General features: G+C 66.8%; 51 protein-coding genes (1 of these 51 running past the window's edge). 23 read left to right on the plus strand and 28 right to left on the minus strand.

From position 1 onward, the window contains the following. The 3 genes from JOF46_RS18610 to JOF46_RS18620 form a co-directional block, all read left to right on the plus strand. Positions 1-212 carry the end of a HutD/Ves family protein gene (locus JOF46_RS18610; RefSeq protein WP_209909966.1) on the plus strand. 439 nt of this gene lie to the left of the window's left edge, so the window shows 212 of its 651 coding nt (coding positions 440-651); its start codon lies beyond the left edge, outside the window; it ends in the stop codon at positions 210-212. 138 nt (positions 213-350) lie between these two features. Further along, positions 351-1,007, plus strand: coding sequence for a LysE family translocator (locus tag JOF46_RS18615; protein WP_209909969.1), 657 nt, complete (start codon positions 351-353; stop codon positions 1,005-1,007). Between the two features lie 19 nt (positions 1,008-1,026). Next, positions 1,027-1,632: a HutD/Ves family protein gene (locus JOF46_RS18620; RefSeq protein ID WP_209909971.1), complete on the plus strand. Its 606-nt coding sequence runs from the start codon at positions 1,027-1,029 to the stop codon at positions 1,630-1,632. A gap of 63 nt (positions 1,633-1,695) precedes the next feature. Here JOF46_RS18620 and JOF46_RS18625 read toward each other — a convergent pair whose 3' ends face one another. The 3 genes from JOF46_RS18625 to JOF46_RS18635 all read right to left on the minus strand — a co-directional run bounded on the left by JOF46_RS18625 (position 1,696) and on the right by JOF46_RS18635 (position 2,803). Next, on the minus strand, positions 1,696-1,959 hold the full coding sequence (locus tag JOF46_RS18625) for a hypothetical protein (protein ID WP_209909973.1): 264 nt from the start codon (positions 1,957-1,959) through the stop codon (positions 1,696-1,698). Between the two features lie 103 nt (positions 1,960-2,062). Further along, the gene (locus JOF46_RS18630; protein ID WP_209909974.1) at positions 2,063-2,326 is read right to left on the minus strand and encodes a ribbon-helix-helix domain-containing protein; all 264 of its coding nucleotides are present in this window, start codon (positions 2,324-2,326) and stop codon (positions 2,063-2,065) included. Between the two features lie 84 nt (positions 2,327-2,410). Beyond that, a complete protein-coding gene (locus JOF46_RS18635) occupies positions 2,411-2,803 on the minus strand; it encodes a HesB/IscA family protein (RefSeq protein ID WP_209909977.1) in 393 nt (130 codons plus the stop codon). Positions 2,804-2,929: 126 nt separating this feature from the next. On the opposite strand from JOF46_RS18635, the gene JOF46_RS18640 reads away from it, so the two are divergent. From JOF46_RS18640 to JOF46_RS18660, 5 genes are all read left to right on the plus strand, one after another. Further along, positions 2,930-3,445, plus strand: a complete 516-nt coding sequence (locus JOF46_RS18640; protein WP_209909979.1) for a toxin-antitoxin system HicB family antitoxin — start codon at positions 2,930-2,932, stop codon at positions 3,443-3,445. 9 nt (positions 3,446-3,454) lie between these two features. After that, positions 3,455-4,312 carry a DUF4097 family beta strand repeat-containing protein gene (locus JOF46_RS18645; protein WP_209909981.1) on the plus strand — a complete coding sequence of 286 codons (858 nt, stop codon included), beginning with the start codon at positions 3,455-3,457 and terminating at the stop codon, positions 4,310-4,312. 172 nt (positions 4,313-4,484) lie between these two features. Then, positions 4,485-7,022 carry a PEP/pyruvate-binding domain-containing protein gene (locus JOF46_RS18650; RefSeq protein ID WP_209909983.1) on the plus strand — a complete coding sequence of 846 codons (2,538 nt, stop codon included), beginning with the start codon at positions 4,485-4,487 and terminating at the stop codon, positions 7,020-7,022. Beyond that, positions 7,019-7,633 (plus strand): TetR/AcrR family transcriptional regulator, encoded by a 615-nt coding sequence (locus JOF46_RS18655; protein WP_209909985.1) that lies wholly within the window; start codon positions 7,019-7,021, stop codon positions 7,631-7,633. Before JOF46_RS18650 ends, JOF46_RS18655 begins: the two co-directional genes overlap by 4 nt. A 71-nt stretch (positions 7,634-7,704) precedes the next feature. Next, complete coding sequence (locus tag JOF46_RS18660; RefSeq protein ID WP_209909988.1) at positions 7,705-8,103, plus strand: hypothetical protein; 399 nt, start codon at positions 7,705-7,707, stop codon at positions 8,101-8,103. Between the two features lie 13 nt (positions 8,104-8,116). Here the strand turns inward: JOF46_RS18660 and JOF46_RS18665 are convergent, their stop codons facing one another. Genes JOF46_RS18665 through JOF46_RS18675 form a run of 3 tightly spaced genes read right to left on the minus strand, consistent with a single transcriptional unit; the run spans position 8,117 to position 12,131 of the window. Next, positions 8,117-9,529: an alanine racemase gene (locus JOF46_RS18665; RefSeq protein ID WP_209909991.1), complete on the minus strand. Its 1,413-nt coding sequence runs from the start codon at positions 9,527-9,529 to the stop codon at positions 8,117-8,119. Continuing rightward, positions 9,526-11,142: an FAD/NAD(P)-binding protein gene (locus JOF46_RS18670; protein ID WP_209909993.1), complete on the minus strand. Its 1,617-nt coding sequence runs from the start codon at positions 11,140-11,142 to the stop codon at positions 9,526-9,528. Before JOF46_RS18670 ends, JOF46_RS18665 begins: the two co-directional genes overlap by 4 nt. After that, the gene (locus tag JOF46_RS18675) at positions 11,139-12,131 is read right to left on the minus strand and encodes a pyridoxal-phosphate dependent enzyme (RefSeq protein ID WP_209909996.1); all 993 of its coding nucleotides are present in this window, start codon (positions 12,129-12,131) and stop codon (positions 11,139-11,141) included. Before JOF46_RS18675 ends, JOF46_RS18670 begins: the two co-directional genes overlap by 4 nt. A gap of 282 nt (positions 12,132-12,413) precedes the next feature. Between JOF46_RS18675 and JOF46_RS18680 the strand changes: the two genes are divergently transcribed. Continuing rightward, a complete protein-coding gene (locus JOF46_RS18680) occupies positions 12,414-12,959 on the plus strand; it encodes a peroxiredoxin (RefSeq protein WP_209909998.1) in 546 nt (181 codons plus the stop codon). A gap of 736 nt (positions 12,960-13,695) precedes the next feature. Here the strand turns inward: JOF46_RS18680 and JOF46_RS18685 are convergent. Beyond that, positions 13,696-14,265, minus strand: coding sequence for a hypothetical protein (locus tag JOF46_RS18685; RefSeq protein ID WP_209910000.1), 570 nt, complete (start codon positions 14,263-14,265; stop codon positions 13,696-13,698). On the opposite strand from JOF46_RS18685, the gene JOF46_RS18690 reads away from it, so the two are divergent. The 3 genes from JOF46_RS18690 (at position 14,264) to JOF46_RS18700 (ending at position 20,586) form a co-directional block, all read left to right on the plus strand. Further along, on the plus strand, positions 14,264-16,390 hold the full coding sequence (locus JOF46_RS18690; protein WP_209910002.1) for a biotin carboxylase: 2,127 nt from the start codon (positions 14,264-14,266) through the stop codon (positions 16,388-16,390). The two genes, JOF46_RS18685 and JOF46_RS18690, sit on opposite strands and share 2 nt — an antisense overlap. Before the next feature lie 121 nt (positions 16,391-16,511). Then, a complete protein-coding gene (locus JOF46_RS18695; RefSeq protein ID WP_342592503.1) occupies positions 16,512-17,798 on the plus strand; it encodes a serine hydrolase domain-containing protein in 1,287 nt (428 codons plus the stop codon). 43 nt (positions 17,799-17,841) lie between these two features. Continuing rightward, positions 17,842-20,586, plus strand: coding sequence for an aminotransferase class I/II-fold pyridoxal phosphate-dependent enzyme (locus JOF46_RS18700; RefSeq protein ID WP_209912137.1), 2,745 nt, complete (start codon positions 17,842-17,844; stop codon positions 20,584-20,586). Between the two features lie 66 nt (positions 20,587-20,652). On the opposite strand, the gene JOF46_RS18705 is transcribed toward JOF46_RS18700, so the two are convergent. The 3 genes from JOF46_RS18705 to JOF46_RS18715 form a co-directional block, all read right to left on the minus strand. Next, the gene (locus JOF46_RS18705) at positions 20,653-21,138 is read right to left on the minus strand and encodes a universal stress protein (protein WP_209910004.1); all 486 of its coding nucleotides are present in this window, start codon (positions 21,136-21,138) and stop codon (positions 20,653-20,655) included. A 44-nt stretch (positions 21,139-21,182) separates the two neighbouring features. After that, a complete protein-coding gene (locus JOF46_RS18710) occupies positions 21,183-22,370 on the minus strand; it encodes a TerC family protein (protein ID WP_209910006.1) in 1,188 nt (395 codons plus the stop codon). Positions 22,371-22,670: 300 nt separating this feature from the next. After that, complete coding sequence (locus JOF46_RS18715) at positions 22,671-23,207, minus strand: ferritin (protein WP_209910008.1); 537 nt, start codon at positions 23,205-23,207, stop codon at positions 22,671-22,673. Between the two features lie 785 nt (positions 23,208-23,992). Here JOF46_RS18715 and JOF46_RS18720 point away from each other — a divergent pair. Genes JOF46_RS18720 through JOF46_RS18745 form a run of 6 tightly spaced genes read left to right on the plus strand, consistent with a single transcriptional unit; the run spans position 23,993 to position 29,117 of the window. Further along, the gene (locus JOF46_RS18720) at positions 23,993-24,907 is read left to right on the plus strand and encodes an isoaspartyl peptidase/L-asparaginase family protein (protein WP_209910010.1); all 915 of its coding nucleotides are present in this window, start codon (positions 23,993-23,995) and stop codon (positions 24,905-24,907) included. A gap of 9 nt (positions 24,908-24,916) precedes the next feature. Continuing rightward, positions 24,917-25,792 carry a MurR/RpiR family transcriptional regulator gene (locus JOF46_RS18725; protein ID WP_209910013.1) on the plus strand — a complete coding sequence of 292 codons (876 nt, stop codon included), beginning with the start codon at positions 24,917-24,919 and terminating at the stop codon, positions 25,790-25,792. Further along, a complete protein-coding gene (locus JOF46_RS18730; RefSeq protein ID WP_281070110.1) occupies positions 25,789-26,577 on the plus strand; it encodes an amino acid ABC transporter ATP-binding protein in 789 nt (262 codons plus the stop codon). The genes JOF46_RS18725 and JOF46_RS18730 overlap by 4 nt, the downstream gene beginning before the upstream one ends. A gap of 55 nt (positions 26,578-26,632) precedes the next feature. Beyond that, complete coding sequence (locus JOF46_RS18735) at positions 26,633-27,574, plus strand: glutamate ABC transporter substrate-binding protein (RefSeq protein ID WP_209910015.1); 942 nt, start codon at positions 26,633-26,635, stop codon at positions 27,572-27,574. Between the two features lie 47 nt (positions 27,575-27,621). Beyond that, complete coding sequence (locus JOF46_RS18740) at positions 27,622-28,266, plus strand: amino acid ABC transporter permease (RefSeq protein ID WP_209910018.1); 645 nt, start codon at positions 27,622-27,624, stop codon at positions 28,264-28,266. Then, positions 28,263-29,117, plus strand: coding sequence for an amino acid ABC transporter permease (locus JOF46_RS18745; protein ID WP_209910020.1), 855 nt, complete (start codon positions 28,263-28,265; stop codon positions 29,115-29,117). Before JOF46_RS18740 ends, JOF46_RS18745 begins: the two co-directional genes overlap by 4 nt. Before the next feature lie 99 nt (positions 29,118-29,216). Here the strand turns inward: JOF46_RS18745 and JOF46_RS18750 are convergent, their stop codons facing one another. The 8 genes from JOF46_RS18750 to JOF46_RS18785 all read right to left on the minus strand — a co-directional run bounded on the left by JOF46_RS18750 (position 29,217) and on the right by JOF46_RS18785 (position 36,286). Further along, positions 29,217-29,426 carry a universal stress protein gene (locus JOF46_RS18750; protein ID WP_209910022.1) on the minus strand — a complete coding sequence of 70 codons (210 nt, stop codon included), beginning with the start codon at positions 29,424-29,426 and terminating at the stop codon, positions 29,217-29,219. A 557-nt stretch (positions 29,427-29,983) separates the two neighbouring features. Further along, positions 29,984-30,955 (minus strand): PDR/VanB family oxidoreductase, encoded by a 972-nt coding sequence (locus JOF46_RS18755; RefSeq protein ID WP_209910024.1) that lies wholly within the window; start codon positions 30,953-30,955, stop codon positions 29,984-29,986. A gap of 37 nt (positions 30,956-30,992) precedes the next feature. Continuing rightward, positions 30,993-31,796, minus strand: a complete 804-nt coding sequence (locus JOF46_RS18760; protein WP_281070111.1) for an amino acid ABC transporter ATP-binding protein — start codon at positions 31,794-31,796, stop codon at positions 30,993-30,995. Beyond that, a complete protein-coding gene (locus JOF46_RS18765; protein WP_245348191.1) occupies positions 31,793-32,719 on the minus strand; it encodes an amino acid ABC transporter permease in 927 nt (308 codons plus the stop codon). The genes JOF46_RS18760 and JOF46_RS18765 overlap by 4 nt, the downstream gene beginning before the upstream one ends. A gap of 25 nt (positions 32,720-32,744) precedes the next feature. Beyond that, complete coding sequence (locus JOF46_RS18770; RefSeq protein WP_209910029.1) at positions 32,745-33,677, minus strand: ABC transporter substrate-binding protein; 933 nt, start codon at positions 33,675-33,677, stop codon at positions 32,745-32,747. 67 nt (positions 33,678-33,744) lie between these two features. Further along, positions 33,745-34,794, minus strand: a complete 1,050-nt coding sequence (locus tag JOF46_RS18775; RefSeq protein ID WP_209910031.1) for a succinylglutamate desuccinylase/aspartoacylase family protein — start codon at positions 34,792-34,794, stop codon at positions 33,745-33,747. Continuing rightward, positions 34,791-35,240, minus strand: a complete 450-nt coding sequence (locus tag JOF46_RS18780; RefSeq protein WP_209910034.1) for a hypothetical protein — start codon at positions 35,238-35,240, stop codon at positions 34,791-34,793. Before JOF46_RS18780 ends, JOF46_RS18775 begins: the two co-directional genes overlap by 4 nt. A 5-nt stretch (positions 35,241-35,245) precedes the next feature. Further along, on the minus strand, positions 35,246-36,286 hold the full coding sequence (locus JOF46_RS18785; protein WP_209910037.1) for an aromatic ring-hydroxylating dioxygenase subunit alpha: 1,041 nt from the start codon (positions 36,284-36,286) through the stop codon (positions 35,246-35,248). 168 nt (positions 36,287-36,454) lie between these two features. Between JOF46_RS18785 and JOF46_RS18790 the strand changes: the two genes are divergently transcribed. Next, entirely contained in the window at positions 36,455-37,117 is a 663-nt protein-coding gene (locus JOF46_RS18790; protein ID WP_209910040.1) for a GntR family transcriptional regulator, read from the plus strand. A gap of 18 nt (positions 37,118-37,135) precedes the next feature. Here the strand turns inward: JOF46_RS18790 and JOF46_RS18795 are convergent, their stop codons facing one another. Beyond that, positions 37,136-38,698, minus strand: coding sequence for a PucR family transcriptional regulator (locus JOF46_RS18795; RefSeq protein ID WP_209910043.1), 1,563 nt, complete (start codon positions 38,696-38,698; stop codon positions 37,136-37,138). Positions 38,699-38,886: 188 nt separating this feature from the next. Between JOF46_RS18795 and JOF46_RS18800 the strand changes: the two genes are divergently transcribed. The 3 genes from JOF46_RS18800 (at position 38,887) to JOF46_RS18810 (ending at position 44,634) form a co-directional block, all read left to right on the plus strand. After that, complete coding sequence (locus JOF46_RS18800; protein ID WP_209910046.1) at positions 38,887-40,941, plus strand: hydantoinase/oxoprolinase family protein; 2,055 nt, start codon at positions 38,887-38,889, stop codon at positions 40,939-40,941. A 2-nt stretch (positions 40,942-40,943) separates the two neighbouring features. Next, the gene (locus JOF46_RS18805) at positions 40,944-42,941 is read left to right on the plus strand and encodes a hydantoinase B/oxoprolinase family protein (RefSeq protein WP_209910050.1); all 1,998 of its coding nucleotides are present in this window, start codon (positions 40,944-40,946) and stop codon (positions 42,939-42,941) included. 343 nt (positions 42,942-43,284) lie between these two features. After that, positions 43,285-44,634: a purine-cytosine permease family protein gene (locus JOF46_RS18810; RefSeq protein ID WP_342592504.1), complete on the plus strand. Its 1,350-nt coding sequence runs from the start codon at positions 43,285-43,287 to the stop codon at positions 44,632-44,634. A gap of 125 nt (positions 44,635-44,759) precedes the next feature. Here JOF46_RS18810 and JOF46_RS18815 read toward each other — a convergent pair whose 3' ends face one another. Both JOF46_RS18815 and tdh read right to left on the minus strand, forming a co-directional pair. Then, positions 44,760-45,959 carry a glycine C-acetyltransferase gene (locus JOF46_RS18815; protein WP_209910053.1) on the minus strand — a complete coding sequence of 400 codons (1,200 nt, stop codon included), beginning with the start codon at positions 45,957-45,959 and terminating at the stop codon, positions 44,760-44,762. Positions 45,960-46,008: 49 nt separating this feature from the next. After that, positions 46,009-47,055 carry an L-threonine 3-dehydrogenase gene (gene tdh / locus JOF46_RS18820; protein ID WP_209910056.1) on the minus strand — a complete coding sequence of 349 codons (1,047 nt, stop codon included), beginning with the start codon at positions 47,053-47,055 and terminating at the stop codon, positions 46,009-46,011. 130 nt (positions 47,056-47,185) lie between these two features. On the opposite strand from tdh, the gene JOF46_RS18825 reads away from it, so the two are divergent. Next, positions 47,186-48,094: a LysR family transcriptional regulator gene (locus JOF46_RS18825; RefSeq protein ID WP_209910059.1), complete on the plus strand. Its 909-nt coding sequence runs from the start codon at positions 47,186-47,188 to the stop codon at positions 48,092-48,094. Between the two features lie 130 nt (positions 48,095-48,224). On the opposite strand, the gene JOF46_RS18830 is transcribed toward JOF46_RS18825, so the two are convergent. The 7 genes from JOF46_RS18830 to JOF46_RS18860 form a co-directional block, all read right to left on the minus strand. Next, positions 48,225-49,403 carry a Gfo/Idh/MocA family protein gene (locus tag JOF46_RS18830; RefSeq protein WP_209910061.1) on the minus strand — a complete coding sequence of 393 codons (1,179 nt, stop codon included), beginning with the start codon at positions 49,401-49,403 and terminating at the stop codon, positions 48,225-48,227. 124 nt (positions 49,404-49,527) lie between these two features. Beyond that, positions 49,528-50,595 carry an ABC transporter ATP-binding protein gene (locus tag JOF46_RS18835; RefSeq protein ID WP_209910064.1) on the minus strand — a complete coding sequence of 356 codons (1,068 nt, stop codon included), beginning with the start codon at positions 50,593-50,595 and terminating at the stop codon, positions 49,528-49,530. After that, positions 50,582-51,625: an ABC transporter ATP-binding protein gene (locus JOF46_RS18840; RefSeq protein ID WP_342592505.1), complete on the minus strand. Its 1,044-nt coding sequence runs from the start codon at positions 51,623-51,625 to the stop codon at positions 50,582-50,584. The genes JOF46_RS18835 and JOF46_RS18840 overlap by 14 nt, the downstream gene beginning before the upstream one ends. 1 nt (position 51,626) lies before the next feature. After that, positions 51,627-52,610: an ABC transporter permease gene (locus JOF46_RS18845; RefSeq protein ID WP_209910067.1), complete on the minus strand. Its 984-nt coding sequence runs from the start codon at positions 52,608-52,610 to the stop codon at positions 51,627-51,629. Beyond that, positions 52,607-53,530: an ABC transporter permease gene (locus tag JOF46_RS18850; RefSeq protein WP_209910070.1), complete on the minus strand. Its 924-nt coding sequence runs from the start codon at positions 53,528-53,530 to the stop codon at positions 52,607-52,609. Before JOF46_RS18850 ends, JOF46_RS18845 begins: the two co-directional genes overlap by 4 nt. A gap of 113 nt (positions 53,531-53,643) precedes the next feature. Then, complete coding sequence (locus tag JOF46_RS18855) at positions 53,644-55,245, minus strand: peptide ABC transporter substrate-binding protein (RefSeq protein WP_209910073.1); 1,602 nt, start codon at positions 55,243-55,245, stop codon at positions 53,644-53,646. Positions 55,246-55,496: 251 nt separating this feature from the next. Then, positions 55,497-56,723, minus strand: coding sequence for an ROK family transcriptional regulator (locus tag JOF46_RS18860; RefSeq protein ID WP_209910076.1), 1,227 nt, complete (start codon positions 56,721-56,723; stop codon positions 55,497-55,499). Positions 56,724-56,907 lie beyond the last annotated feature (184 nt).

Below are 56,907 nucleotides of genomic sequence, written 5' to 3' on the forward strand. Positions count from 1 at the left end.
GCGTTGGGCTTGTGGAGCTGGTGCCGGGGCATCCGCTGCCGCTCACCGGAGGCAGCCTCGGCGTGCTTCTGGCGGGCACGGCCACACTGCTGGCGGACGGCCACCGCCGCCATGAGCTGGAACGCTACGACACCGTCGTGGGCGGAGGGGAATCCGCACCCGTCCTGGAAGGCCGCGGCTCCATGGCCGTGGTCTGCCTGACCCCGGCATAGCCCACGGCGGGGCCGGTGCCCCTGCGAGGTACCGGCCGGCCGTGCCGGGCGCCGTCGGGATGTGGGCGCGGCCCCAGGCCGCGAGATCGCCCGCGTCAAATTGGCGCGGGCAGGTGTCTGGCCCGGATAATTTCTTCCATGCCGTCTTCTTCCGTCCTGGGTTTCGCCGGGGTTGCCCTGGTCGTGGTGCTGGCCCCCGGTCCCGACACCTTCCTTGCCCTTCGCTATGCCCTGAACCGTCCACGCAACGGGATCGCCGCCGCGCTGGGGATGATGGTCTCCATCATGGGTTGGGCGGCATTGGCGGGGCTGGGCGTGGCGGCACTGTTGCAGACCTACCCGGCCATCCACCAAGCCATCGCCATCGTCGGCGGCGCGTACCTGCTCTACCTGGGCCTCGGGTCGCTGATCAAGGCCAAGTTCCTGGCCGGAGCCACGGCGGCGACCGCACGCACGACCACGCGATCGGCAACGGTTCCCGGGACCGAATACACGATCATCCAATCCATCCGTGCCGGCGTGATTTCTTCGGCATTGAACCCGAAGCTGGGCCTGCTGTTCCTGGCGTTGATGCCACCATTCATACCCGCCGGCTCGAACATGCTCGGCTCCGCCATGATCCTCGGTGCCATCTTTGCGGCCATGGGATTTGCCTACCTGGCCGTCCTGACGGCCATCGCCGCCCGGGCCATGGCATGGTTCAAGAGCCCGACCGTGGGCATCTGGCTCGAGCGGGTGTCCTCCGCAGCCCTGGCCATCATGGGCGTCGTGGTGCTCATCGGGGCCTTCCTCTAGCCCCATTAGACTTCTTCCCATGACAACCACGAACCGCGCGCTGGCCACCGGCACCGTCTTGCATCTTGCAGATTCCCCCAAACGGAAATGGGCCCACGGCGACGTGCGGGAAATTGCCGCCGGAAGGTTGGGCCCGGATGCCGGCTTGCTGCCTGCCGAAGGCAGCCATTGGAATTGGCGCCTGAGCGTCGCCTCGATCGAGCGCGCCGGGGAGTTCACTCCCTATGATGGATTCGACCGCACGCTGACAGTGATTTCCGGGGAGCTGCTCGAACTGACCGTCGACGGCGCCGCCCAGGCGGTGGAGGCCCTGCGTCCCTTGAGGTTCTCCGGCGGCAGCGCGGTCAAAGCCGCGCTGCCCACCGGTGAGGTGCTGGCGCTGAACCTGATCACCCGTACCGGATCGGTGCGAGGCAGCGTGCGCATCGTGGAGCTGTCCAAGAAGCGCGAGCAGCATCTGTTCGGCGCCCAGTTCGGCGTGCTGCTGCAGGGCAGGGCCGTCGTGCGGCACGCCGACACCGAAGAGCCGCTGGAACTGCGCGACACCGTCATTGGCGGCGAGGAGGACTCCCCGCGAATTTCCGGCCGCGGCTTCATGGCCGTGGTGTCACTGGATCTTCCATAGTTCCTGGCCCGGGCAACGGCGGCGTTGCCCGGGGCCGTCGGCGAACGCCGACCGGGTCTTGGACTACTTGGTGAGGCCCGGCGAGACCGGCACGAATTCGATGGCGTTCTTGCGGTGGATCTTCACCGGCGAGCGCGAGAAGCCCTTGGCGTCCATGTTGTTCCCCAGGCGGAAATCTGCCAGGGCAGCGTCATAGAGCTCGTTCATCCGGCGACCGCTGACCTCTTCCTGGGTCCCGTCGGCGAAGGTGACCGTCAGGGTCATCTTTTCGGGAAAGTGCCGGTTCATCCGAACAAATCCGTCGGAGTCCTGCTTGAGGTTGATCATGTGCATCCTTCAGTCGATAGCGTGTGTCCCCCAAGTCTTCACCATGCCCCGCCGATTTCTGCGGCGCCTTGCATTGCAACGGCAAGTTTTTCGCGCCGGCCCTTCAGGCCAGGTGCGCAGCCAACGCCTCACGCATGATCTCGGAACGGGTCTTGTGTTCCTTCCTTGCCCGGGCGTCGATGGTTCCCAGCTCCTCCACGGTCAGCCGCACCGGGACCACCTGTGACGGCAGGGCCCCACGACCGGGTCGACCGCGCCCACGTTTCTTGAGGGTCTGCACGTTGTATCCGCGCTCAGCTTCTGCTGCCCAGGCCTCTATTTGATCCTCGGAGACCGGAACCCCATTGATCGTCTCGCGCTCGCTCATACGAATATCGTCATACGGAAAGATCGTTGCTGGAAGGTTTGCACCAGCCAGGCCCAGCTTCGCCCCAAGCGACCCGTGCAGGTGTCAGGGTTCGGGCGCATCCCAGGGCATGACACACCGGGATCGGCAGTCTTCCTGTCTCTTGCCCGGCCACTGGGTGCCAAAGGAACGGTTGCAGGGACAGCGGTTCGGGGTGTTCGGGTTACCGATGACTCGGAAGCGCGGCGGCTTGATGCGCGCGCTGTAGTCGAGGGTGGCGGAGGGCAGCAGCGCCGCGGCACTGTCGCTGACGACCAGCTCGGCCCCCGGGCAGCCATAGACGACGTCCCGCGGCCCGCCGGTTTCGAGGGTGAACACGTAGGTGTCCCCGCAGCAACCTCCGGGTTCGACATCGATCCGCACGGTCCCGCCGAGGGCCTCCAACTGCAGGATGGCCGCCGGGGTGACGCGGAAGGGAGGGAACACGGTTTCGCTCATGCCCGCCAGCCTTGACACCGCTGCCACGGGACCCCCCTGCCTCGCCACCCCGAGGCCAACATGCATGACACCAATTTGTTGGCGCAAGTCATTGACGTGACGTCATTGTGGTGTCACTCTGACATTGTGAATGTTTCCCGTTACGTCAAGAACCTGCAGAACCAGCTCTCTGCGGCCGCCCAGGCATCGGGCGACGAGGCCCAGGCCGTCGCCGAACGGCTGGCCCCGACGCTTGATGCCTCCCTCAGGCTGCTGCTGCTTGAGGTCCTCTCGGACGCCGCCGCAGAAATCACCACCGACCTGGCACCGGGCTCGGTCGATGTGCGCCTGCGCGGCGCCGACCCCGAATTCGTCGTCACCGCTCCCCCTGCGGCTTCCCCCGGTTCCGCCGACCACGAATCCTCCCCGGCCGAACCCTCGTTGCCGGAACCGGGCCAGGACGCCGATTCGGCGACCTCGCGCCTGACCCTGCGGCTGCCAGAAGGCCTCAAGGCCCAGGTCGAGGCCGCCGCCGCGCGCGAGGGCCTCTCGGTCAACACGTGGCTGGTGCGTGCCGTCTCGGCCACGCTCACCACCCCTCCCGGGGCCGCAGCACAGCGCCCGAGGAACTCCGGCCACCGTTTCACCGGCTGGGTCAGTTAGGACAACGCCATGCACACCTTCCAGCCATCGGGCCCGGTCACCGCCTCCATCGACCTGTCCATGGGCAACATCCGCATTCTCGCCGGCGACGGCGAGGTCCTCACCGTGCGGGTTGAGCCGTCCAACCCCGCCAAGGCCGCCGATGTCCGCTCGGCCGAGTCCACCGTCGTCGACTTTTCCGGCAACCGGCTGGAAGTCACCCAGCCCAAGTCGCTGCGCACCTACACGTGGTTCAGCTCCGGCAGCTCCATCGAACTCACCGTCCACCTTCCTTCCGGCTCCCGCGTCGGGGCAAGCACCGCCTACGGGGACATCCGCACAGAGGGGGCCCTCGGGCCCTCGAGCCTCAAGACCTCCTACGGGGACATCGCGGTGGAGCAAGGCGAGGACCTGCGGCTGCGCACCGCCTACGGGAAGGTGGAACTGGACCGCGGCACCGGACACACCGACATCCGCGGCGGGAAGGTCCGCGTGGGGCAGCTCGACGGTACCGCCGCGATCAGGAGCGCCGAGCACGGCACCCACGTGGGCCTGGCCACCGGCGACCTGCGGATAGCCTCCTCCTACGGCGACATCGAGGTCGACAGCGCCCTGGCAACCGTCGTGGCCAAGACCGCCTACGGGAAGGTGCGCATCCACGATGCGCTGCGCGGGGCCATCGACATGCGCAGTTCCTACGGCGAGCTGGAACTCGGCATCCGCGAGGGCAGCGCGGCCTGGCTGGATCTGGAGACCGGCCACGGCACCGTGCGCAACAACCTCACCGCCACCGGTTCGGTTCCCGGGGATTCGGCAGACACCCTGCGGGTCACCGGCCGTACGTCCCACGGCGACATCACCATCGTCCGTGCCCGCCCGGTGTGCTGAGCGGCATGGGAACACACACCCCGCGTCGGGCCCTGCCGAGAACGGGCGGGAACCCCGGGGCAGGCTCTTGCCTCCATCCGGTCACGGGGCCTACATTTAGAGAACGCATAGTTCTCTAACGCGTTCGGGTTCCCGGCCGTGCAACGCAGGTCCACATCCCCCAGGAGGAAACATGGGCACCAGGACGACTTCCCGCCCCGTGGCAGTTGCACCGCTGGCCGGGTTCGGCTCGGCAGACCTCCCCGTGGTCGGCGGCAAGGCGGCCCACCTCGGCGAGCTCATGCGTGCGGGACTGCCCGTGCCCCAGGGATTCGTTGTCACCACCGACGCCTACGCGCAGGCTGCGCAGCTCGCCGGGCTGCAGGCGCTCTTCACCGACCCGGCCGCCACGCCGGCGGCCCTGCGAGAGGCGATCCTGTCCACCGGGATGCCGAAGGACATCGGCCAGGCGGTCACCGCAGCCTACCGCCGGCTCGGGGAAAACGTCCCGGTCGCGGTGCGCTCCAGCGCCACGGCCGAGGATCTTCCCGGCGCCGCCTTCGCCGGGCAGCAGGACACCTACCTCAACGTCGTCGGGGCCGATGCGGTCATCGATGCGGTGGGCCGCTGCTGGGCCTCGTTGTTCACCGACCGCGCCGTCGACTACCGGCGCCAGCGCCTGATCACCCCGGCCGAGGTCCGCATCGCCGTGGTGGTGCAGGTGATGGTCGAATCCGACACCGCCGGGGTGATGTTCACCGCGGACCCGCTCAGCGGGGCGCGGGACCGCATCCTCATCGACGCCGGCGCCGGACTGGGCGAGGCCGTGGTTTCCGGCCTTGTCACCCCCGACCACTACGTCCTGGAGACCGGCGGGAAGCTGCTGGAATGGAAGCCCGGACGCGGCGAGGTCGTCATCCGCCCGGCTGCAGGCGGCGGGGTGGCCCACGAGGCGGCGACGCGAGAGACGGCGCCGGCCGGCGGAACAGATCTTCACGGCGCGCTGCTCACCGCCGCGAACCTGGCGTCCCTGGCAGGCCATGCGCGCACCATTGCCGGGCACTTCGGCCGCCCGCAGGACATCGAATGGGCGATCGCCGCCGGCAAGACCTGGATCGTGCAGGCCCGGCCCATGACGGCACTGCCCGAGCCCACCGCACCTCTCGGGCGCTTCCGCCGGCTGCAGGGCGCCATCCTGGCCGAGTACCTGCCCGTGCGGCCCTACCCGCTGGATGTGACCACGCAGGTCGCCCACGGACCGGCCGAAATGATGCACGGGATCACCGAATACTTCGGGCTGGAGGGCGCCTTCACCAACTACCTGCGCGAACAGGACGGGGTGGTCGTTGCCCTGGTCCTGCCATCCCCCCGCCCCACCCCGCGCATGCTCCTCACCCCGGCGAAGCTGGCCCGCAAGGCCCGCCGCTTCAAGCCCGCAAGCTGGTCCGCCGATCCCCGGCAGGCCGCCTTCCTCGCCGAGGTCCACGCGCTGGAGTCGCTCGAGCTTGCGGCGCTGCCCTGGGCCGCGCTGCTGGATGTGCCGGCCCGCGCCATGGCCACGCAGGATTATTGCCGGGACCTGCGGATCGACTACCTGCCCGGCAGCGGGCTTGCCCTGGCGCGAATGATCGTGTTCACCGCCGTGCTGGGCCGCCGCAAGCTCGTCGCGGACCTGCTCGGAGGCGCGCAGACCCGCACCGAGGATTCCAACCAGGCCCTGGCCAGGCTTGCCGACGAGCTGCGGGCCGACCCGCGGCTGCGCGAGGCACTCACCGGACTCGACGCGGAACAGGTTTCCCTCGCACTTTCGCAGGATCCGCGGCTTGCCGGATTCGCCGCCCGGCTTGAAGCGTTCCTTGCCGAGTTCGGCCGCCGCGAAACCACCTCCCCGCTGCTGGTCAGCGCCCCGACCCTGGCCGAGTCCCCGCAGATCGTGCTGGGCATGGTGCTCTCCCTGGCCGGCGCCCCGGCCGCGAAAGGCGCAGCGAACTCGCGCTCCGCCGCCGCCCTGGAGAACCTGCTGGAACACCGGCTGCTGCGCGGCCCGCGCCTGGCCAAACTCGCCCGCGCCCGGGTCCAGGCCGCCCGGGAAGCGGTGGCCTTCCGCGAGGACACCCACTTCCACTTCACCGCCGCGCTGCCGGTGCTGCGCCGCTCGCTGCTGCAGATCGGGGCCCGGCTGCAGAAAGCGGGGGTGCTGCACGAACCGGAGGAGGTCTTCCACCTGCGCTGGGAGGAACTCACCGGGATCTTCGACGCCGCGGCCATCCCCGCCGGGCAGGCCGAGCGGCTGCGCTTGGCCATCCGGGCGCGCACGGCCAAGCGCGCCGAGCTCGCCGGCGTGCCGATGTTCAACGCCTCGGTGTTCTTCCCCGCGGCGGCCGCCTCGGATGCCCTGGCCACCGGCACCCCGGCGGGCTCAGGCACCGCCACCGGCATCGCCCGGATCATCCGCGACGCCGCCGACTTCGAGCGGCTGGGGCACGGCGAGATCCTGGTGTGCCCCTACACCAACCCGGCCTGGACGCCGCTGTTCCGCCGGGCCGCCGCCGTGGTGGTGGACACCGGGTCCGTGGCCTCGCACGCGGCGATCGTGGCGCGCGAGTACGGGATCCCGGCCGTCATGGGGACCGGAAACGGAACCGCGGTGATCTCCGACGGGGAGAAGGTCACCGTGGACGGGACGCGCGGGCGCATCACCCGCGCAGCGCAGGCAGCGGCCACGGCATGAAAACGGAGCCCCTGGACCACCGCACGCTGCCGCGCCGGCGCGGGCAGGAACTGGACGAGGCCATCCTCGCCGCGGCCCTGGCCGAGCTTTCCGAGCACGGCTACCCGGCCTTGACGATGGAGGCGGTCGCCAAGCGGGCCGGTGCCGGCAAGGCCTCGCTGTACCGGAGGTGGGAGACCCGTGCGGCACTGGTCATGGACGCCGTCTACACGCTGGCCCCTTCCCCGCAGGACCTGCCCGACACCGGCGCGCTGCGTGGGGACCTGTTCGCGGCCCTCCGCCTGGGCGCGGCCGCGCTGCGGGGCCCGGCCGGGGAGGCCATGCGCGGGATGCTCGCCGAGGCGCTTCCGGATGCCGAACGAAGCAAGGCGCTGCGGGCCCGCTCCCAGGGCAGGAACCGCCAGCTGATGGCCGAGGTGCTGCGCCGCGCGAGCGCACGGGGCCAGGTCCCGGACGGAGCGGTGACCCCCGCGCGGCTGGAGGTCGGGGCCGCCTTGCTGCGCAACCACTTCCTCTTTCGCGGGGAACCGCTGGACGATGGCACGCTCGTGGGCTTCGTGGACGAGGTGCTGCTGCCGCTCTTTGGCACGCTCCCGAACCAGCCAGGCTGAGCCGCGGGTCCTCTCGGCGGCCCGGTTAGAATGGCTGCTTCACCGCCAACCGGGATTGGGCGCCGGCAGCCATGGACTACAACGACTTCGAGCTCGTCGCCTTCTGGGTGCTCTGCTTCGCCGCGGCACTGCCGCTGGTGGCCATCGGGATCCACGTGCATCTGAGCCGCGGTGCCAGGGCACTGGACTGGTACATGTTCCTGGGATGCCTCGGCTCGATCGTCTACGGGCTCTTCGCCGGACTGGCCGTCGGGGCGGCGTTCCCCCCGCCCCATGTCCCGGGCCTCTCCGAAGGCAAGGGCCTGGACCTGCGCGGAATCTCCTTGGTCTTCGGCTCCTGGTTCGGTGGAATCCTCGGTTTCCTCGCCACCCTGGCCAGCTTCGCGACATCCAAGGCCGTCCGCTGGCGCCGGCAGCGCCGGGCCGCCCGATCCCACCTTATGCAGGCACCAGGCACCGGGCAGCAATAGCGCCCCTCCCGGCTCAGGCGCGCAACACCCGGTCCTCGATCCGATCGGGCACCCAACCGCCCCCGTCCCGGACCAGGTTCACCGCCAGCGGCAATTGGTGCGAGGCGCTTTCCACGATGTGCATCAGGTAGCCCGCGGTGTTGGGAAACGCGATGAGGTCGTTCGGGGCGGCACCGCGCGGGAAGACGAATCGCCGGCGCAGGATCAGCTCCTCCTCGATGCAGTAGGCACCCACCAAAAACCCGCTGAACGGCTCGCGTGCCCGCCGCGGTTCTGCCGCGTGCAGCAGGATCGGGTCCAGCAGGAAGTCGGCCGAGGTCGAGCGGCACTGGGTCCGGTTCATGTGCAGGCCCAGCAGCGGCACCCCGTCGCTGCGTTCCTTCACGAAGGCCACCGCGGCCAGGGTCATGCCGCACCCGTCCAGCAGTGAACGCCCCGGTTCGCAGCGCAGCTGCAGGTTCCGTGCAACCAGCAACTCCGCGATGGTTTCCGGGGTTCCCGCGGGCCGGGAGCCCAGGACGGCATCGAGCCACGGTCCGCGGACCGGCTCCTGGTGGTAGGGGTACACGCCGGTGCCCGGGTTCGTCCCCACGGACCCCAGCGAATCGGCCTTCCAGGTGACGTCCTCGCTCCCGGCGGGCTGGCCCGCGAGCGCCTCCCAAAACGCCGTCCACTGCCCGGAGTCATCCAGGTAGGACATCGGGATGCCGCCTCCCATGTCGATGAAACCTGGTGCATGCCCCAACCCGGCCAGCGCGTCGACAAGTCGGAGGGATTCGGCAAGCACCAGGGCGCGATGTTCGGCGCTGTACCCGTTGAGGTGGAAGTGGATCCCGGCGACCTCAAGCCGATCGGGGACGTGAACCCCGCGCAGGAACCCGAGCCAGCGATCTGCCCGCAGGCCGAAGCGGGTGGGCGGCAGCAGGGGGTTGGCCGAGGCCAGGCGCAGCGCGACCCTGGCCCGCACCCCGCGGACGGCGGCAACCTCCAGGAGGTCTTCGGCTTCGTCCCGGTTGTCCAGGCTCACCACCACGCCGTTGTCCAGGGCCAGGGCCAGCAGCGCCCGGGACTTGACGGCCGCCGTGACGATGACCTGGTCGGGGTCCACGCCGCGGCGCAGGGCCTGGTTGAGCTCGTGGAAGCTGGCCACGTCGACACCGCCGTCCGCATTCACCGCCGCATCGATGGCACCGATGGTCTTGTTGGCCTTGCACGCCAGGTACACCTGGAAATCCACGGAGTGCTCCGCGGCTGCCGCACGCAGCTCGCCGGCGTTGCGCCCCAGGGCGGAGAAGTCGTGGAGGTTCACCGGGGAGCCGAAGGTCTCGATCAGCTCCCGGCACCCCGCGGGATCCGCCAGCACCGCCTCCATCCAGGGTTCGAGGCGGGCGGTGAGCGGGAGCGTTCCGTGCATCAGGGGTTTCATGAGCGTTCTCCAAGGTGCTGCGGCATCCGTTGCCGCACGATGCGCTGGGCCCACCGCCGGTGTTCGTCGTGCAGCGTGCGGTTCAGGGTGTCGTGGCCCAGCGTGGGGCCCTCGGTGGGGCGTCCGAGCGCGGCCAGGGATTCGTTGCGGTTGCCGCGTGCGTCGAGGCAGGTTCCATCCGTGTCGGTCAACAGCCCGGTTTCCCCCGCGCGCACCATGACCTGTCCGGACGACAGCAGGCCCGCGACGAGGGGCGAGAAGGCTTCTCCGCCGGGTGCCGGGGCCGCCAGGACGCCGGGAGGCGGCGTGACCGCATCGATGAGCAGGGTGTCGGTCGGCGGTCGTGGCGGGAATGTGCCCTGCTCCAGCAGGCCCGCATCGAACAGCGCCAGCAGCTTCAAGGCAGTGTGTTCGGGAGGCCCGAAGGCCATGCGCTCCATCGACCTGGCCACGCGCCGGAAAATCCGCTCCTGCGCGGGATCCCAGCGCACCCGGGAGACTGCGTGCACCAGCTGGGGATACAGGCCCGACCACACCCTGCCCCACACCCACGCCGTGCCGGGAAGCGTGTGCCCCCGGTTCACCTCAATGCTGAGGCGGAGGTGTTCGGCGGCCGTTTCGGTGCCGCGTCCCGGTTCCCCGCGCCCGGTCAGGGCCGTGCGCCACAGGTCCAGGGGCGTGGCAGGTGCCCCGGAGAGGCGCGCGCATTCCATCGCGCAGGCCAGCAGGATGCCAAAGAGCCCGGTGCATCGGGCGCCGGGCCCGCCCGGGCGTGCGGCGAGGCCGGCACCCCACGCCAGGACCTGGTCCCGGTACGCGTCGAGGCACCGGTTGATCGTTTCGGGCACCTGCGCGGGCTTGGGTTCCATGGGCAGGTTGCCCAACGATCCCATGGTGATCTTGGCCGGTTCCCGCCCGCCGGGAACATAGCCCAGCGACGGGCCGCCGGCGCCCTCGATCGGCATCCATTGCCCGCCGCGGCCCTCGGTCAGCAGGAGCACCGCATCGTAGGCGGTCAGCGCGGCACCCCGGATCAGGACCGCGCTTCCGGCCGGGACGGCTGCCTCCCCCAGCGCTCCGTAGTCCCCGATGAGGGCGTCCGGGTTGCACGCGCCGGCGAGCGGTGGCCCGGGGGCCTCGCCGGGCAGCCCGTGTCCGGTCGCCAGCACCACCTCGTCATAGAACCCGGTCCCGGCGTCGCTGGCAACCTCCCATTGATCCCCGGCGCGTGCCACGCCCGTGACGCGGGCCGGCACGTGGGCCAGCGGGAACCTGGCGGTGTCGGCCAGAGTCCGGAACCGCTCCTGCAGGTACCTGCCGACCACGGCCCGGGGCGGGTAGGGCTCGGTGCCGTACCGGGGCTCGACCCGGGCCACCCAGGAAGCGAAGGACCCGTCTCCTTCGTCGGTTGTGGCGTCAACGATGCCCGCCGCCACGTTCAGCCGCACATGTCTGGGCTGGCCCGCCTGCCAGACCCGCCCGGCACCGGGCGGGTAGGGGTCGAAGACCTCGACGACCGGGCCTTCGGCGCTTGCGGGGGAACATCGGTCATTCAGTTCCAGCAACGCAAACAGGGTCTTGGGCCCTCCCCCGACGAAGGCTATGCGTGTCATCGGGTGCTGGTGCCCTGCACCCGGTCCACGGCGCTTGGTTCCGGCTCGCAGCCGAGGTTGTTGCGGACCCAGTCGTCGTCATAGACGGTGTGCAGGTACGGCACGCCGGAATCGTGGACCAGGAAGCCGATGCGCGAGCCTTCCCCGAGGCCAGGCATGTGCCGTTCCATGGCCGCAACGATCGCCCCGGTGGAGGCGCCCGCGAGGATCCCTTCGCGTTGGGCAAGCCTGCGGCACCCGCGGACCATGTCGATCTCCTCGATCCTGCACACCACGTCGGGGTCCGCCTGCAGGGACAGCTCCGTCACGATGCCCGCACCCAGACCCGGAAAGCGCCGCAGGCCTTCCTCGCCGCCAAACAGCACCGATCCGACGGCGTCCACGGCCACCAGCGTGGTTTGAAGCTGGTGTTGGCGCAGGTACCGTTGGCAGCCCAGGAGCGTGCCGGTGGTGCTGGTGGCCACGAACAGCATGTCCAGCCGCCCGTCAACCGCCTCCATGAATTCGGGCATCGTCGTGCTGAAGTGCGCGTCCGGGTTGGCCGGCGATCCGTATTGGTTGGTGGTCACCGCACCTGGGTGCTCGTCCAGCAGCTGTTGGACCCGTTGCCGCCGGGCGGCGAGCTTGTTGCCGTCGGGCGGCGTTGGCACCAGCTCGACCCTGGCCCCGTAGGCCCGCATTATCTCCAGCGCCGAGCGGTTCGCGTTCTCGTCGACGACCGCCACGAAACCGATCCCGCGGACCACCGATTGCCGAGCCAGCGCGATGCCGAGGTTCCCGGAGGTCGATTCCACGATCAGGCCGCCGGGTTCGAGACGTCCGGAAGCCACGAGCGATTCAATGAGACTGTTGGCCGTTCGCTCCTTGGTGCTGCCCGAGAGCTGGAGCAGGTCCAACTTGGCAAAGATCTCCATCCCGGAGCCCTCGAAAAGACGTTTCAGCTTGGCCGTCGGGGAACTCATCGGGCTCAGTGTTCCGTCGCTGTACATCTTCGCTCCTTGCATTTGGTTGGACAGATCATCCGGCCCGGCGGCCCTGGAACGGAAGGGACCTGGCTGGAGCCGAGGCCATCCGGCGATTCGCCCCGGCGCGGGGAACGCCGAAACCGACATCACGGACGCACCCGTGGTGGCGGGTTACGACTGTGGCCAGTCTAGGAGCGGGGTACGGGTTCTGAACAGGGAATATCGACAGAATCGACTTTCCCCCGGGAAACTCGCAGGAATGACGTGCCCGACGTGCACAAGCGCCCCGCGTGGCAAAATAGTGCCATGGACATGCCCCTGGATTCCCTCCCCAAGCGTCTGGTCGGACAGCAATTCCCGCTGCTGTCCCTTCCGTCCACCACCGGGGAAACCCTGGGGCCGATGGACTTCGCCACCGGTTCCTTCGTGCTGTTCATCTATCCGCGCACCGGGCGCCCGGACCGTGTGGAACCGCCCGAATGGTCCCTGGTTCCCGGCGCCAAGGGCTGCACCCCGGAGGCTTGCGAATTCCGCGACCTCGCCTCCGACTTCGCGTCAATCGGCTACCGCGTCTTTGGCCTGTCGAGCCAGGACACCGACTACCAGCGCGAGGCCGCCGAACGCCTGCACCTGCCCTACCCGCTGCTTTCGGATCCCGGCTTCGTGCTGGCCACTGCGTGCGGCCTGCCGACCTTCGGCTTCGACGGTGAACTGCTCCACGTCCGCAGCACTCTGGTCGTGCGCGAACGCATGATCACCCACGCATTCCTGGGCATCAACGACGCAGCAACACATCCCGCGGCACTTCTGGAGGAATTGCGGCGATCCCGCCCGGGCGTCGGCCTCCATTGAGACGATGGCCGCACCCATTGATATCAATCGATTCAGAATAAAAATTGAAATCGACTCAAGGGTCTGAAGAATATTTTTAGTTGTTTTATTTCGATCGAACACGCCCCCAAATCCACGGTACCGACCAGTAGGTTTCTCGCGGGTAATTTAATTGCTTCGCCTACGGCGATTCGAATTGGACTCGTCGACGACGATGCACAACTGAAATTCGGCGTTACACATTGCGACATCACAAGTAATAAAAGGAAATCTTCCAGTTGACGCTAAATCTTTGCGATTGATTTTCTTCCGTAGAAAACCACCAGACTGCCCAGCCAAGAGGCGCCGGCAACGGCGGCCCACCGGAGAACTCTCAAAACCTACATTGGCCCATGTCGCGCTAGATTTCGCGGAAGAACAGGCGCAACCCCGCCATCACATCCCGGCCCGCGTCACCGCTCATTCGGCATGCCTGGAGCACCCGCCAAGCCAGTCACTCCGCCCGCGAATCGTTCGTTCATGGCACGCGTCACAATCACCTTCCGTACATGCGCAGTTCACTTTTCCGCACTACGTTTGCTGAACTTGATCATTGAAATGGTGAATCCGAAATGACCAGCACACACTTGTGCGTGCAATTCGGTCTTGGGGGTTGGTGCTCACCTTGGTGCCGCATTCCCCGTGCATTCCGACATGGACCGGAATGCACGGGAACGCGGCGACGCGGGCCTGCCTGCCTCCGCCGGATTCAGCTAAGTCACGACGGAAGGAGTAGGAAAATGACCGCGAATGCGAACAAGACCGGCGGCAAGGAGACTGTGCTGCGGAGCCAGACCACCACGACGGTGGCCAAATTTCCATCAAGCACGAGCAAGGTTGCAAAAAGCCCTGCCCCGAAGAAAACCGGCACGGCTTCAACATCCAAGGCCGTCAGCCCGAACGCGCCGGCAGACTCCAAGCCGGCACCGACCCCGCGGCCGGCGACCGCTGCGAAACCAGCAGTCTCGGGCGCTACGTCGCCCACCACCGTGAACCCGACCAAATCCTCCAAGGCAGCGGCCAAACCAGCCGAAAAGTCAACCACCAAGCCCACTGCCCAGAGCACAGGACGCTCGAATGCGGCAACAGCTGCCTTTGAAAAGCTGGCGGCAAAACCGGCAGTAGGTGCCACCAAGCCCTCCGCCGCAGAGACCAAGACCTCCACCGGTTCCACCTTGGCGGGCGAGACCACTGCGCCCACCAAGAAAGCGTCCACGAAACCGGCAACGACGCCGGCAACACAGAAGACAGGTGACCCGATCAAGAACACGCCTGAAGCCAAATCCATGACACCGGCGACTACCGCCGCCAAGCCTGCAGCCGCTACGAGCACCACGACGGACAAGCCCGCGGCCCCGGAGACCGAGCCCGCAGCCGTAAAGCCGGACAAGCCGGCAACCACGGCCACCCCCGCGAAGACGACGGCTGCGGAAACCGCAACTCCTACGGAATCCACACCAGCTTCCGCATCCGCTGTGGCCCCGAAGGCAACGGCGGCCAAGCCAGCGGCAACCAAGGAAACCCCCGCCGCGGCCAAGGCAGCAGCCCCGGCCAAGGCAGCAGCCCCGGCCAAGGCAGCAGCCCCGGCCAAGACCGCCACCGCCAAGAAGTCGACAACTGCGGAAACCGCAGCTCCTACAGAATCCACGACAACTTCCGCATCCGCTGTGGCACCAAAGGCAACGGTGGCCAAGCCAGCGGCAACCAAGGAAACCCCCGCCGCGACCAAGGCAGCAGCCCCGGCCACGAGCGTTGCCCCGGCTGCGAAGGAATCATCCTCGGCGAAGGCCCCGGCCGTATCGAAGAAACGAGCGGTAGCCACTACCAAGCCGGCAACGACGACCACCTTGCCACGTGCCACTCCGAGCGGTCCCGAGGCACCGGAGGCGACCATCGGCACCGATGCCGCGTTCGCCGAGGCGCTCCCCGCCGAGTCGGTTCCGCACACGCTGCACAACATCTCCGAGGTTCGCCATTTCTTCCGCACCAACGACGTGCCGATCTTCTTCATCGGAGCCACCCCGTTCAACCTCCTGGGCTTGGACCGCTGGGTGCGGAACTTCACGTACATCAGCTACTACGATGCCTGGGACGGGGCACACCCGCGCGTGTTCACCCCCGCGAACAAGCCCTACCGGGTGTTCGGCTCCGGCGAGGAAATCAACAACTGGCTCCTGCTGAACCCCGAGGTCCGCGCCCGCATGGGCAAGGACCTGAACCCCGGCGTGCGCCCGAAGGTCGCCATGGTCTTCTTCGACGAGGAAACCCAGCAGATCTGCGACGAGCTGGGATATGACCTGATCCTGCCCCCGGCCGAGCTGCGCAGCCGGCTCGATTCCAAGATCGTCACCACCCGCCTGGGCAACGAGGCCGGTGTGGCCTCCGTGCCCAACGTCCTGACCGCGGGCTCCGACTGGAAGACCCTGCGCGCCGAGGCCGACGCGGCCGGGCTCGGCGACGAACTGGTCGTCCAGACCCCCTACGGGGATTCGGGCAAGACCACCTTCTTCATCAACAACGAGTCGGACTGGGACGAGCACAGCGCGCAGATCGTCGGCGAGGACATCAAGGTCATGCGCCGGATCAACAACCTGCCGTTGGCCGTCGAGGCGGTGCTCACCCGCTCGGGAACCGTCGTGGGCCCGTTCCTCACCGAGCTGGCCGGGCACGACGACCTCACCCCGTACCCGGGCGGCTGGTGCGGCAACGAGATGCACCCCGACGTCTTGACCGACACGCAGCGCCTGCTCGCCACGGACCTGGTCCAGCGCATGGGGGCCCGCCTGTCCAAGGAGGGCTACCGCGGGTTCTTCGAGGTCGACGTGCTCGTTGACGTCGACACCGACGAGGTCTACCTGGGCGAGCTGAACCCGCGCATTTCCGGGGCCTCGGCGATCACCAACGTGACCGCCGGCGCCTATGCGGACGTGCCGCTGTTCCTCTTCCACCTGCTCGAGTACATGGACGTGGAATTCGAGCTGGACATCGAGGAGATCAACAAGCGTTGGGAAGCGCTCTCCGGGGCCGACACCTGGAGCCAGATGATCATCAAGGAAACCCACGAGACCGTCGAGCTGCTCACCGCCACCCCGGCCACCGGCCAGTACTACCTGGATGCCAACGGCGCCATGGTCTTCAACCGGGCGGCGATGGACTGGCACATGCTGCAAAACGAGTCCGAGGCGTTCTTCCTGCGCATCTACGGCCCCGGCGACTACCGCTGGAAGGGCGCAGACCTGGGGATCCTGGTCACCAAGGGGCGGCTGCAGGTCGACAGGGACGGTTCGCCGAAGCTGAACATCAGGGCCAAGCACTTCATCGACTGCCTGCGTGCCGGCTTCACCGGCATGCCGCTGGGCGAGGGCGCGCGGCCGCACGGGTCGGAACCCCTCGGTGTGAAGTCCCAGTGGTAGGGTCCGAATAATTCCATACGGTGGTGCGGTATGCAGATGCCGCACCGCCGCGGACCTGCATCCGCCGCCTGTGCGCGGCAACGAAGAAGCCGCAACGTTGCGGCCACGAAAGGAACCAGTCGTGGACGGCACAAACCCTGAGCACCGCAACCCGGGCGTCGACATCAAGAACTGGCAATTGCCACAGAACCTTCGTTGGTCATTCCAGCACATCGCCGATTTCCTGCCCACCGCGATGATCTCGCGCGGACAGGGCCCGGCCTCCGTGTTTCCCGTGGCACTCCGCGACCTGGATTCGGTTCCCATTCCGGCCGCTTGGCCCGCGGAGCCGCCGATGAGCGTCGGCTCGGTCATGGCCACCACCGATACCGACGGATGGATGCTGATGCACCGCGGGACGGTGCTTGCCGAGCAGTATTTCGGCGACCTGTCCGCCGGGGCCCCGCACCTGCTGATGTCGGTCAGCAAGTCGTTGGTTGGAGCGGTGGCCGGGTCGCTGTGCGACTCGGGGCTGTTGGACCCCGAAGCCCTGTTGACCAGCTACCTTCCGGCCTTGTCCGGCACCGGCTATGACGGGGCAACCGTGCGCCACCTGCTGGACATGCGCTCGGGCATCGAGTTCTCGGAAGACTATCTTGATCCCCGGGCCGAGGTGCGGATGCTCGAGCAGGCGATCGGCTGGGCCGATCCCGACTCGGCGGGCCCGATCGGGATGTACACCTTTTTGATGACGCTGCGCCGGAAATGGGAACACGGCGGGGTATTCGAGTACCGCTCCTGCGAGTCCGACATGCTCGGGTGGGTCTGCGAGGCTGCCGCCGGCGCTCCGATGCCCATGCTGCTCTCGCATCTGGTGTGGGGCAAGCTGGGGGCCGAGTTCGATGCCTCGATCGGGATCGACCAGTACGGCACCGGCATGTTCGACGGCGGGATCAACGCCACGCTGCGCGACATGGCCCGCTTCGGCAGCCTCTTCCTGAACGAGGGCAGCTCCCCCACCGGCGAGCGCGTGCTCTCCCGCAAGTGGATCCACGAAACCCTGGCGGGGGCCCCGGACTCCCGCGCGGCCTTTGCCCAAAGCCCGGGCGACAACCGGATGCCCGGGGGGATGTACCGCAACCAGATGTGGTTCCCCTACGAGGGAAACGACGTATTGCTCTGCCTGGGCATCCACGGGCAGATGGTCTACATCAACCGGCCCGCCCAGGTGGTCGCCGTGAAATTGTCGAGCTGGCCGCTGCCGCAGGATGCGGCCAAGCTCTTTGGCACCCTGCGTGCCTTCGACGCGATTGCCGCGGTGCTGTCATCGGAAACCCCGGCGGCATCCCAGGCGTTCCTGCCGCTGTTTGGCGTCCCGGGGCGGGAACACCCGCTGGCCGCCGACAGCGAACCCAGAACATCAGCCTGACTTGTGCTGCCCGCAACGTGCACACCCAAAGATTGGAACAGAAGTGACAGCGCCACTGGCGAAAATCGACGCCACCCCCTATGCCACACCCTCCAGCGTGTGGCGACTGCGCACCGATGCCTGGGAATTCCTGGGCTACGGCTCCAAGCAGCTCACGGCACTGGCCACCCCGGGCAAAGGCGTGACAGCGGCCCACCAGCAAATGCTGGTCGAGGTCAATCGCAAGCTCAACGTCCTCGAAGCCATCGAGCCCTATTGGGCGGTGCCGGGCAAGTCCCACCTGGCGACGCTGCGCGCCCGCATCGAGGACGGCGACTACCCCGCCGCCCTGGACCTGGTGGAACCGGTCACCCGCGGCTTCGCCCGCTTCAGGCACGAGGTCGATGACCGGGCCACCGACCTCGATCCCGAGGCCCAGCCCAACGACCAGACGCCGATGTCCGACCGCCGGCCGCGCTTCGAGGTCCTGGTCGTGGACGACATCTCCGAGACCGTCCGCGAGGAACTCGTCGCGGAAATGGCCGGCCAGCGCCGGGAATCGGACGCCTTCACGTACCAGGTCAACGTGGTTCCGTCCCTCGAGGACGCACTCATTGCGGTGATGCTCAATCCCACGATCCAGGCATGCATCCTGCGACCAGGGTTTGCCGTCTCCGCCAGGAACCGTCCCGGCGAGGACCTGCGCCGGTACCTCGACGGCATCCTGGACCCCGGGCTGCCGCAGTTCACGCCCAGGGCCCGCATCCTGTCCCTGGCCGACACCCTCAAGGAGCTGCGCCCGGAACTGGACCTCTACCTGGTGGCGGATGTGTCCATCGAGGAGCTCGCAGGGTCCTCGAACCGCCGCTTCAATCGGCTCTTCCGCCGCGAGGAGTCCATGGAACTGCATCTATCGTTGCTGGGCGGGGTTGCCGAACGCTACAAGACCCCGTTCTTCGACGCCGTGCAGCACCACAGCCGCAAGCCCGCCGCGGTCTTCCACGCCCTGCCCATCTCCCGCGGCGGATCGGTGGTCAATTCCCGCTGGATCAAGGACATGGGTGAGTTCTATGGATTGAACCTGCTCCACGCCGAGACCTCGGCCACCTCCGGAGGGCTGGATTCGCTGTTGGACCCGCACGGCTCCATCAAACGGGCCCAGGATCTGGCCGCACGAGCCTTCGGGGCGCGGCGCTCCTACTTCGTCACCAACGGCACCTCCACGGCCAACAAGATCGTGCACCAGTCGATCCTGGCCCCCGGGGACGTGGTCATCGCCGACCGAAATTGCCACAAGTCGCACCACTACGCCCTGGTGCTTGCCGGTGCGCAGGTCGCCTACGTCGATGCCTACCCGCTGAACGAGTACGCGTTCTACGGGGCCGTGCCGCTGAAGGCGCTCAAGTCCATGTTGCTTGACTACCGCCGTGCCGGGCGGCTGGACGAGGTCAAGATGGTCACGCTGACCAACTGCACCTTCGACGGCATCGTCTACGACGTCGAGCGGGTGATGGAGGAATGCCTGGCCATCAAGCCCGATTTGGTCTTCCTCTGGGACGAGGCCTGGTTCGCCTTCGCCGGCTTCCACCCGATCTTCCGCCGGCGGACCGCCATGGCCGCGGCCGCGCGGCTGCAGGCAAACTTCAAGGACCCCGCCTACCGGGCACGGGCCAAGGCCCAACGGGCGGCCCTCTTCGACCCGGAGACAGGCGAGCCGGTGGACGACGCGGCATGGCTCAGGACCAGGTTGCTGCCGGATCCGGACGCAACTCGGCTGCGCGTCTACGCCACCCAGTCCACCCACAAGACGCTGACGGCACTGCGCCAGGGCTCGATGATCCACGTCTTCGACGAGGACTTCAGCCACCTCAACGAGGTGACGTTCAATGCCGCGTACATGACGCACACCTCCACCTCGCCGAACTACCAGATCCTGGCCTCGCTGGACATCGGCCGCCGCCAGGCGGAACTGGAGGGCTTCGAGCTGGTGCAGCGCCAGGCCTATCTTGCCCTGTCCGTGGCCCAGGCCGTGGCCCGCCACCCGCTGCTCAAGAAGTACTTCCGGGTGCTGAGCACCTTCGACCTGGTCCCGGAGGAATACCGTGAAACCCGCCGTCCCATGCCGCTGCGCGACGGGATCGCCGCGATGGACGAGGCCTGGCGCACCGACGAGTTCGTGGTCGACCCGAGCCGGCTGACCCTGCACATCGGCAACACCGGGGTGGACGGGGACACCTTCAAGCACAAGTACCTGATGGACCTGCACGGGATCCAGGTCAACAAGACCAGTCGGAACACCGTCCTGTTCATGACCAACATCGGGACCTCGCGCAGCGCCGTGGCCTACCTCATCGATGTGTTGGTCAAGCTTGCCGAGCACTTCGAGACCGAGCGGGCGGAGATGTCCCCGCACGCGCTGGCTGCCCGCGAAGCGAAGGCCGCCCGGCTGCTCGCCACGCCCCCGCCGCTGCCCGACTTCAGCCGTTTCGCCGACAAATACCGCAGTGGTGCGCACACCGTCGACGGGGACATCCGCACGGCCTACTTCACCACCTACAAGAACGATGCCTGCGGCTACATCATGCCGAAGGAACTGATCGACCGGGTGCGTGCCGGGGAGGAAATCGTCTCCGCGGGGTTCGTGACCCCCTACCCGCCCGGATTCCCGATCCTGGTCCCGGGACAGGTGTTCACCAAGGAGATCCTCTCCTTCATGGCGGCGCTCGACACCCGTGAGATCCACGGATTCGATGCGGAATTGGGATTCCGGATCATCAACGACGTTCCCGCGCCCAGGGAACGGGGCTAGAGGCACCGTCCGCCGGGGGCCGCCCGGCGGACGGTGCTGCGGCCAGCCCGCACCCATCCCCCGTCCTCAGTCCCGCGGCCGCACCACCAGGACCGGGCAGGCGGCGTGCCGCACGCATTGCTCGCTGACCGAGCCCAGCAGCATCCCCTTCAGTCCCCCGCGCCCGCGCGTTCCCACCACCAGCATGCGCGCGTCGTGCGAGATGGCCACGAGGCTCTTGAGCGGCGGCGCATGCACCGGGCTGTAGCTGATCCCGACGCCGGGGAACTTCTCGGCGACGGGACGCGCGTCGCGCTCCATCTCCTCCTTGACCGCGGCGGCGAACTCCTCGAACGGCGGGACATATCCGGAGGTCCACTGTGCCGGCTTCGGTGCCGTGACGATGGACCACGCCCGGGCGACGACCACCGGCAGCGCCAACTGCCCGGCCAGTTCCACGGCCATCTCCAGGGCGAGCTGTGCGCCCTTGGACCCGTCGTGCCCCACGACGATGCTGCCTGCCGGTGCGGGCTCGATGGGGGGTGTTGCGCCAAACGGGTTCTCGGTCTCCATGATCGTTTCTCCTTGCTGGTCGGTTTCCTGCCCGCTGGCAATGGCTATTGCCGCGGGTATTCATCGTGCTGCCGGTGTGCCTCGGCCACCAGCGCGCGGATCTTGTCGACGTCCTTGGCCTTGTTGCGGTATTTCAGGTCCATCGCCTGGATTTGCGCCTCCTCCTGCGTCAGCAACCGGTAGACGCGTTCGCGCTCGGCGGGATCGGCGGTGTAGCCGAGGTCCATGAATTCAACGGCATGCCGTCGCGCACTGTTGATCGCCGTCTGTGCCTTTCCCGCCTTGCTCAGCAGGGACACGGCCACCGTCACCAGCAGCACCCCGATGATGAAGCCGAGGGACAGGGCCGTGGTGATCTCGATGACCGGGACGGGTTCGCCGTCGTTGATGAAGGGCAGGTTGTTCTCGTGCAGCGCGTGGAGCACCAGCTTGACGCCGATGAACGCCAGGATCGCGGCCAGCCCGTAGGAGAGGTAGATGAGCCGGTCCAGCAGGCCATCGAGCAGGAAGTAGAGCTGGCGCAGCCCCATCAGCGAAAAGGCCGTGGCGGTGAAGACGATGTAGACGTTCTGCGTCAGGCCGAAGATCGCGGGAATGGAGTCCAGCGCGAACAGGATGTCGGTGCCGCCGATCGACACCATGACCAACAGCATGGGGGTCAGCGCCCGCTTGCCGTGGTGCATGGTGAACAGCTTGTCGCCGTCGAAGTGGTCGGTCGTGTGCAGGAACCTCTTGGCCAGGCGCATGATGAAGTTCTCCGACTGGCCCCTCGCGTGGTCCCCGGGCTTGAGCAGGTTGCCGGCGGTGAGCAGCAGGATCAGGCCAAAGAGGTAGAACACCCAGGCGAAGGAATTGATCAGCGCCGCACCCAGGAAGATGAAACCGGTCCGGGCGATCAGCGAGAACACGATGCCGAAGAGCAGGACCTTTTGCTGGTCCTCGCGCGGGACCCGGAAGCTGGCGATGATGATGAGGAAGACAAACAGGTTGTCGACCGACAGCGCCTTCTCCGTGATGTAGCCGGCGAAGTACTCCGAGCCCATCGTGGTCCCGCCGAAGACCAGGACCAGGATTCCGAACAGGACGGCGATCCCCACATAGACCGATGACCAGATGGAGGCTTCCTTGAGCGTGGGCACGTGGGCCTTGCGGATGTGGAAGAAGTAGTCGAAGGCGAGCAGGGCCAGAATGGCGACGACGGTGATGCCCCAGATGAGGGGTGAAACGCTCATGTGTCCCTGCTTTCGGACGGCCGTGCGCGGATCGGGCGCCGTGGGCTGCGTGCCGGGCCTGGGCCAGGACACACCCATCGGGGCCGTGGCGGAATCCGCGTTGACTAGCAACGCAGCAAGTCCATTGCGACAAAAGTAGCATCTGGACTGGTCGTTTGTTAACCCCTGCCGAGGTGCGAGAGGCCCTCGGATCTTTTCTCCGGTCGTGGCGGCAGGATCGCTGGCCGTTCCACGCGAAGGGTGTGACCGTCCAAGGCCACGTCCCCGGGAAGGAAAATTCCCCGGCCGACACTCAATGGCCTACAACGCCCCGCCTGCGGCTTCCGGGGTCCCGCCCGATCCGCCGGACTGCCCTGAATCTCCCACCGACTCGCGGGCCAGGAACGTTTCGACATCGAAGAGGCTGCTCGCCCGACGGGCCACGTTCAGCAGCGTCGACATCGAGGCCACCTCCTCGACCTGCTCCTTGAGGAACCACAGCATGAACTGTTCGCCCAATGGGTCGTCCTCGGCACGGGCCAGGGCAAAGAGCTCCTTGATCCGCTCGGTGACCTCGAGCTCCTGTTCGAGCGCCAGCACCAGCGGATCCTCTGCCGATTCGAAGTCGTTGCGTACCGCCTCGACGCCCGGGATGCTGGCATTGATGCCGCGATCCAGCATGTACTGGACCATCATCATGGCGTGGTTCCGTTCCTCCAGGGATTGGCGGTAGAAGTGTTTCGCCAGCTGTGGCAGGTCCTTCCCGTCGTACCAAACCGCGACGGCAATGTACTGCTGGGAGGCGGCGAACTCAATGCCGATCTGGCGCGTCAGCATGTCGTTGAACTTCGTGCTCATGATGCTCTCCTTGGCTGGGTGTGCTCGGTTGGGGTCCGCCGGCTCTCAACCCACCGGGCCGCAACCGACAGAGTGCCTAGTTCGAGGTTCCCCGCCCGGGAACGCCGAGTCAAGGGCTTCAGGACCCGCAAGCACCCGCACGACGGACCCTGCGGCTTCTTTGGCTGACCGATCTTGGCCGTCACCGCGATCCGCCGGAATTTACCGCCGCGAGCCTGATGCCGTGCCAGGCATTCATGAGCCTCCCGGACTTCCACGTTCCATGGCTCCCACGCTTCGGGTCCTTGCGGACGCGGTGACACCCCGCGAACTCCGCGGTGGGCGGGATCCATGCGGACCGAACAATCATCGCCTATCCCGTCCACGCCATCCGTGAACAACGCGAGGGTGGGACCGGTCTGTCATGGCAGCCAAACAGGCTCGCCGACAAACGAGAGAAGCCAGCCGGTGCGCCCACTTCGGGGAAGTGGGCGCACCGGCAACGACTCGACGGCAACTTTTCCGCCGCAACATTTCCTGGCCCGCCACTCTCGTGAACGCTCATCTCAACCATGGGCTGGCAACGCTGACTCGGAAAAACACTGGCGGCGCGTTCGGTTGCTGGAAGCGGTGACTTGAACGCCGGAATCCCTTTCGCCCGCTCCCGGAAGTTTCCTTCACGTCCCGTACCAAACGTTACAGCTTTTACGAGTTCTATCTTTTCTGGAATTTATCAGATATCTTTTACATGTGCGCCGACAATGTGGCGCAGCTCATAGGAAGCACTCGTTGGCAAAGGACTCAGCATGCGCGTAATCGAAATCCCTTCAAGCCGCAAGGGCTACACATTGGTGTTGCACGGTGGGGCCGGGGGCCGCCTGACGGAGTTTTCACCCGAAGAGCAGGCCACATACGCCGACGGGCTCGCAGAAGCGTACGAGGCCGGGGCAAACGTCCTTGAATCAGGCGGAAGCGCACTCGACGCCGTGTGCGCCACCGTCGAGAAATTGGAAAACAACTCGGTGTTCAATGCAGGGCGCGGAGCGGCGCTGACGTCGAAGGGCGAGGCCGAACTGGATGCTTCGGTCATGACGGGCAACGGGCGTGCCGGCGCGGTGGCCGTGTCCCGACATGCGAAGAACCCCGTGTTCCTCGCCAGGAAGGTCATGGAAGAGAGCGAGCACGTTCTGCTGGTGTCACCGACCGAAGCGCTCGTTGAGTCCTGGGGGCTGGAGGTCGTTGCACCGTCCTACTTCGTGACCCCGCCACGGCAACAGCAACTCGCCGCGGTCCGGTCCGAGACCCTTGCCGGATCGCGCCACGGCACCGTGGGGGCGGTCGCCCTGGACAAGCGGGGCCAGCTGGCCTCCGCGACCTCCACCGGAGGCATGGTCAACCAGCACGAGGGCCGCGTCGGTGACACTCCCATCATCGGCGCAGGTACCTACGCACGTGACGGCGTCGTGGCAGTGTCCTGCACCGGAACCGGCGAAGCGTTCATCGAGGGCGCGGTTGCCCACGAAATCTATGCCCGCATGCACTACGCCGGCACGCCGCTGGCAGATGCCGTCGTCTCCACGATCGAGGCCGAACTGGTGCCCCGCGAGGCCGACGGCGGCATCATTGCCGTGGGCGCCGATGGCAGAATCTGCGTTGCCCACAATTCCCCCGACATGTTTGCCGCGTTTGAAGACAACGGCACACTCACCACCTGGACGTAGGGCAGGGCAATGGCACTCATCAAGGCAAAGATCCACGATCGCATGGACACCATGACTCCTGCCGAGAGGAAGGTGGCCCGCGCATTGCTGGCCGACTATCCCAGTGCGGGGCTCACCAGCGCAGCAAGCCTGGCCAAGAACGCGGGAACAAGCACCCCGACGGTCCTCCGCCTCGTGAGCCGGTTGGGCTTGGACGGATACCCGGAACTCCAGGCCCGGCTGCGTGACGAGATCACCATCGATTCCCGGTCCCCGGTGCACCGCGCCGAACAGCAACCGCCGGAGCCGATGATCAACCCCGAGCTGGGTGCCTTGGTTCTTCCACGCCGGAACCTGATCGACCGCATCGCATCGATGGTGCCCGCGGCCGAATTCGACCGCCTCGTGAAGGTTCTTGTCTCCCAACCGCGAGCAGTCCTGATATCCGGCGGCTATTTTTCCTCGCACCTCGCAGAAATCCTGGCCGCCCAACTCGACGAGCTCATTCCCAACGTCAGCATGACGAAGGAACCCTTCGGACGCGATTGCGGCAAGTACCTGGATTTGAAGAAGAACTCGGTTGTCATCGTGATCGACTTCCGCCGCTACGAGCTTGAAAGCAAGAAGGTCGCCGAATTGGCAAGGCAACGCGGGGCAACCGTCGTCGTCATCACCGACCACGAGCTTTCACCAAGCACCGAGCACGCAGACATCGTGCTGCCCGTTCCGGTCGAGGGAATCCCCTTTGATTCCTTCGTCGGCCTGCTGGTCCTCATCGAGGCCATCGTCGAGGCAACATTCAAGCAAACCCGAGAAACCAGCATGAAGCGCATGAAGCAGTGGGAACAAACCTTCCACATCCACCGCTCATTCGCCGAACAACCACATCCCGAGGAAGAATCATGAGCTCACCGATCACCAAGACATCATCGGTCTTGCCCCCGGCACCCGTGGACGTGCCGATGGTCAGGCTTGAAAACGTGGAGAAGCACTACGGACCACTCCACGTCCTGCAAAACATCAACCTCACCATCAAACCGCGCGAAGTGGTCGTCATCATCGGCCCCTCGGGTTCCGGAAAGTCCACACTCTGCCGGACCATCAACCGGCTCGAAACCATCGATTCCGGTGTGATCAGTGTCGATGGCAAGGAATTGCCCGCCGAGGGCGCGGCACTTGCCAGGTTGCGTGCCGAGGTGGGAATGGTCTTCCAGTCGTTCAACCTGTTCGCGCACAAGACGATCCTCGAAAACATCATGCTGGCACCCACCAAGGTCCGCAAGATCTCCCGCCGGCAGTCCGAGGCCGAAGCAATGAAGCTGCTCGAACGGGTGGGAATCAGCACCCAGGCCCACAAATATCCCGCGGAGTTGTCAGGAGGCCAGCAGCAGCGCGCAGCCATCGCCAGGGCACTGGCCATGAATCCCAAGGTGATGCTGTTTGACGAACCAACCTCGGCGCTCGACCCGGAAATGGTCAACGAGGTACTCAACGTCATGACCGACCTGGCCAACGAGGGCATGACGATGCTCGTGGTCACCCACGAAATGGGCTTCGCCCGCAGGGCCGCCGACCGGGTCGTTTTCATGGACCAGGGCCAGATCGTCGAGCAGAACACCCCCGTCGAGTTCTTCGATTCCCCCCAGACGGAACGGGCACGGTCCTTCCTGTCCTCGGTCCTCACACACTAGCCAACCCCGGGCGAAGGTTTCACCCGCCCTTTCCACGACTTTCAAAGGATCCATCATGTTCACATCAGTTTCCCGCCGATCGATTGTCGGTATCGTCGCCGCTTCGGCGGCCCTCGCCCTGGCCGGTTGCTCCGGAGGTGCCGGTCTTCCCGGAGACCTTCCGGGTGCCGGAGCCGATGCAGCTTCGGCGGCAGTGCTCAAGGATGCGCCGGTGGCTTCGGCAGCCCAGATCCTCCCCGGCTCCACCATGGAAGCCATCAAGAACCGAGGCAAGCTCATCGTCGCCACGGCCTTGGACGCCCCTCTGGTCTCCCAACAGGACCCCCTGAATCCGGAGAACGTGACCGGCATGGATGCGGAACTCGCAAAATTGCTGGCCACCTACATCCTGGGGGAACCCAAGGTCCAGTGGGTGCCGTCCTCCGCCGAAACGCGTGAGGCCATGCTGGCCAACGGAACCGTCGACGTCGTCATGTCGACCTACACGATCACCACAAAGCGCGCCGAACAGATCTCGTTTGCCGGCCCCTATTTCACCTCCGGCCTCGCTGTCGCCGTCAAGGCAGACAACACCACCATCGGCGGCATCGACGACCTGGCCGGCAAGAACGTCATCGTCCAGACCGGCTCCCCCGGGGTCACCCAGATGCCGGAGAAGCAGCCTTCGGCAACACTGGTTCCGTTCGCCACCACCCCGCAGGGCGTCCAGGCCCTGGTCCAGGGCAGGGGTGACGCCTACGTCCAGGACTATGTCCTGCTCTCCAGCCAGGCCGCCAACAACAAGGACATCAAGATCGTTGGCCTGCCCTTCACCGAGGAACCGTATGGCATCGGGATCAAGCATGACAACACGCAGTTCAAGGACTTCATCAACACTTGGCTGAAGGCCGTCCAGGACGGCGGGCAATGGAACCAGGTATGGGAATCCACCCTCGGGACGGTCACCGATTCCGATGCACCCAAGCCCCCTGCCATCGGCTCGGTTCCGGGCTCCTGACCCGAGACGCACCATGAGAACCAGGACAAAACAGTGAGCGAAGAACCATGATCATTTCCCAGGAAAGCCTGCAGCTGCTGCTCAACGGGCTCGGCACCACCATCCTGATTGCCCTCACCGCAGGGGTTGGCTCCATCGTGGTGGGCACGCTCGTCACGGCTGCCCGTGTAAGCCCCATCCCCATCCTGCGGCGCGCGGCATTCGCCTACGCGCAATTCTTCATCAATGTGCCGCTGCTGGCCCTGTTGATACTGGCGGTCTTTGCCCTTCCGGCTGCAGGCATCATCCTGCCGCTGGTCCCGACCGTGATCATCGTGCTTACCGTGTACGAGGCCGCCTACGTGGCCGAGGCACTGCGCAGCGGCGTTAACACGGTGGCGAAGGGCGAGGTCGAGGCAGCGAGGGCACTGGGCCTGTCGATGGTTCAGTCCCTGCGCTACGTCATCGTGCCGCAGTCGTTCAGGTCCGTCGTCCAGCCCATCGGAAATGTCATGATCGCGCTCGCCATGAACACGGCCCTTGCCGCCGTGGTCGGCGTCCTGGAACTGACGTCCCGGGTGAACAGCGTCAATCTGGTGCACGCCCAACCCATCCTCTTCTACACCAGTGCAGGGCTCGTCTACATGGCGATTGCACTCGTCATCGGGGTCACCACCGGTGTGGTTGAACGAAAGGTAGCGATAGTCCGATGAGTTTCATGTATGACGAGCCCGGTCCCAGAGGCCGGCGAAACATCAGGATCGCCTCGGCGCTGAGCTTCGTGGCCCTGGCCGGACTCGTGGCCCTTGCCCTGTGGCAATTCGGATCACACGGCCAACTCGACCCAGCCATCTGGGCACCGTTCACCAGCTGGCCCATCTGGCAATACCTGCTGGTGGGCCTGATGGGAACCTTGCAGGTCGCCGCGATCGTGGCGGTGCTTGGATCGATCCTGGGCGTGTTCCTGGCTCTGGGCAGGAACGGCCGGAACCGGCCGGTGCGCTGGCTGTGCACCGCCTACATCGAGATCGCCCGGACGGTTCCCGTCCTGCTGCTGATCTATCTGATGCTGTTCGGCCTTCCCCAGCTGGGAATCAATGTCCCGGTCATCTGGAAGCTCACCATCCCGCTGGTCTTCTCGAACTCGGCGGTATTCGCCGAGATCTTCCGGGCCGGAATCAAGAGCCTGCCCAAGGGCCAGTCCGAAGCGGCGCTCAGCCTCGGCATGAGCGGCACCCTGACGATGTTCCTAGTGGTGCTGCCGCAGGCCATCCGGAATGTCGCCCCGTCGTTGCTCAGCCAGTTCGTCAGCCTGCTCAAGGACACGACCCTGGGCTACATCGTTGCCTTCACGGAACTGCTGTACCGCGGACAACTGCTCACCTCGTACCTGCACGACCTGATTCCGACTTACATCGTCATCACGCTGATCTACCTGGTGGTCAGCGGAAGCCTCACCGCCTTGGCTTCACGGCTCCAGAAGCGCCCCCGGCGCAAGGTCGCCCCGCTGTCGGGCCCGGGCATGAATCCCGTTGCCGAGCAGCCTGTGGTGGCCGCCCGCTGATCCGCCCAGCCATGATCGGCGACAGCTGAAACAGGCATCGCCCGCGCTCCCCCTCAAGGGGAATGCGGGCGATGCCTGTTTTGTGCGTTTGGAAGGCACCTACCCGGACGTCCATTGCGCGGGGCCAGGTGCGGTGGTGATCGTCCAGGTCCGTGCCACCACCACCGGAATCTTGGGCTGCCCGGCCAGGCCCACCGCCATGTCCAGGGCAAGCTGGGCGCTGGCCGATCCGTCGTGGCCAACCACGATGCTGCCTGCCGGGGCCGGATTGATCGGAGTCGGTGCCCCCAACGCAATATCGTTTTCCATGGCGGTTCCCTCCTGTTGTGTCGGTGTTCCGTTCACTTTCCGCGCCCGCGTTCGCGGGTGTTCGTTGTGCCGCTGGTGGTTGCTTTCCGTCGCCTGCTTCGTGCCTGTTTGGCCCGGCTTCGGTGCCCGGGGCAGGTAGTTTCCTTGCTTGGAGGCAGTTCCGGTTCCCGGAGGGGTGGTGCAAAGCTCACATGGGTCGAGGACCTGCTCGTGGCTTCGCGCAGAATGGCCATGAATGCCTGGCTGATGTGGAGGAAGTGGCCGAAAGCAAGCAGGGCAACGATGGCGGCGATGGTGATGCCCCAGATAAGGGGTGAAACACTCATGTGCCCCTGCTTTCGGACGGCGGCGCCAGCGGGTCGGGCGCCTTGGGCGGCGTTGCCGATCCGGCGCCGCGACACACCCGTCCGTCCCGGGACGGTTTCTCCCGGGACGAATCCGGCATCACGGGATGCAAGCGCCCAGCTCGCCGCATTGACATGCCGCCATGCGGTCCTCCGCCCCGAAGAATTCGACGGCCACGGTCGCTCGACAAAGTGCGGGCGCCCGTACAGCGCCTAACCCAGGTCGAGCACCAGGCGCTTGCCCTTGCACCGCGACACGCAGATCATCATGGTGTCCCCTGCCTTGCACTCCTCATCCGAAAGCAGGGAATCGCGGTGGTCGATCTCCCCGGAAAGCACCGGGGTCTCGCAAGTGCCGCAGATCCCCTCGCGGCAGGAGTTCAACGGGCTCATGCCGGCATCCTCCAAGGCCTGCAGGATGCTCACCCCCACCGGAACGCTGATCTCCGTCCCGTCGGTGCCCTGCACCGTGAACTCATGGTCGCCCTCGTGCGGCGCCACGGCTGCGCCCGCGGCCTCGGGATCCGCGGCAAAGCGTTCGAAGTGCAGGCGGGAAGGTTCCTCCCAAGACCCGGCCAGGGATTCGATCACCTTCAGCAGCGGACCGGGCCCGCAGGTGTACAGGTGGAATTCCGCGGACCCCTCGCCCAGCAGCTCGGCCAGCGGATAGAAGCCGCTCTCGTCGTCCGCGTGGATGTGCACCTTGTCCCCGTGGACCGCCAGCTCGTCGAGGAAGGCCATGTTCCGCCGGCTGCGGCCCAGGTACACCAGCCTCCAGGGCACGCCGGCCGCGGCGGCGGCCCGCACCATGGGCATGATCGGGGTGATGCCGATGCCGCCGGCCAGGAACACGTATTCGGTTGCCGGTTCCAGCGCGAAGTTGTTCTTGGGCCCGCGCACCTGGATCTTGGTGCCGGGACGCAATTCGTCGTGCACGTAGGCCGAACCGCCGCGCCCTGCCGGCTCGCGCAGCACCGCCAGCCGCCACGAATCCTTCCGCCCGGGATCCGAGCAGAGCGAATATTGCCGGACCAGCCCGTTGGGCAGCAGCACGTCGAGGTGGGACCCGGCGCTCCAGTCGGGCAGATCCTGCCGCAGCGGATGCCGCAATTCCAGGGAAAGCACTCCCTCGGACTCGCTGGTGATGCGGTGGACTTCGGTTTCAAAGAATTCCAGGGTCGACATCGGTCTGTGCCCTTTCACGTTTGAGTGGATGGATGAATCAGATGACCGAGGCCAAGAAGGCCCGGGTGCGTTCGTGCTGCGGATTGCCGATGACGTCCCTGGCCGGGCCCTGCTCCACGACGTGGCCGTCATCCATGAACACCACCCGGTCCGCAACATCCCGGGCGAAGTTCATCTCGTGGGTCACCACGACCATGGTCATGCCGGAGGCCGCCAGGTCCTTCATGACCTTCAGCACCTCGCCGACGAGCTCCGGGTCCAGCGCGGAGGTCGGCTCGTCAAAGAGCATGACCTTCGGCCGCATGCACAGCGCCCGGGCAATCGCCACGCGCTGCTGCTGCCCGCCGGAAAGCTGCCGCGGGTACGCCTTGGCCTTGTCGGCCAGCCCCACCGACTCGAGCAGGGCCAGCGCCCGCGCCGTCGCACTCGAGCGCTTCTCCTTCAGCACCAGGCGCGGCGCCTCGATCAGGTTCTCCAGCACGTTCATGTGCGGAAACAGGTTGAAGTGCTGGAACACCATGCCGATCTCCACCCTGGACCGGCAGATCTTCGCGTGCGGCTGCTCGTGCAGCCTGGTGCCCTTCAGGTCGTAGCCCATCACCGACCCGTCCACCCACATCCGGCCGCCCTCGATGGTCTCCAGGTGGTTGATGCAGCGCAGCAGCGTCGACTTCCCCGACCCGGACGGGCCGATCAGGCACACCACCTCCCCGCGGTCCACCCGCAGGTCGATGCCCTTGAGGACCTCGAGGCGGCCGTAGCTCTTGCGGATCGCATCGGCCTTGATCATCGGCCCGGGCGCCGTGATGGTGGCACCGGCCTCCAGGATGGTCTCACTCATTTCTTGGCTCCCTTGGGGGTCAGCGGATCGTGCACCCGCACGAACCGTTTGAGTTGTTGCCACGGTGTCTGCGGCAGGCCGCGCTGCCCGCCCCTGGCGTAGTGGCGTTCCAGGTAGAACTGCCCGATGCTCAGGATCGAGGTGACCACGATGTACCAGATGCTGGCGACCATCAGCAGCGGGATCGTCTCGAAGTTCCGCGCGTAGATGATCTGCGCCGAATACAGCAACTCCGGCACCGAGATCACCGAGACCAGCGCGGTGGTCTTGAGCATGCCGATGGTCTCGTTGCCGGTCGGAGGGATGATCACGCGCATCGCCTGCGGCAGGATGATCCGCCGCATGGTCTGCAGCCGGTTGATGCCCAGCGCCCCGGCCGCCTCGGACTGGCCGTGCTCCACCGACAGGATGCCGGCCCGCACGATCTCGGACATGTACGCGGCCTGGTTCAGCCCCAGCCCCAGGATCGCGGCCGTCATCGGCGTGATGATCTCATTCGCGTCCAAATCCACCCCCGGGATCCCGAAGGAGATCGAGGGATAGAGCGCTGCCAGGTTGTACCAAAACAGCAGCTGGACCAGCACCGGGGTGCCGCGGAAGAAGTTCACGTAGCCATAGGCCGTGGTGCGCACCACCGGGTTCGCCGCGATCCGCATGACGGCCAGCACCACCCCCAGCACGATGCCGATGAGCATGCAGATGGCCGTCAGTTGCAGGGTGATGCCGATGCCGCGCACGATGGAGACGTCGCGGATGTACATCCCGACGGTCTCCCACCCGAAATTCGGGTTGGTGACCACCGAGCGGGCCAGCAGCAGCCCCAGCAACACGATCACGGCGGCGGAGATCCAGCGCCCCGGGTGCCTGGCCTTGACGATGCTGTAGTCATCGGCCGTCGTCGCGGTCTTTTTGGGTTCAGTCATAAGTGTCATGGCGTGGTTTCCGGGGCTACTTCAGGACAACTTCGGCAGGGGTGATTTCCGTGCTGGCCGGAAGCTCCCATTTGGTGTTGATTTCCCCGTAGGTCGGGGATTCCAGCACCGCGACCGTGGCGGCCTGGATGGCCGGCAGCAGCGCGCTCTTCTTGCCCAGCGCCGTGCCGGTCAGTTCCGGCTCGTAGTCCGGGCCCTCGGCAAGCTCGAACTTGCCGTCGGCCAGCGTGCCCTGGTAGGCCAGGGACACCGAGTCGGCCATGACTCCCGCGACCCGACCGGAGGTCAGGGCGAGGTTTGCATCGTTCTGCGTGGGGAAGAACTGCATGTCGATGGCGGTCTTCCCGGCCTTGGTGCATTCCTTGGAGAATTCCGGCAGGATGTCCAGCGACTGGATCGAGCCCTTCTGTGCGGCAATCGCCTTGCCGCACAGGGAGGCGGCTTCCACGGTCAGCCCCTCCGGGTTGCCCGGGGCCACGGCCAGACCGGTGCCGCCCTGCAGGTACGGAACGAAGTCCACGACCTTGCGGCGCTCATCGGTCACGGTAAACGTGGACATGCCCAGGTCGTATTTGCCCGACTGCAGGCCGGGCAGGATGGTGTCGAAGGTCGCGGGGACGTGCTCGACCTTCAGACCCAGCACCGCCCCGATGGCATCGCCCATGTCGGCATCCCACCCGATCAGGGTCTTGTTGTCGGTGTCGTAGAACTCGAACGGCGGATAGGTCGGGTCCGAGGCTATCGTCAGTACGCCCTTGTCCCGGATTTCCGCAGGGAGCAGGGCGCGGGCGGCCTCGTTGACGCCCAATGCTGCAGTTGATGCGGAACCGGAAGCCGGGGCGTCGGCGCCCTGGGTACCCTCGGCCTGCGAGACGGTGGTGCAACCGGTGGAGGCAAGGGCAAGGAGCATGCCGGCGGCCAGGAAACGCGTGGTGCGGTGCGAGATCATTTTCTGTCCTTCTTCGGTGGTGTCCGGGCCGCGAGCGGCACCGGGCGGGGTGGGAGAACGGGAGAAACTAGAGAGAGGCAGAATCGAGCAGCGGTGCGATGTACAGCAGGTGGGTGCCCTGGCCCACCAGCGTGGGCCGGCGCATGATCGCAACCACACCGTCAATGCGGGCGTGGAACAGGCGCGGCTGCCTGTCCAATTCGTCGATGAAGTGCACGCGCGCCACCGGCTGCCCGGCGCGCACCGTCTCCCCCAGGTCGACGAGCGGTTCGAAGAGCCCGGCGGCAGTGGAGGTCACCGGGGACTCGGGCACCAGCTCCAGCCACTGCGGTTCGGCGGGTGCGGGTGCGGGTGCCTCGACGTTCTCCTTGAGGATCCCCAGATCGGCCAAGAGGCGCGGCATGCCGCGGCGCATGGTCCCCAGCGCGTGCCGGTCCACGGTCCCGGAACCGGAAAGCTCGGTGGAGATGGTCGGGATCCCGGCCAGGTCCCCGGCGCTGGAAAGCGATCCAGGCTCCAGCATCGGGGCGACAACCATGACGTAGGGCAGGCCCAGCAGCCGGGCCGCACGCAGCTTCGCCGCCCACAGCTCGTCGTCGGGGCCGCGGTAGATGAACGCGCAGGGCAGGTAGGTCGAGTTCGATCCGCCCGAATGCATGTCGATCACGAAGTCGGCGCGCGGCAGCAGGTCCCCGGCAATCAGCGCGGCAACCTGTTCGGTGGGCCCGCCGTCGGCGCGGCCCGGGTAGCTGCGGTTGAGGTTTCCCGCGTCGATGGGCGAGACCCGCGCGGCGCCGCGCACGGCCGGGGAGTTGGCCGCCGGCACGACGATCACGGTGCCCGTCAACCGCTCCGGGTCCAGCTCGCGGATCAGTTCGTGGGCCAGGACCTGCCCCTCGTACTCGTCCCCGTGGGTGCCGGCGACCAGCAGGGCCACCGGTCCGGGCCCCGAGGAAATCACGGCCAGGGGCACCGGGATGACCGACCCGTCGTACACATTGTCCGAATGCACCACGTGTCCGAAGCCCAGTTGTTTCCCGGCGGCGGAGAAGTCGATCCCGGTGAAGGATGCGGCGACCGGAGCGAGCGGGCGCGCCGGCGCCGTCCCGGCGCTCACGGTACCCACCTCAAGGCCGGCGCCCGGCGAGGGGCCAGCATCGTGACCGAGACCCGGGCCTCGGGTACGGTCAGCGAAATACGCAGCGACTCGTCGTCCTCCCCCTCCACGATGAACACGTCCCCGGGATTCAGCCAGCGTTCCCACGGGCCGTCGACCGCGGCAATGAGCACCTCGCCGTGCAGCGAGGTCACCACCAGCTGGTGTCCGGCGGGGCGTTCAACGATCCCGGTGTAGCCGTCGGCGTACACGCGGGTCTGAACCCCGATGTAGTCGGGGTCGGCTTCGATCTGCACTTCGGGCCCGGAGTCGCGCTCGGCCAGCCGGGCGGTCCAGCGCCAGGGGTCGCCTCGTTCATCGGTGTCCGGGTTGGCTGCCAGGGTGCGTTGCCCCTGCCCCGCTTCCCAGTAGTCGTCGAGCGAATCGGCTCGTACCAGCATCCACATGGCGGCTAGGCCCTTGCACCGGCGACGGGCCGGGCCGCGGCGGCGGCCTGCTCGCGCTTGAGCAGCGTGGAGAGGATGCGCCGGGCCTTGGCCACGCCGCCGTCCTGGGCGATGAGCACGTCGAACTCGCCGGCCGGGCGGGTCTGCATGCCGATTTCCTGGGCTTCCAGGGCCTCGGCGTCTTCCTGCAGCACGGTGTTCAGGCCCACGCGCAGGTCCTCGGTGGCCTGCGAGTCGTCGACGGCGAAGTTGCGGCTAAAGGCGTAGTAGTACCAGGAGTTGTGCTCGTCGATGGGGGTGATGCCGTTGAGCACCTTGATCAGGTAGCCCTCCTCGCGGGGACGGCCTTCCCCGGTGATTCCGGAGTGCAGCACGTGCAGGTTGGGGACGAAGAACTCGGTGCAGTGGAAGCGGTCGAACAAGCCGCGGGCATCCATGGTGTCGGCATACAGCGGCGGGGCGGCCACCGAAGGCATCAGACGGTCGACGCTGACCACCGAGCCCTCGACTTCCACGGTGATGCCGTGCTCGTAGATGTAGTCGTCGCCCACGGTGGTCTTGTGCAGGAAGGATTCGTGGGTCAAATCCAGCAGGTTGTCATGGATCAGCCCGGCGCGGCATTTGAAGTGGAAGGAGTGGGTGACGGTCGCCCACTCGGGATCGTTCATCCAGTGCGTGTCCGGCACGTCCGCGGGATCGGCCAAATCGGCATCGCCCATCCATGCCCAGATCCAGCCGTCCTTTTCCACCAACGGGTACTTGCGGACTTTGGCGCGCTCCGGGATGGTGCTTTGCGCCGGAACCTTGGTGCACATGCCGTCCGCGCCATAGGTGAAGCCGTGGTAGCCGCACTCGATGGAGTCCCCGATGGTCCGGCCTTCCGAGAGCGGGAAGGCGCGGTGGGCGCAGCGGTCGGCCAGGGCCACGGGCGTGCCGTTCTGGGTGCGGAAGAGCACCAGGGGCTGTTCGCAGATCACCCGCTTGACCGGCTTGCGGTCGACCTCGTTGCTCCAGGCCGCCACGTACCAGGTGTTCAAGACATACATGTTTTTCCTTTTCCAGAAGATCGACGGTGACTGATTGTATTCACCGTATACAGTGGATACAGATGGGTCAAGGGTTTTTTGTGATCTCCGCCACCAGCGCCGCGCCATGAAGCGAAAACCGCACGATAGAATGCTGGGAACGGCGACTAGACACTTTCAGGGAGACGCATGGCTACGGGAGTCCACGACGCAAGGCCGCTGGCGGTGCGCGTCCATGAACAAATCGCCTCCGAAATCGTCAGCGGAACGCTGAAGCCGGGGGCATCCCTGGTCCAGGAGCAGGTTGCCGCACAATACGGGGTCTCACGCACCCCGGTGCGCGACGCGTTGGCGCAAATCGCCATGGAGGGCCTGGCCACGCTGGTGCCCGGAAGCGGGTACGTGGTCAACGACCTCACCGCCCAGGATGTACACAACGTCTTCGAGGTGCGTTACCACCTGGAGCAGCTGGCAATGGCACAGGCCATCGGGAAGCATTCACCGGCGCAACTGGTGCGGCTGCGGGCACTTATCGACGAATTCGAGACGGTGGAACCCACCGACGCTGAGGAACAGTTCCGCCTTGGCAAGGAATTCCACCTGAGGCTCTTGGACCCCTGCCCCAACCAGTACCTGCGCGAAACCCTGGAAAGCATCTGGGGACACCCGATCCAGCGGCGGATCACCCGCGCCTACCAGCTGGGTCGGGAACACCAGGCTTCCATCGCACAGGCGCACCGCGACATCCTTCAGGCGCTGCCCACGGGCGACCTGGAAACGATCATCCGGGTCCTGGGCTACTGCCACGACGCCGGCGACATCGACCCGCAGGCACTTCCCTCCCGCAGGTGAGCCCGCGGAACCAGGCGGCTACGCCCCGGCGGCTCGGGCCCTGATCCGCAGGATCTCCTCCTGGTAGGCGAGGTAAAGGTTGGCGATCAGGCCCGGCTCGTCCAAGCTCCCGCCGAGGATCTCGCCCACCTTCTTGACGCGGTAGCGGACGGTGTTCGGGTGGACGTAGAGCCAGGCCGCGACCTTGGCGACATCCTGATCCAGCGCCAGGTACCCCTGGATGGTGTCCACCAACTCCTTTTCCTGCCGTAGTGGCTGCACAAACCGGGTCAATCGCCTTCTGTCGGCGGGGCCCTTGAACCGCGCCAGCAACCAGCTCGCGGGATCAACCTGCTCCATCCGGACCATGCATCCGGGCCCACCCACGTCACCGGCTGGCCGCCGCCGGGCGATGCCCGCGGCAAGCTCGGCGTCCGCGAACTGCTCCGGGACCTGTGCCAGTGATCCGAAGGGCTCACTCAACCCAATCGCCAGACCCGGTGCAGCGGCTTCCAGCCATTGTCCGCCGGCCCTGGACTCCGGAAGCAGTGCATGGAACCCCGGAGGCACCTCGGGCGTTTTTCCGTTCTCGGCAAAGAGCAGCGGAACATCCAGCCGTCCGGCGGAATCCATCAAGGCCTCAACCCTGGCCGGGGTCAGCAACGCTTCACCCAGCGTGGTTGCCACAACCACGCGGACCGGCTCGAAGGCCTTGAATCCCAAGGGCTTGAGCGACTCCCAGTAGCGCAGTTCCCGGGAGACCTCGATCCCGTCCTGCAGGCTGGTGAGCAGCCGGGCATTCTCATGGCGTTGGCGCGAGGTGTCGAAATGGCTGATGCCCTCGATGGCCCCGAGCATGCGCTGGGTGGTTTCCAGCAGGACATCGCCGAGGTCATCAAGCAGCGCCCCCTGCCGCGTGGCAATCGCCAAGTGGTAGCCTCGTCCGCGCAGCACCATCGAGCGGTACATGACTTCCCAGCGGCCGATCGAAATCCTGTCCAGGGGCGAGGACCCCTTGCCGATGGCCGAGAGGATGAGGTTCGTGGGCCCCTCGCCCGTGGACTCGACAATTGCCCCGGAATCGTCGTAGAGCACCGCGGTCCCGCGGCAGGCGGTGCCCACCCGGCCAATAAGCGACTTCACCGGAGTCTCGGAGGAGATGCTTTCCAGCAGGTCGTTGGTCAGCCAAAGCATGCGCTTGATGCCGTATTCCCCGGGCACCGCGGCGTTTCGGTTGACATGGCTTTCGATGTGCCGAAAGGGGACCTCCGGGGCGACCGCCACCAGCGGCAATCCCAACTCGAGGCAGCTGTTGCGCACCGAATCGGGAATCGAGGGGAAATACAGGCCGATGCCGAAGAACAGGGCGGCTATATCCGCCCGAAGCAGTGCCTCCACCAGCTCGCGCGCCGCGGCTTCCGGCCGCACTTCAGTGAGGAACCGCATGCCGGTGGTCAGCATGATGTTTCCCGGTTCAAACCAGCGGGCCGGATCATGGATCTCGGAACTATGGGCTCCGGTGACCCGCGGATCAAGGTGGCCGGCCACCACGAGTTCCAAGCCCAGGGTCTTGTCCTTCACCAGGTCGCTTAAGTGCAGCACCGCGATTTCCTTCGTTCGATCCGCTCTCCGCATTCGAGGCCGTGGCCCCGAATCATCCCGAGCCGTGCGGGATCTTGTAGAAATTACAATGATAGGCCCGCGACCTTTGAAATCCTCTAATGACAGAGATGCGCGTCACACTGCATGGTTGTGGGAAGCGAATAACCCTAACCAGCAAGGAGCGCAGAATGGCCAATTTACGAGTTGCCGTGGACGTGGGAGGCACGTTCACCGACGTCTGCATCTTCGACGAGGAGACCCAGGAAATGCGGGTCACCAAGGTTCCTTCCACGCCCCATGACCCCATGCTGGCTGTCATGGGCGGCGTGGAAAGGGCCAACATCAATCTTGCCGATGTCTCATTGTTCTCACACGGAACGACCGTGGCGACAAACGCCCTCATCACTCGCAAGTTCCCGGCTTCGGCCATGATCACCACCCGTGGATTCCGCGATGTGATCGAAATCCGCGACGGAACCAAGGACGATCTTTGGGATGCCTACAACGACGTCTCGGGCCCCTACATCCGACGCCGCGACCGCTTCGAGGTCACCGAGCGCATCGACTTCTCCGGGAAGGTCGTCACCCCCTTGGACGAGGTCGAAGCCCGCCGGCTTGCCGCCCTGCTGCGCAAGCGCGGAACCACCACGATTGCCGTGTGCTTCATCAACTCCTACGCAAACCCGGCCAACGAGATCCGGATGCGCGAGATCCTCCAGGAGGAACTTCCCGAGGCCACCGTCTCGGCATCCGCCGAGATCCTTCCCGAGATCTTCGAGCACGACCGCTTCAACACCGCGGTCTCCAATGCCGTGCTGGCCCCGCTGGTGACCGGATACGTGGACCGCCTGGCCACACAGCTCAAGGACGGCGGCTACTCCGGGGACCTGCTGCTGCTTCACTCCGGCGGCGGATCGATGACCCCGCGAATGGTCAAGCGATACCCGGTGAGACTCGCCGCCTCCGGTATTGCCGCCGGCGCCATCGCCGCCAAGCATGTCGCCCAGCAATGCGGCTTCGAGAACGCCGTCGGGCTGGACATGGGCGGCACCTCAACCGACATCTGCCTGGTCTCGGGCGGCGAATTGCGCATCACCAAGGAATGGCAGGTCGAATACGGCCACCCCATTGTCTTCCCCTCCATCGAGGTCATGACCATCGGTGCCGGCGGCGGTTCCCTGGCCCACATCGACATCGCCGGATCCCTGCGCAACGGCCCCCAGTCCGCCGGTGCGGCTCCGGGTCCGGCCTGCTACAACACCGGCGGCGAAGAACCCACCAACTGCGACGCCAACGTGGCCTTGAACCGCCTGGGAACCTCCTTGGCCGGCGGCGCCAAGTCCCTGGACCGTGCCCTGTCCCTGGAGGCCATCAAGCGCGTCATCGCCGATCCGCTGGGCATGGAAGAGGCCGAGGCCGCCCACGCGGTCCTGCAGGTCGCCAACGCCAACATGGCCGATGCGGTCCGCCTGATCTCGATCCGCCGGGGCTACGACCCGCGCGATTTCGCGCTCATCGCCTTTGGCGGGGCCGGGGCGCTGCATGGCGCCGAGGTGGCACGCGAGCTGAACATCCCCACCGTCGTGGTCCCGGCGAATCCCGGTGTCACCTCCGCACTGGGCTGCCTGCTGGTCGACATCCGCCACGATCTCTCGGCCATGTTCACCGGCCTGGCCTCCGAGACCGACCCGGCCGAAATCGAAGCCCGGTTCACGACCCTGGAAAGGGAAGCCTCCTCGCGCCTGCGGCACGAGGGCGTCAGCGACGAAAACGCCGTACTGCAACGCGAGATCTCCATGCGCTACGCGGGACAGTGGCGCTCGCTCTCGGTGCCCATCGGGTCCGGACGCGGTGCCCTGGACACCGCCATTGAGACCTTCCACCAGGAACACGAGCGGGAATTCGCCTTCCGCCAGGACGACCAGCCGGTCGAGATCTACCAGCTGCTGCTCAGCGCCGTCGGCAAGACCCCGAAGCCGTCCTTCCTTCCGGCCACCGAGCTCAACGCGGACCCGGGTTCCCCGGTCTCCACGCGGGAAGTCTACTTCGGGGACGCCGGATGGCTGGACACTCCCGTCTACGACCGCAGCCGGCTTCCCGCCGGCGCCACGTTCCCCGGACCGGCCATCATCGACCAGCTCGATTCCACCACCGTCGTGCCGCCGCGCACCACCGCCGAGATCGACGGCTGGGGCAACATCCGCATCCACCTCCACGACCTTCCCTCAAGCAAGGAGTCCTAGTCATGACCGATACACTCGTTGCCCCAGACACCCTGGCCAACACGGCGAAACATCCCCAACTGGACCCCGTCACCTTCGAGGTGCTCAAGAACGCGTTCGCGACCTCAGTCGACCTGATGAGCGAACAGATCCTGCGCACCTGCTACTCCTTCGTCATCTACTCCCGCGACTTCTCCTCGGCATTGTGCGATGCCCAGGGCAACACCGTGATGCAGGGATCCGGCGACATCGCGGTGCACGTGGGCACGCTGCACTTCCAGTGCAAGGCCGTGCTCGAGGAGTTCGGCACGGACATCCACCCGGGCGATGTCTTCGCGATCAACGACCCCTACCGCGGCGGGACGCACTTCAACGACGTGTCCTTCATCCGGCCGATCTTCGCCGACGGCGAGGTCATCGCCTTCGCCCAGAACAAGGGCCACTGGGCGGACATCGGCGGCAATGTCCCGGGTTCCTTCGATGTCAACGCCAAGGAGCACTTCGGCGAGGGCCTGCGCATCACCCCGGTGCGCGTCTGGTCCAAGGGCGTTTTCCTGCACGACGTCGCCCAGCTGCTGGTGTCCAACACCCGCGCCCCGCGCCAGGCCATGGGCGACCTCCATGCCCAGTCCGAGGCCACCGCGGTCTGCGAGCGCGAAGTGCACCGCCTGGTCGGCAAGTACACCAAGGGCACCGTGCTGGCGGCCATGCAGGAAACCCAGGACTACGTGGAGCGCACGGTGTTGCGGCAGCTGGAGTCCCTGCCCCGCGGCGAATGGGAAACCACCGACTACATCGACGTGGACCCGGGCAAGGGCGAGGGCCTGGTGCCGATCAAGATCAAGCTCACCCTCGACGGGAACGGCATCCACTACGACCTGACCGGATCGGCTCCCGCCGTGGCCACCTTCCTGAATTCCGGCTACGGGACCACCCACTCGGCCATCTATGCCGGCACGAAGACCTTCTTCCCGGATGTCCCGCTGAACTCCGGCTTCTACGCCGCGGTCCGCGCGGAGATCGGCCCGGAAGGCACGGTGGTCAACGCCGGATGGCCCTACGCCGTCACCGGGTTCTGCTCCGGCCCGTACGAGAAGATCATGAACGGGATCTTCGAACTGTGGAGCCAGATCATGCCCGAACGCGCCATGGCGTGCGCGTTCAACCTCGAGTACCTGCTGGTTGGCGGCAAGGACGCCCGGACCCCGGACAACGAGTACTTCATGTGGTACGACTGGATGGCCGGCGGCTGGGGCGGACGAGCCAGCAAGGACGGATCCTCGGCAACCGCACCGGTCTTCGGGCCCGGCCTGGCCGTGCAGCCGGTCGAGGGCCAGGAACGGCTCTCCCCCGTGCTGACCACGCGGCACGAGATCGCCATGGACTCCGCCGGTCCGGGCCGCTACCGCGGTGGACTGGGGATCGAAAAGGGCGGGGTGCTCACCGACGCCTTCGACACCGTCATGAGCTACTGCTGCGACCGTGCCCGCTCCATCACCTGGGGCATCGAGGGCGGCCTGCCCTCCATCCCGCACGGGGTCTGGCTGAACAAGGGGACGGAGGGGGAACGCTACCTCGGTTCGAACTTCTCCTCCGTGCCGGTGCAGTCCGGCGACACCTTCACCCGGCCCTCCGCCGGCGGCGGCGGCTTCGGCGACCCGCTGCTGCGCACCGCCGACGAGGTCCGCGAGGACGTCATCGACGGCTACGTCTCGATCGAACGCGCCGCCAAGGACTACGGCGTGGTGATTCGCGAGATCGACGCGGAACTCGACGAGTTCGAGATCGACGAGGCCGCCACCACCCAGCTGCGCGAGCAGATCCGTGCCGCGCGGCAGGGCTGGCTCACCGAGGATGCACACGCGGTCGCCGAACGCTACCGCAACGGCACCACGGACATGCTCGATGTCATCCGCCGCCACGGCGTGATCCTGGACTGGGGCACCGGCGAACTGTATGAAAACACCACCGCGGAGTACCGGCAGCTGATGAAGCGCCGCTCATCGGCCCACTGGCACTAGCCGCACCCACCGCCGCCAGGCGGAGGGGGCAGCGCAAGACCGGCCGGTTTCCCGGCCGCTTTCCTCCCCCTTCCGCCCGGCCGCACCGCCCCCTTTCGGGGCCCGAAGGATTCCGCGCGGGTATCCCCTGCCGTGGCAGGTGGAGACCCGCTCGGTGAAAACGGCGCGGGAATCCGCTGCGGGTCCCCGCTCCGGCACGCAGCACTTGTCCGACTTCACCCACAGGGCACCGGCTGATCCCCAGGGGATGGCCTCGGCCCATTCCTTGTCACACACCCCCGGCACCAGGCAGCTGCGGGATCGCCCCGTTGCCCTGCCGTGCCCTTTTTGAAGGAGAAGTCCCGTGTCAACCCCGTCAACGGCCGAACAACCGGCCACGGAAAACAGCAAGATGAGTGCCGGCTCGCTGGCCATGGCCTGGTACGGCCTGGTTTCGGCCATGTTCTTCATCTACATCGGCGCGTCGCTGGCCCAGGCCTACGGCACCATCGACACCCTCATCGGGCTGGCGATCACCATCATCCTCTACGGAGCGATCAACCGGATCCTGGCCGGCTACGCGCTGAAACACTCCCTGACCGTCGCCCAGTTCTCCCGCACCCTGCTCGGCAGCAAGGGCGCCATGCTGGCCACCCTGGTCTTCGCCGCCACCGCCATCTACTATGCGGTCTTCGAGGGCGCCATCCTCGGCTATGCCTTCCAGACGCAGTTCGGCGGCCCCATCGAGCTCTGGTACGCACTGGTGGTGCTCTACACGATCCCGCTGATCGCCGGCGGCATCCAACGCTGGCTGGACAAGGTCAACGGATGGCTGCTGCCGATCTACTGGGGCGGCCTGCTCGTCGCCGTCATCTGGGCTTCCGTCGCCCATCCCGATGGCGGCGCCTGGCTCACCCATTCCCCCGGGGCCCTGCCGTTCACCGCCGGCGGGCCGGGCTGGCTGGCCACCTGTGCCGCCTTCATGGGCGTATGGATCCTGATGATGTACACGATGGACTTCGCCGCCCTGGGCCGCGCCAAGGACGTGAAGTTCCACCAGCGCTACACCTTCGGCTGGCTTTTCTACACCCTGGCCTTCGGCGTCAACTCGCTGATCGGCATCTATTTGACCTTCACCATTCCCGGCGCGGAGGCCACGGAGACCGGTGTCGCCGGGGCCCTGGTACAGCTCATGGGCCCGCTGGGCCTGCTGGTGGTCTTCGTGTCGCAGACCCGGATCAACACCGCGAACTACGCCCTGGGCATTGCCAACCTGCGTGAATTCGCCCAGCGCGCCCTGCACCTGAGCCTGCCCTCGCTGGCCTGGGTAGGGATCGGTGCCACCATCATCTACCTGCTGATGCTGCTTCCGGTGGTCAAGTACCTGTTGCTGGCCCTGTCCTGGCAGGGTGCCCTGGTCACCGGCTGGGTGGCGATCGCACTGGTGCACATCTTTGTCCAGGAGCGGCGCGGCGGCATCGTGCCCAGTGGTTCGCTTCCCGACTCCGCCTTCCCCGCACTGAACCGGGCCGGGGTCGCGGCCTGGGTGCTCTCGGCAGCGGCCGGGATCACGCTGGTCCAATCCGGCAGCCCCTGGGCCTCGAACATCGGCTCGCTGGCCACCCCGGTCCTGGCGGCACTGATCTACGGTGCGTTGATCGGACGCTCCCGCTCCGAAGCCGGACTCCCCGCCGCGAGCCTGGCAGGCCGGTAGGACCCGTCCGCACCGGAGTCGCGGTGGCATCCGCACCGGCCCCGGCATGTGGGCAACCACCGCGACAAACAGGCATCGCCCGCACTCCCCACGACGGGAATGCGGGCGATGCCTGTTTGGTGCTGTTAGCGGCTGGCGACAAAGGCCCGCACGCAGGCCTCGATGTCCTCGGCCGAGTGTGCGGCGGAGAGCTGGACGCGGATGCGTGCGGCGCCCTTGGGGACCACCGGGAAGCTGAACGCGGTGACGAAGACGCCCTGCTCGAGCATCTTGCCGGCCACCTCGGCTGCCTTGACGGCATCGCCGAACATCACCGGAACGATGGCGTGCTCGCCGTCGAGCAGGTCGAAGCCCTCCTCGGTCATGCGGCGGCGGAAGTGCGCGGCGTTCTCGAAGAGCTTCCCGCGCAGTTCGCCCGAACCCTCGACGAGCTCAAGTGCCTTCAGCGTTGCGGCGACAATGGCCGGGGCCAGCGAGTTGGAGAACAGGTACGGACGTGCCTTCTGGCGCAACATCGCCACGATCTCGCCGCGGCCTGCAACGTAACCACCCGAGGCACCGCCAAGGGCCTTGCCGAAGGTGCCGGTGTAGATGTCCACGCGGTCCGAGACGCCCGCGTGCTCCGGGGTGCCGGCACCGGTGGCGCCCATGAAGCCCACGGCATGCGAGTCATCGACCATGACCAGTGCGCCGTACTTGTCGGCCAGATCGCAGATGGCCCCCAGCGGGGCGATGAAGCCGTCCATGGAGAAGATGCCGTCGGTGACAACGATGGTGCGGCGTGCGCCCTTGCCGTCGTTCAGCGCGGCTGCTGCCTGCAGCTGGGTCTCCAAATCGGCCATGTCCTGGTTCGCGTAGCGGAAGCGCGCGGCCTTGGACAGGCGGATGCCATCGATGATCGAGGCGTGGTTCAGCGCATCGGAGATGATGGCGTCCTCGGCGCCGAAGAGCGACTCGAAGACACCGCCGTTGGCGTCGAAGCAGCTGGAGAACAGGATCGTGTCCTCGGTGCCCAGGAACCTGGAGACCGCAGCCTCGAGTTCCAGGTGCAGGTCCTGGGTGCCGCAGATGAAGCGGACCGAGGCCATGCCGAAGCCGCGGGTGTCCATGGCGTTCTTGGCTGCATCGATGATGCGCGCGTCGTCGGCCAGGCCCAGGTAGTTGTTGGCGCAGAAGTTCAGCACCTTCTTGGCCTCGGAGCCGAGCTCGCCGGCGGAGATGCGGTTGGACTGGGCCGAGTCGATGTGGCGTTCGGACTTGAACAGGCCGTCGGTGCGCAGCTGGTCGAGTTCGGCTGCGAGCTCGTCCTTCATGGTGGTGTACACGGTGCTTCTCCTAAAAGTCGCGGGAATGTGGAAGAGGCTTGGGGGTTCTTTAGAAGACGGTCCAGTCGAGCACGACCTTGCCGCCGTGGCCGGAGCGGGCGGCCTCGAAGCCGGCTTCCCACTGCGTGGCCGGCAGGAAATCGGTGACGACCGAGGAGATGTGTTCGCGCAGCACCGGGTTGGAGGTGAGCATCGCGCTCATCGCGTACCAGGTCTCGAACATCTCGCGGCCGTAAATGCCCTTGAGCGTGAGCATGTGGGTGACGACCTTGCCCCAGTCGATGTCGATGGAGCTGGAGGGCAACCCGAGCATCGAGATGTGCCCGCCGTGGTTCATGTTCTCGATCATTTCCGGCAGCGCGGTGGGGTGGCCGGACATTTCCATGCCGAAGTCGAAGCCCTCGCGCATGCCCAGTTCGCGCTGCGCGTCCCTGATGCGGGTCTTGGAGACGTCGATGGCCAGATCCACGCCCATGTTGCGGGCCAGTTCCAGGCGCTGCGGGGAGACATCGGTGATCGCGATCTTGCGCGCACCAGCGTGGCGGGCGACGGCGATGGCCATCAGCCCGATGGGCCCGGCGCCGGTGATCAGCACGTCCTCGCCGACCAGCGGGAAGGACAGCGCGGTGTGCACGGCGTTCCCGAACGGGTCGAAGATCGCCCCGAGTTCCGGGGTGATCGAGGGGTCGCGGTGGACCCAGACATTGGTTTCGGGGATGACGACGAATTCGGCGAAGGCGCCGTCGCGCTGCACGCCGACCGAAACGGTGTTGATGCACATCTGGCGGCGGCCGGCGCGGCAGTTGCGGCACATGCCGCAGACGATGTGGCCCTCGCCGGAGACGCGGTCGCCGACCTTGACGGTATCCACCTCGGCGCCTACCTCGATCACCTCGCCGTAGAACTCGTGGCCCGGGATCATCGGGGCCTTGATCATCGCCTTGGCCGCATCGTCGTAGGCCTGGATGTGCAGGTCGGTGCCGCAGATGCCCGCTGTCATCACGCGGATCTTCACGTCGCGGTCGCCGGTGACCGGCTCGGGGCGGTCAACCAGCTCGAACCCTGCGTGCGGTCCGGACTTGTACAGTGCCTTCATGGATGGCTCCTCTATTGCGCCGCGCAGGCGCGCCTCATGGACGATTCGCCTCCAGTCTGGCATCTCGCGCCCGCCATAGATACCTTAGAAGATACGCATGTTTCTCAACCTACGATTTAGGATTGACTACATGGAAGTCCACCAGTTACAGATCCTGCGCGAACTCGGCGACCTCGGCTCGGTCAAGGCCGTCGCCAGCGCCATGTATGTCACGCCCTCGGCAGTCTCCCAGCAGCTGGCCCTGCTCCAGCGCAACATCCAGGTTCCGCTGACCCGCAAGGAAGGCCGCAACCTGGTGCTCACCGAGGCCGGGGAGGTGCTGGCCGCCGCCGGCGCCACCGTGATCTCCTCGTTGGCCGCGGCGCGCGCCGCGATCGGCGAGTTCCAGGAAAGCACGGCCGTCCCGGTATCGGTGGCCGGGTTCCACTCCGTGGGCCAGGTGCTCTTCGCCCCGCTGCTGGGCAAGTTGGCCGCACCTGGACTCCCGGCGCCGCGGTTCTTCGACGAGGACGTGGCGCAGCAGGACTTTCCGGCGCTGACCGCCCGCTACGACCTGGTCCTGGCCCACCGCATGGACCACACCCCGCACTGGCCCACAGACCGGGTTCTCGTCACCGCGCTGGCGCACGAACCCCTGGACATCGCCCTGCCGGCCGGCCACCGGCTGGCGGCCAGGGACACGCTGCGCCCGGCCGACTTGGTCGGCGAGCAGTGGGTGGTCAGCCGGGAGGGATTCTCCCCGGCCGATGTGCTCGGGGCCATCAGCGCGGTTGCCGGCTCGGCACCCGACATCATCCACCGCGTCAACGACTACGCCACGGTTGCGGCCCTGGTCGCGGCGGGGGACGTCATCGGCATCATTCCGCGCTACACCGCCGGCGCCGCGGTGGGCGAAAACGTGGTGCTGCGCGCGCTGGAAGGAATCGCCAACCGCCGGCGCATCGACCTGCTGGCGCGGCCCGAGTCCATGCACCGGCGCAGCGTGCAGCTGGTGGCCACCGCCATGGGCCAGGCCATGGCCGAGCTCACCGGCGACTGACCGCCCGGAGCCCTGGCACCGGGCCGCAAACACCGAAGGGAGCGTCCCTCCCCCGGATTTGTGGCGGAGGGGCGCTCCCCTTGTGGTTGGTGCGCCGACGGCTGTGCCGCGACACCCTTCCATGGATCGGTCAGGCGTTCACGCGCTCCTGGTTGGCCGCGAAGTAGGCCAGCAGTTCCCCGCCCAGTGCCGGAACGGCCTTGGCCGACCCGTCGGTGCGCAGGGACTCGGTGGCCAGCACGCCTGCGGCAACCGCCGCGCGCGCGGCGACCGGGGAGGTCTCCGTCGGGCCGCCCTCGGAGGCGAAGCGCAGGAACTCGGCGATCAGGCGCGGGTCCGCACCTCCGTGCCCGCCGCCGGCCGCCTCGATCTCCACCTCGAGGTCGGCATCCACGTAGCCAGCCTGGCTGCGGGTGTTCCACACCTTGATCTTGTCGCCCGGACCGTCGCCGAAGTTCTCCAGTCGGCCCGCGGTGCCGATGACGGTGTAGTTCCGCCAGTAGTCGGGGGTGAAGTGGCACTGCTGGTAGGAGGCCAGCACGCCGTTGTCCAGCTTCATCTGCATCATCGAAATGTCTTCCACGTCGATGACCGGGTTCAGGTCCTTCTGCTCGGTCGGCGGCCAGTTCTCCAGCGAGAACCAGTCCCACATGCGGCGATCGGTGTTGTCGCGGCGGGATTCGATGTCCCCGTAGACCGCCAGGTCGCCGACGGCGGAGACCGACGCGGTGTAGCCTCCCGCGAGCCAGTGGATCACGTCGATGTCGTGGGCGCCCTTTTGCAGCAGCAGGCTGGTGGTGTTCCTGCGCTCCGCGTGCCAGTCCTTGAAGTAGTAGTCTCCGCCGTTGCCCACGAAGTGGCGGCACCACACGGCCTTGACCTCGCCGATGGCACCGGATTCGATGAGCTCGCGCATCTGGCGCACCACCGGCATGTGCCGCATGTTGTGCCCAACGTACAGCTTGGTGCCGGTGCGGAACGCCGTTTCCAGGACCTGGTCCACCGCGTCCAGGGTGACATCCAGCGGCTTCTCGCAGAACGTCGGGATGCCGGCCTCCAGGGTGCGCTTGGCAACCACGGCGTGCTGGTTGTCCGGGGTCAGCACCAGCACCGCGTCCAGGCCCGCGCTTAGCAGCTCGTCCAGGTCGGCGGTGATGGCCGCCTCGGGCAGCTTTGCCGCCGCGTCGGCGCGGCCGCGCTCGGAGGTGTCGCACACCATGGTGACGACCGAGCCCTCGCCGGGGCGGTGTGCGTGCTTGTAGAGTCCGGCGCGCAGGCCGAAGCCGACCACGCCTACCTTGAGATCCACGAAATTACTCCTTCATTGTGCAGGTTTGATGGTGGCGGCCGCCCGCAGGGTGGCCGCCGTCGGCGGTGCCGGGGAACCCGGGAACCCGGGGTGGGTTGATCACTCTGGTTAAGCAGGTGTTCGCTCAGGCGCCCGCGCGCTGCACGAATTCCGCCGCGAGGTCCTTGGCGAAGTGGCAACGGGACTCGTGCGTGTCCCCGAGCTGGATCAGCTCAGGCTCCTTGGTCGCGCAGATGGCCTGGGCCATCGGGCAGCGGGTGTGGAACCTGCAGCCGGCCGGCGGGTCGATCGGCGAGGGCGGGTCGCCCTGCAGGATGATGCGTTCGCGGTCGGTTCCGTCGTTCCTGCGCAGTTCCGGCGCCGCCGACATCAGCGCCCTGGTGTAGGGCTGGGCGGTGGTGTCGTAGACATCCGCGTAGCTTCCCAGCTCCACGATGCGGCCCAGATACATGGTCGCGACGCGGTCCGAGATGTGCCGGACGATCTGCAGGTCGTGGGCGATGAACAGGTAGCTCAGGTCCAGTTCCCTTTGCAGGTCGCCGAGCAGGTTCACCACCTGGGCACGCACCGAGACATCCAGCGCCGAGACCGGTTCGTCGCAGATGAGCATCTTCGAGTTCAGCGCAATGCCGCGGGCAATGCCGATGCGCTGCTGCTGCCCGCCGGAGAAGTTGTGCGGGTAGCGTTCGGCGTGGTTGGGGTTCAAACCGACCAGTTCCAGCAGTTCCCTGATCTTTGCCTTCCGCCCGGCCTTCGGGGCGACCTCCGGGTGGATCTCGAACGGCTCGCCGACCAGCTGTTCCACGGTCATCCGCGGATTCAGCGAGGAGTAGGGGTCCTGGAAGATCAGCTGGATGTTGCGGCGCATCTCCTTCTTCTCGTCCCCGCGCAGGTCGTTGATGTCCTGGCCGCGGAAGAACACCTGGCCCTCGGTCGGCTTCTCAAGGCCGGCCATGACGCGGGCCAGGGTGGACTTGCCGCAGCCGGACTCGCCGATGACACCCAGGGTCTCGCCCGGGGCGATCGACAAATCGACGCCGTCCATGGCCTTGACCACCTTGCGCGGGCCGATGGGCAGGTGGCGGTGCACCGGGTAGTGCTGCTTGACCGCGCGCAATTCCATCAGCGGCGTGCCGGCCGGATGGTTCGCGGTGCCCGGCAGGGTCTGCGTGCTGGTGCTAGGCGTTGGCATGGGCCAGGACCTTCCGGGTGTGGAAGCAGGCGCTGTGCCGTGATGCTTCAATGGTTTCCAGGGCGGGGATGGAGGCCGCACACGTCTCGGTGGCAAAGGAGCAACGGTTGGCAAAGGAGCAGCCCACCGGCAGGTTCAGCAAATCCGGCGGGGTGCCGGGGATCGCCGGCAGGCGCAGGCCCTTGAGTTCCTCGCTGGCGATCGACTCGCCCAAACCTCGCGAGTACGGGTGGCCGGGGCGGCCCAGCACCTGCGCGGTGGGACCGTGTTCCACGACGCGTCCGGCATACATGACGGCGACCTGGTCGGTGACCTCCCTGACCACGGAGATGTCGTGGGTGATCAGGATCAGCCCCATGTTCCGTTCCTCCTGCTGTTCCTTGAGCAGTTCCAGGATCTGCGCCTGCACCGTGACGTCCAGGGCGGTGGTGGGTTCGTCGGCGATCAGCAGCACCGGGTCCAGAGCCAGGGCCATGGCGATGACGATGCGCTGGCGCATGCCTCCGGAGAACTGGTGCGGGTAGTCGTTGACCCGGGATGCCGCGGCGGGGATCTTGACCTTGTCCATCATCAGAATCGCCGCGGCCTTGGCGTCCCTGCGGGAGTAGCCCCGGTGCACGCGGTAGAGCTCGCCGATCTGCCGGCCCACCGGGTGCACCGGGTTCAGCGCCGTCAGCGCATCCTGGAAGACCATCGAGACCCGGGAGCCGACCAGTTGGCGGTGCCGCTTGGGGGTCACGGTGAGCAGGTCCTCGCCCTCGAGCAGGATCTGCCCGCGCGGGATGTGGGCCGGGGGCATGTCCAGGATGCCCATGATGGCCCGTGCCGTCACGGACTTGCCGGAACCGGATTCGCCCAGGATGCCCAGCGCCTGCCCGCGCTTGACCTCGAAGTTCATGCCGTTCACGGCGGTGGCGATGCCGCGGGTGGTGTTGAATTCGACCTCGAGGTCTTTCACGCGCAGCAACACGTCGTCGTCTGGGTCCGTTGCGGCGTTTGCTGCGTGGTTTGCGTGTTGGTGGGTGCCCACGTTACTTGCCTTTCGGGTCGAACTCGTCGCGCAGGGCCTCGCCAAGGAGCACGAAGCCGAGCACGGTGATGGTCAGGAAGATCGCCGGGAAGAACAAAAGGTGCGGGGCCGCGGAAATGTATTCGCGGGCCGCGGCCAGCTGCAGGCCCCAGGACACCGAGGGCGGGGTGAGCCCGATGCCGATGAAGGTCAGCCCGGCCTCGGCGGAGATCACCCCGCCGATGCCCAGGGTCTGGAGCACCAGCAGCGGCGTCAGCGAGTTGGGGATGATGTGCTTGGCGATGATCCGCCCGTTCGAAGCCCCCAGCAGCCGGGAGGCCTGGACGTATTCGCGGTTGCGGACCTCCATCACCGAGGAGCGCATGAACCGCACCCCGCCGGGCCAGGAGAACAGGGCCAGGGCGAAAATGACGGTCCACACGGTGCGCTCGGAGAACAGCTGCAGCACCACGATCGCGGCCAGGATGAACGGCAGGCCGAAGGCCATGTCGCAGGCGCGGGAAATGATGGTGTCGACCCAGCCGCCGAAGTATCCGGCCAGCGAGCCGAGCAGCGCGGAGATCACGAAGGAGATCGCGGTGACCACGATGCCGACCAGGATCGAGGCCCGCGCCCCGAAGATCACGTTGGTGTAGTAGTCGCAGCCCTGGATGTCGACGCCGAAGATGTGCTCGGCGCTCGGGGACTGGTTGGTGTTCATGATGTCGCAGTTCGCGTTCGGGTCCGCGCCGAAACCGGCGAAGAGTTGCGGGAACGCGGCCATCAGCAGCATGATCGCCACGATGGAGCCTGAGATCAGGAAGCGGGGCTTGAGCCACACCGGCCCGCGGTTGACCTGCTTCGCGGGCTTGCGCCGGAAGGCAGCGGTGGGTGCCGGCGGGCCGGCCGGGGGCCTGATGCCCGACGGGACGGTGATCGGGTTGGTCGGGGCCAACGGGTCCGTTGCCGGCGCGGTGCCCGGGGTGGTTTCGGTGTTCTGGCTCATATCCGTACCCTTGGATCGATGATGCCGTAGAGCAGGTCCACGAGCAGGTTGAAGACGAGGTACACCAGCACGAGCATCGTGGCTATGCCCACCACGACGGTGCCCTCCTTGTTGTTGATGGCCGTGACCATCAATCCGCCGATGCCGGGCATGTTGAAGATCGCCTCGATGATCACCGCTCCGCCCAGCATGCCCGCCAGGGACAGGCCCAGGTAGGTGACCACCGGGATCATCGCGTTGCGCAGGGCATGGCCCCAGATGACCCGGCGCGGGGACAGCCCCTTGGCCCGGGCGGTGCGCAGGTACTCGGCACGCAGCACGTCCACCAGGGAGGTGCGGGTCAGCCGGGCCAGGCCCGCGGAGGCCTCGATTGCCATGACCAGGGCCGGGAGGATGAAGGCCAGCGGCCAGCCGGCACGGATGCCGGCCGGATCGACCCAGCCCAGCTGCACGCCGAAGACGGTCTGGGCGCCCAAGGCGATCACGAACCCGGGGATGCCCAGGAAGATCACGGTGAACACCAGCGCGAAGTGGTCCCCGGCCTGGCCGTTGCGCAGGCCGCCGTAGACGCCGATGGCCAGGCCGATGGCCATCTTCAGCACCCAGGCGGTCATGGCCAGGGCGAAGGTGACCGGCAGGCGCTCGAGGATCAGCCCGAGGACCGGGCGGCCGAAGAAGTCGATGCCGAAGTTCCCCTGCAGCAGCCCGAGCATGTAGTTGCCGTACTGGACCAGGAACGGGTCATCGAGGTGGTAGGCCAACCGGATCTGGGCGACGGTGGACTCGGGCAGCGGGCGGGAGCCGGTCAGGGCCGCCACCGGGTCCCCGGGCATCAGGAACGTGAGGGCGTAGATGATGAAGGTGGCCCCCAGGACCACCGGGACCATCTGCAGGATTCTGCGTACTGTGTAGCCAAGCATGCAACGGCTTCCTTTCGCGGCCCCTTCGAGGGGTCCGCCTCCGCAAGGGGGCGGGAGGGCGCCGGCGTTTGATGGCCGGCGCTCCCGCACCACCTTGCACGTGTTGTGCTTGTTTAGCAGCCGTAGCCGGCGCGGTAGAACTGCAGGTCGCCCTGGGCGTCGTTCATCACGGCGCACTTGGTATGCAGGCCGAAGTCGGTCGGGATGAACAGCGGGATCGCCGGCATGTCCTTCATGATCAGGGCCTCGGCCTGCGCGTAGAGCGCGGCCGACTTGGCTTCGTCCTGCTCGCCGCGGGCCGAGCGCAGCAGCGTGTCGACGGCCTTGTTCGAGTAGCCGGTGGTCACGTTGCCGTCTCCGCCGGTCTCGTACTGGCTCAGGTACTGGTCCGAGCTCTTGTACGACCAGCCCCAGAGGCCGAAGACCGCGCCCTCGAGTTCCTGGTTGTTGCGTCGGGCCTCCAGCTCGGTGCCCAGCATCGGCTTGAGCTGGACCTTGATGCCCAGGTTGTCCTGGATCTGCTTGGCGATGGCCTGGACCAGCTGCACATCCGAGGTCGAGGTGTGCTCGATGACCAGGGTGCCGTCGAAGCCGCCGGCCTTCTCCAGCAGGTCCTTGGCGCCGGAGGCGTCAAAGGCGCAGGACTCGCAGGAGCCTTCCTTGTAGGAATCCAGCGACGGCGGGACCAGGGAATCGGAGGAAGTGGCGTAGCCCTGGAGCAGCGAGGCGGCGATGGCCTCACGGTCGATCGACATGGAGATGGCGCGGCGCAGGTCCGGGTCCTGAAGGCCCTTGACGTACTCGGGGATCTGCAGCGTGTACTGCTTGGAGCCGGTCTTGACCTCGTAGAGGGATTCCTCGCCGAGCTGGCTCTTGGCCTTGGAGACCATGGTCGCGGGCACGTTGCGGATCATGTCCAGGTTGTTGGCCGTCATGTCCGTGTAGGCGGCGTCGACGGCGGTGTAGATCTGGCCCACGAGCGTGTCGGCCCCGCCGGAGAAGCCTGCGGCGCCCTTGAAGCCGTCCCACTTTTCCAGCACGACTTCCTGGTTGTGGTTCCAGGAGACGAACTTGTACGGGCCGTTGGAGACCGGGTTCTCCTCATAGGCCTTCGCATCGGTGAAGGCGACCTCCGGCAGCGGGCACAGTGGCGAGGTGGAGAGCACCTTCGGGAAGTCCGCGTTGGGGGCGTTGAGCGTGACCTCGAGGTTGTTCGCGTCGATGACCTTCACTCCGGAGAGCGAATCCGTCTTCGGCTTCGAGCCATCGGTCGGGTTCAGTTCCTTGTAGCCAACGAAGGAGACGAAGCTGCCGTTGCCTTGCCAGGCGTTGGAGCCGGTGGCGGTCTTGGACCAGGCCTTGGCGAACGAGTCGGCGGTGACCGGGGTGCCGTCCTGGAAGGTCCAGCCCTCCTGCAGCGCGATTTTCCAGGTGGTGGCGTCCTGGCTCGTGACGGACTTGGCGGCCAGCGGCTCGAGCTCCTGCGTCTCGACGTTGACCTCCATGAGGTTCGCGCAGGTCGCCATGGCGACCTGGCTTCCCGGGTTCTCGTGCGGAACCAGCGATGTTGGTTCGGAGAGCTGGAACGACAGGCGCTTGGCGCCGTCTGTCCCTGCGCCCGTTGTCCCGGCGCCGGCTCCCACCGAACAACCGCTGGCTACCAGCATGAACGCTGCGGATGCCGCTGCAACGGCTATCAACTTCTTCTTCGACATGATGCTCCTCGTGTACGAATGACCCGTGTTACTCCGCCCTGCGTGGCGGTGTTAGCCAGGCAACCACATGCTGTGATCGACCTCACCAACTTATTTCACGCTCTAAAATAAACCAGATGCAGCACCATGTGTCAATAAATCCGAGGAGCACCCACTCGATGGCTTTGGGCATTTGCGCGCCGGCGCACGGTTCGGGCGGCTGCCGCACGGCTTGCTCAACCCCGCCGACGACATCGGGAAACCGGCGTTGTCTAGGGGTTCAACAGACCCTCGGGAAGCGCGTGGCCCAGCGGATCATCGAGGACCGCATCGACCATCGTGGAGGCGGCGAAGAGCGAGAGCGAAAAAACATGGTCCGAGGACAACACGACGCGACCCGCGGCTCCGGAACCCGCATGGGCCCTCCGGGCCACCTCCGCCACCAGTGCGGCGAAGACCGCCGGGGTTTCGGCCGGGGTGCCCGCCACGACCAGCAGCTCGGGGTCGTGGATGTCGATGAGCTGGCTCGCCGCCCGGCCGACGTATCGGTTGCGTTGCTCCAGCACCTCGATGGCCACCGGGTCCTGGGCTCCCGCCAGTTCCAGCACGTGGTCGATGTTCTGCACGCCCGCCAGCCCGCGTCCCCTGGCCTCGATGGCCACCGCGTCATCGGAGGCCATCACCGCCAGGCAGCCGGTCTTGCCGCAGGAGCACGGCACCGGCCGGTCGCTGACGCGCAGGTGGGCGATCTGTCCCGCCGTCTGGCTGAATCCCGCACGGATCCGGCCGTCGTCGACCATCACCGACCCGATGTCGGCGGTGATGACCATCAAGACGAAGTCGTTGGTCCGTTGCCCGTGGCCGTAGAGCAATTCGGACTGCGCAGCTGCCCGCGCGTTGTTGTCGACGATGACCGGGGAGGGCAGTCGCCCGCGCAACAGCTCCATCACGCGCACGTTGCGCCAGCCCGCCCCCGGGTTGTCGATGATCACCGCCGCATGCCGGTCCACGATGCCGCCGGTGGCGATGCCGGTTCCCAGCAGCGGCCTGCCCCGGGCATGGTCAGCCACCAGCTTGTGGGCCGCGGCAACCACCCGGTCGATGGTTTCGGCCGGGCCCATGCCGGCGTGCGGCACCAGCACGGAGGCCTGCCCCACGCCGTCGAGCCCCATCAACACCACGCCCGCGGTGCGCGGCCCCAGGTGTATCCCGAGCACCAGCGCGGACGTGCCGATCTCCAGGGGAACGCGCGGCCTGCCCTGCGCCCCGATGGGCGAGGGCAGGGCCCGCAGCAGCCCCGCATCCAGCAAGATGGAGGTGATGTTGGTGACCGAAGCGGCACTCAGGCCAAGCTGGGCCGCGATCTCGGACCGGGACAGCCCCGGGTGGCCGAAGACGTGCTTCATGACCGCCGCGGTGTTCAGCCGGCGCAGGTCGTCTCCGCGATGCCCGCGTCCGTTGCGTGGCCCGGTCCCCGGATCCTGCTCGCGTATCTGCATTCCAGGCACACTCTTTCTTGGTTCGGTGTTCCGGGCCGGGCACGGCCCTTCGCCCGCCGGCCGCGCGATGCGGCACCCCCCAAGGGCGGTTGCGACACGAAACACGTCAAGCGCATCACACCGGCAACGGTTTTCCGACCTTACCCAGCGCATCCGCCGAAACCGAAATTCGCGGGCTTCATGA

Origin of the sequence: Paeniglutamicibacter psychrophenolicus (assembly GCF_017876575.1) — a bacterium.
GTDB classification, from domain to species: Bacteria; Actinomycetota; Actinomycetes; order Actinomycetales; family Micrococcaceae; genus Paeniglutamicibacter; species Paeniglutamicibacter psychrophenolicus.

Bases quoted from the DNA above. Each gene is read 5' to 3' on its own strand.
- JOF46_RS18715 (WP_209910008.1), bottom strand. From the start codon at position 23,207: ATGAGCACGAAGTTCAACGACATGCTGACGCGCCAGATCGGCATTGAG.
- JOF46_RS18800 (WP_209910046.1), top strand. From the start codon at position 38,887: ATGGCCAATTTACGAGTTGCCGTGGACGTGGGAGGCACGTTCACCGAC.
- JOF46_RS18665 (WP_209909991.1), bottom strand. From the start codon at position 9,529: ATGAAACCCCTGATGCACGGAACGCTCCCGCTCACCGCCCGCCTCGAA.
- JOF46_RS18730 (WP_281070110.1), top strand. From the start codon at position 25,789: ATGAGCTCACCGATCACCAAGACATCATCGGTCTTGCCCCCGGCACCC.
- JOF46_RS18745 (WP_209910020.1), top strand. From the start codon at position 28,263: ATGAGTTTCATGTATGACGAGCCCGGTCCCAGAGGCCGGCGAAACATC.
- JOF46_RS18770 (WP_209910029.1), bottom strand. From the start codon at position 33,677: ATGATCTCGCACCGCACCACGCGTTTCCTGGCCGCCGGCATGCTCCTT.
- JOF46_RS18790 (WP_209910040.1), top strand. From the start codon at position 36,455: ATGGCTACGGGAGTCCACGACGCAAGGCCGCTGGCGGTGCGCGTCCAT.
- JOF46_RS18645 (WP_209909981.1), top strand. From the start codon at position 3,455: ATGCACACCTTCCAGCCATCGGGCCCGGTCACCGCCTCCATCGACCTG.
- JOF46_RS18860 (WP_209910076.1), bottom strand. From the start codon at position 56,723: ATGCAGATACGCGAGCAGGATCCGGGGACCGGGCCACGCAACGGACGC.
- JOF46_RS18805 (WP_209910050.1), top strand. From the start codon at position 40,944: ATGACCGATACACTCGTTGCCCCAGACACCCTGGCCAACACGGCGAAA.
- JOF46_RS18755 (WP_209910024.1), bottom strand. From the start codon at position 30,955: ATGTCGACCCTGGAATTCTTTGAAACCGAAGTCCACCGCATCACCAGC.
- JOF46_RS18710 (WP_209910006.1), bottom strand. From the start codon at position 22,370: ATGAGCGTTTCACCCCTCATCTGGGGCATCACCGTCGTCGCCATTCTG.
- JOF46_RS18620 (WP_209909971.1), top strand. From the start codon at position 1,027: ATGACAACCACGAACCGCGCGCTGGCCACCGGCACCGTCTTGCATCTT.
- JOF46_RS18680 (WP_209909998.1), top strand. From the start codon at position 12,414: ATGGACATGCCCCTGGATTCCCTCCCCAAGCGTCTGGTCGGACAGCAA.
- JOF46_RS18660 (WP_209909988.1), top strand. From the start codon at position 7,705: ATGGACTACAACGACTTCGAGCTCGTCGCCTTCTGGGTGCTCTGCTTC.
- JOF46_RS18650 (WP_209909983.1), top strand. From the start codon at position 4,485: ATGGGCACCAGGACGACTTCCCGCCCCGTGGCAGTTGCACCGCTGGCC.
- JOF46_RS18760 (WP_281070111.1), bottom strand. From the start codon at position 31,796: ATGAGTGAGACCATCCTGGAGGCCGGTGCCACCATCACGGCGCCCGGG.
- JOF46_RS18740 (WP_209910018.1), top strand. From the start codon at position 27,622: ATGATCATTTCCCAGGAAAGCCTGCAGCTGCTGCTCAACGGGCTCGGC.
- JOF46_RS18630 (WP_209909974.1), bottom strand. From the start codon at position 2,326: ATGAGCGAGCGCGAGACGATCAATGGGGTTCCGGTCTCCGAGGATCAA.
- JOF46_RS18780 (WP_209910034.1), bottom strand. From the start codon at position 35,240: ATGTGGATGCTGGTACGAGCCGATTCGCTCGACGACTACTGGGAAGCG.
- JOF46_RS18670 (WP_209909993.1), bottom strand. From the start codon at position 11,142: ATGACACGCATAGCCTTCGTCGGGGGAGGGCCCAAGACCCTGTTTGCG.
- JOF46_RS18845 (WP_209910067.1), bottom strand. From the start codon at position 52,610: ATGAGCCAGAACACCGAAACCACCCCGGGCACCGCGCCGGCAACGGAC.
- JOF46_RS18675 (WP_209909996.1), bottom strand. From the start codon at position 12,131: ATGTACAGCGACGGAACACTGAGCCCGATGAGTTCCCCGACGGCCAAG.
- JOF46_RS18705 (WP_209910004.1), bottom strand. From the start codon at position 21,138: ATGGAGACCGAGAACCCGTTTGGCGCAACACCCCCCATCGAGCCCGCA.
- JOF46_RS18825 (WP_209910059.1), top strand. From the start codon at position 47,186: ATGGAAGTCCACCAGTTACAGATCCTGCGCGAACTCGGCGACCTCGGC.
- JOF46_RS18750 (WP_209910022.1), bottom strand. From the start codon at position 29,426: ATGGAAAACGATATTGCGTTGGGGGCACCGACTCCGATCAATCCGGCC.
- JOF46_RS18835 (WP_209910064.1), bottom strand. From the start codon at position 50,595: ATGCCAACGCCTAGCACCAGCACGCAGACCCTGCCGGGCACCGCGAAC.
- JOF46_RS18655 (WP_209909985.1), top strand. From the start codon at position 7,019: ATGAAAACGGAGCCCCTGGACCACCGCACGCTGCCGCGCCGGCGCGGG.
- JOF46_RS18685 (WP_209910000.1), bottom strand. From the start codon at position 14,265: ATGGATTTGGCTTCAGGCGTGTTCTTGATCGGGTCACCTGTCTTCTGT.
- JOF46_RS18690 (WP_209910002.1), top strand. From the start codon at position 14,264: ATGACACCGGCGACTACCGCCGCCAAGCCTGCAGCCGCTACGAGCACC.
- JOF46_RS18785 (WP_209910037.1), bottom strand. From the start codon at position 36,286: ATGTATGTCTTGAACACCTGGTACGTGGCGGCCTGGAGCAACGAGGTC.
- JOF46_RS18850 (WP_209910070.1), bottom strand. From the start codon at position 53,530: ATGCTTGGCTACACAGTACGCAGAATCCTGCAGATGGTCCCGGTGGTC.
- JOF46_RS18635 (WP_209909977.1), bottom strand. From the start codon at position 2,803: ATGAGCGAAACCGTGTTCCCTCCCTTCCGCGTCACCCCGGCGGCCATC.
- JOF46_RS18735 (WP_209910015.1), top strand. From the start codon at position 26,633: ATGTTCACATCAGTTTCCCGCCGATCGATTGTCGGTATCGTCGCCGCT.
- JOF46_RS18625 (WP_209909973.1), bottom strand. From the start codon at position 1,959: ATGATCAACCTCAAGCAGGACTCCGACGGATTTGTTCGGATGAACCGG.
- JOF46_RS18765 (WP_245348191.1), bottom strand. From the start codon at position 32,719: ATGACTGAACCCAAAAAGACCGCGACGACGGCCGATGACTACAGCATC.
- JOF46_RS18855 (WP_209910073.1), bottom strand. From the start codon at position 55,245: ATGTCGAAGAAGAAGTTGATAGCCGTTGCAGCGGCATCCGCAGCGTTC.
- JOF46_RS18615 (WP_209909969.1), top strand. From the start codon at position 351: ATGCCGTCTTCTTCCGTCCTGGGTTTCGCCGGGGTTGCCCTGGTCGTG.
- tdh (WP_209910056.1), bottom strand. From the start codon at position 47,055: ATGAAGGCACTGTACAAGTCCGGACCGCACGCAGGGTTCGAGCTGGTT.
- JOF46_RS18720 (WP_209910010.1), top strand. From the start codon at position 23,993: ATGCGCGTAATCGAAATCCCTTCAAGCCGCAAGGGCTACACATTGGTG.
- JOF46_RS18725 (WP_209910013.1), top strand. From the start codon at position 24,917: ATGGCACTCATCAAGGCAAAGATCCACGATCGCATGGACACCATGACT.